The sequence below is a fragment of the Neiella litorisoli genome (assembly GCF_014773395.1).
In the GTDB taxonomy this organism is placed as follows: Bacteria; Pseudomonadota; Gammaproteobacteria; order Enterobacterales; family Neiellaceae; genus Neiella; species Neiella litorisoli.
Genome location: NZ_JACXAF010000003.1, coordinates 115344 through 173014 on the forward strand (window position 1 = coordinate 115344; position 57671 = coordinate 173014).

The 57671-nt window shown below is 50.1% G+C and carries 37 protein-coding genes (2 of these 37 cut by a window edge); 25 read left to right on the plus strand and 12 right to left on the minus strand.

All coding sequences use genetic code 11. The features are described from left to right. Positions 1-1734, minus strand: the 5' portion of a protein-coding gene (locus IC617_RS02730) for a glycoside hydrolase family 127 protein (protein WP_191143446.1). 252 nt of this gene lie to the left of the window's left edge; 1734 of the gene's 1986 nt are visible here — the first part of the coding sequence; it begins with the start codon at positions 1732-1734; its stop codon lies off the left edge, out of view. Positions 1735-1801: 67 nt separating this feature from the next. Next, on the minus strand, positions 1802-2851 hold the full coding sequence (locus IC617_RS02735) for an SMP-30/gluconolactonase/LRE family protein (protein WP_191143447.1): 1050 nt from the start codon (positions 2849-2851) through the stop codon (positions 1802-1804). Between the two features lie 139 nt (positions 2852-2990). On the opposite strand from IC617_RS02735, the gene IC617_RS02740 reads away from it, so the two are divergent. The 17 genes from IC617_RS02740 (at position 2991) to IC617_RS02820 (ending at position 30719) form a co-directional block, all read left to right on the plus strand. Further along, positions 2991-4535 (plus strand): MFS transporter, encoded by a 1545-nt coding sequence (locus IC617_RS02740; protein ID WP_369410353.1) that lies wholly within the window; start codon positions 2991-2993, stop codon positions 4533-4535. Positions 4536-4547: 12 nt separating this feature from the next. Next, positions 4548-5450, plus strand: a complete 903-nt coding sequence (locus IC617_RS02745) for a 2-dehydro-3-deoxygalactonokinase (RefSeq protein WP_191143449.1) — start codon at positions 4548-4550, stop codon at positions 5448-5450. Next, complete coding sequence (locus tag IC617_RS02750) at positions 5443-6078, plus strand: 2-dehydro-3-deoxy-6-phosphogalactonate aldolase (protein ID WP_191143450.1); 636 nt, start codon at positions 5443-5445, stop codon at positions 6076-6078. The genes IC617_RS02745 and IC617_RS02750 overlap by 8 nt, the downstream gene beginning before the upstream one ends. A gap of 141 nt (positions 6079-6219) precedes the next feature. Further along, entirely contained in the window at positions 6220-6960 is a 741-nt protein-coding gene (locus IC617_RS02755; protein ID WP_191143451.1) for a FadR/GntR family transcriptional regulator, read from the plus strand. A gap of 372 nt (positions 6961-7332) precedes the next feature. Continuing rightward, positions 7333-7548 (plus strand): hypothetical protein, encoded by a 216-nt coding sequence (locus IC617_RS02760; RefSeq protein ID WP_191143452.1) that lies wholly within the window; start codon positions 7333-7335, stop codon positions 7546-7548. An 87-nt stretch (positions 7549-7635) separates the two neighbouring features. Beyond that, a complete protein-coding gene (locus tag IC617_RS02765; RefSeq protein WP_191143453.1) occupies positions 7636-9162 on the plus strand; it encodes a sulfatase family protein in 1527 nt (508 codons plus the stop codon). Between the two features lie 43 nt (positions 9163-9205). Next, positions 9206-10654 (plus strand): sulfatase family protein, encoded by a 1449-nt coding sequence (locus tag IC617_RS02770; protein WP_191143454.1) that lies wholly within the window; start codon positions 9206-9208, stop codon positions 10652-10654. Positions 10655-10910: 256 nt separating this feature from the next. After that, a complete protein-coding gene (locus tag IC617_RS02775) occupies positions 10911-12971 on the plus strand; it encodes a methyl-accepting chemotaxis protein (protein ID WP_191143455.1) in 2061 nt (686 codons plus the stop codon). A 366-nt stretch (positions 12972-13337) separates the two neighbouring features. Next, complete coding sequence (locus IC617_RS02780; protein ID WP_191143456.1) at positions 13338-14489, plus strand: mandelate racemase/muconate lactonizing enzyme family protein; 1152 nt, start codon at positions 13338-13340, stop codon at positions 14487-14489. Beyond that, a complete protein-coding gene (locus IC617_RS02785; protein ID WP_191143457.1) occupies positions 14486-15919 on the plus strand; it encodes an aldehyde dehydrogenase family protein in 1434 nt (477 codons plus the stop codon). Before IC617_RS02780 ends, IC617_RS02785 begins: the two co-directional genes overlap by 4 nt. 226 nt (positions 15920-16145) lie before the next feature. After that, positions 16146-19823, plus strand: a complete 3678-nt coding sequence (locus IC617_RS02790) for a TonB-dependent receptor (RefSeq protein WP_191143458.1) — start codon at positions 16146-16148, stop codon at positions 19821-19823. A gap of 66 nt (positions 19824-19889) precedes the next feature. After that, the gene (locus tag IC617_RS02795) at positions 19890-21704 is read left to right on the plus strand and encodes an Ig-like domain-containing protein (RefSeq protein ID WP_191143459.1); all 1815 of its coding nucleotides are present in this window, start codon (positions 19890-19892) and stop codon (positions 21702-21704) included. A gap of 102 nt (positions 21705-21806) precedes the next feature. Beyond that, positions 21807-23204, plus strand: a complete 1398-nt coding sequence (locus tag IC617_RS02800; protein WP_191143460.1) for a family 16 glycosylhydrolase — start codon at positions 21807-21809, stop codon at positions 23202-23204. Between the two features lie 14 nt (positions 23205-23218). Then, a complete protein-coding gene (locus tag IC617_RS02805) occupies positions 23219-23956 on the plus strand; it encodes a hypothetical protein (RefSeq protein WP_191143461.1) in 738 nt (245 codons plus the stop codon). A gap of 35 nt (positions 23957-23991) precedes the next feature. Beyond that, a complete protein-coding gene (locus IC617_RS02810; protein ID WP_191143462.1) occupies positions 23992-25866 on the plus strand; it encodes a CRTAC1 family protein in 1875 nt (624 codons plus the stop codon). 270 nt (positions 25867-26136) lie between these two features. Continuing rightward, positions 26137-28158: a methyl-accepting chemotaxis protein gene (locus IC617_RS02815; protein ID WP_191143463.1), complete on the plus strand. Its 2022-nt coding sequence runs from the start codon at positions 26137-26139 to the stop codon at positions 28156-28158. 101 nt (positions 28159-28259) lie between these two features. Next, a complete protein-coding gene (locus tag IC617_RS02820) occupies positions 28260-30719 on the plus strand; it encodes an alpha-amylase family protein (protein WP_191143464.1) in 2460 nt (819 codons plus the stop codon). 40 nt (positions 30720-30759) lie between these two features. On the opposite strand, the gene IC617_RS02825 is transcribed toward IC617_RS02820, so the two are convergent. The 7 genes from IC617_RS02825 to IC617_RS02855 all read right to left on the minus strand — a co-directional run bounded on the left by IC617_RS02825 (position 30760) and on the right by IC617_RS02855 (position 45239). Next, positions 30760-31341: a hypothetical protein gene (locus tag IC617_RS02825; RefSeq protein ID WP_191143465.1), complete on the minus strand. Its 582-nt coding sequence runs from the start codon at positions 31339-31341 to the stop codon at positions 30760-30762. A 207-nt stretch (positions 31342-31548) separates the two neighbouring features. Continuing rightward, positions 31549-33456: an Ig-like domain-containing protein gene (locus tag IC617_RS02830; protein WP_191143466.1), complete on the minus strand. Its 1908-nt coding sequence runs from the start codon at positions 33454-33456 to the stop codon at positions 31549-31551. 713 nt (positions 33457-34169) lie between these two features. After that, positions 34170-38813 carry a hypothetical protein gene (locus IC617_RS02835; RefSeq protein ID WP_191143467.1) on the minus strand — a complete coding sequence of 1548 codons (4644 nt, stop codon included), beginning with the start codon at positions 38811-38813 and terminating at the stop codon, positions 34170-34172. A gap of 69 nt (positions 38814-38882) precedes the next feature. Next, entirely contained in the window at positions 38883-39527 is a 645-nt protein-coding gene (locus tag IC617_RS02840) for a PEP-CTERM sorting domain-containing protein (protein WP_191143468.1), read from the minus strand. A gap of 394 nt (positions 39528-39921) precedes the next feature. After that, positions 39922-41382, minus strand: a complete 1461-nt coding sequence (locus IC617_RS02845; protein WP_191143469.1) for a sulfatase-like hydrolase/transferase — start codon at positions 41380-41382, stop codon at positions 39922-39924. A 43-nt stretch (positions 41383-41425) separates the two neighbouring features. Beyond that, entirely contained in the window at positions 41426-42772 is a 1347-nt protein-coding gene (locus IC617_RS02850) for a family 16 glycosylhydrolase (RefSeq protein WP_191143470.1), read from the minus strand. A 331-nt stretch (positions 42773-43103) separates the two neighbouring features. After that, complete coding sequence (locus IC617_RS02855) at positions 43104-45239, minus strand: hypothetical protein (RefSeq protein WP_191143471.1); 2136 nt, start codon at positions 45237-45239, stop codon at positions 43104-43106. A 152-nt stretch (positions 45240-45391) separates the two neighbouring features. Here IC617_RS02855 and IC617_RS02860 point away from each other — a divergent pair, with 152 nt between their 5' ends. From IC617_RS02860 to IC617_RS02875, 4 genes are all read left to right on the plus strand, one after another. Next, a complete protein-coding gene (locus IC617_RS02860; RefSeq protein ID WP_191143472.1) occupies positions 45392-46441 on the plus strand; it encodes a UDP-glucose--hexose-1-phosphate uridylyltransferase in 1050 nt (349 codons plus the stop codon). Between the two features lie 4 nt (positions 46442-46445). Further along, positions 46446-47609: a galactokinase gene (galK, locus tag IC617_RS02865; protein ID WP_191143473.1), complete on the plus strand. Its 1164-nt coding sequence runs from the start codon at positions 46446-46448 to the stop codon at positions 47607-47609. Positions 47610-47619: 10 nt separating this feature from the next. Beyond that, positions 47620-48639, plus strand: coding sequence for a UDP-glucose 4-epimerase GalE (gene galE, locus IC617_RS02870; protein ID WP_191143474.1), 1020 nt, complete (start codon positions 47620-47622; stop codon positions 48637-48639). A 100-nt stretch (positions 48640-48739) separates the two neighbouring features. Next, positions 48740-50188: a sulfatase gene (locus IC617_RS02875; RefSeq protein WP_191143475.1), complete on the plus strand. Its 1449-nt coding sequence runs from the start codon at positions 48740-48742 to the stop codon at positions 50186-50188. Between the two features lie 63 nt (positions 50189-50251). On the opposite strand, the gene IC617_RS02880 is transcribed toward IC617_RS02875, so the two are convergent. Beyond that, a complete protein-coding gene (locus tag IC617_RS02880; RefSeq protein ID WP_191143476.1) occupies positions 50252-52531 on the minus strand; it encodes an FdhF/YdeP family oxidoreductase in 2280 nt (759 codons plus the stop codon). Then, complete coding sequence (gene fdhD, locus IC617_RS02885; protein WP_191143477.1) at positions 52521-53291, minus strand: formate dehydrogenase accessory sulfurtransferase FdhD; 771 nt, start codon at positions 53289-53291, stop codon at positions 52521-52523. The genes IC617_RS02880 and fdhD overlap by 11 nt, the downstream gene beginning before the upstream one ends. Before the next feature lie 366 nt (positions 53292-53657). On the opposite strand from fdhD, the gene IC617_RS02890 reads away from it, so the two are divergent. Continuing rightward, positions 53658-55241, plus strand: a complete 1584-nt coding sequence (locus tag IC617_RS02890; RefSeq protein WP_191143478.1) for a sugar porter family MFS transporter — start codon at positions 53658-53660, stop codon at positions 55239-55241. Here the strand turns inward: IC617_RS02890 and yghU are convergent. Continuing rightward, a complete protein-coding gene (yghU, locus tag IC617_RS02895; protein WP_191143479.1) occupies positions 55238-56080 on the minus strand; it encodes a glutathione-dependent disulfide-bond oxidoreductase in 843 nt (280 codons plus the stop codon). The genes IC617_RS02890 and yghU overlap by 4 nt on opposite strands. A 292-nt stretch (positions 56081-56372) precedes the next feature. On the opposite strand from yghU, the gene IC617_RS02900 reads away from it, so the two are divergent. The 3 genes in view from IC617_RS02900 to napA are tightly spaced (at most 3 nt apart) and all read left to right on the plus strand, a layout consistent with a single transcriptional unit that may run on beyond the window. After that, the gene (locus tag IC617_RS02900) at positions 56373-56519 is read left to right on the plus strand and encodes a TIGR02808 family protein (RefSeq protein WP_191143480.1); all 147 of its coding nucleotides are present in this window, start codon (positions 56373-56375) and stop codon (positions 56517-56519) included. Positions 56520-56522: 3 nt separating this feature from the next. Continuing rightward, positions 56523-56822, plus strand: coding sequence for a chaperone NapD (locus IC617_RS02905; RefSeq protein WP_191143481.1), 300 nt, complete (start codon positions 56523-56525; stop codon positions 56820-56822). Further along, positions 56819-57671, plus strand: the 5' end (the start) of a protein-coding gene (gene napA, locus IC617_RS02910) for a nitrate reductase catalytic subunit NapA (protein WP_191143482.1). 1670 nt of this gene lie beyond the right edge of the window; 853 of the gene's 2523 nt are visible here — the first part of the coding sequence; its start codon is at positions 56819-56821; its stop codon lies beyond the right edge, outside the window. Before IC617_RS02905 ends, napA begins: the two co-directional genes overlap by 4 nt.

Sequence of the window (57671 nt, forward strand, 5' to 3'; positions counted from 1 at the left end):
AGCTGGTAAGTCTGGGGACTCCACGCAGTAAACCAGCGGGCCGCGTTTAACCGCGACTTGGCCACGGACTTCCTCAATGCGAGGATGGCCTTCGACGAAGGTGGCTTCCATTGGCATGTCGATCACAACCACATCACCAGCTTTCCACTCGCGGTTCAATACGGCATAGGTGCCTGGAATGGCCTCAATACCGGCTTTTTCGCCATTGATGGTAATTTCAGCACCAGCGGCCCAGCCCGGTACGCGCAAGCAGATGTCAAAGGCTGCTGATTTACACTCTTCAACGGTGAGTTTGACCAAGCCTTGCCATGGGTAGTCGGTATCTTGAGACAGTTTCAATGCTGTGCCGTCACGCATGGTGGTGGCTAACTTGTTACCGCCATAGAGGTTCACGTAAACACCATTTTCAGCAATGCTGTACGCCCAACCTGACAGGTTAGAAATGGTCCGCACTAGGTTTGGTGGGCAGCAGAAGCATGATAGGTAGCCTTCGCGGTTTGGTGTCTCGGTGACATCGGCGTGGGCATCATAATCACGGGTGTTGTTGATCATCCGCAGCGGGTTGGCATAGAAATAGTGCTTACCGTCATCGCTGATGCCGGACAGGCCGCTGTTGTGCATGACCAATTCAATGATGTCGGCGTACTTGGCATCACCGTGAATACCGAGCATGCGGAAGCTGAACATGGCATTACACAAGTTGGCACAAGTTTCGTTATAGGCGGTTAGATTCGGCATCATGTAGTCGTCAATGAAGCCTTCTTCGATCATGTCGCGGTTAACTGACGCGCCATAGTGGGTCTGGCCGACTGCACCGGTGACGTACATTTTCTTTTGCGTCACGCTTTCCCACAGGCGATCGAGGGCTGTGATCAGCGCTTCTTCACCCGTCTCGGCGTAAACGTCAGCCGCACCGGCGTAGTAGTACAATGCCAATACCGCGTGACCAACGGGCGAGGTTTCTTCGCGCAGCGGCGTGCGTTCTTGGACCATGTCGCCAATCGGATAGCCGATAGTGGTCGAGTCGTGCTCGATTTCATAGGTGCCGCGGCGGTCAATGAATTTCTGTGCCAGTTTCAGGTATTTGTCGTCGCCGACAGTGCGATACAGCTCGACCAAGCCCATGATTTGAGTTTGGTTAAAACCAAAGCGCTGGTAGTGCTTGGTATCTGGGAAGAAAATGGTGTAGAGCAGATCGGCGTGTTTAATTGCCAAATCGAGGAAGTTGCGCTGACCTGTCAAGCGATAGTGAGCACAGGCACTAATCAACAAGTGGCCAGTGTTGTACATCTCGTGATATTTACGGTTTTCGTAGCGGTCGGCATCGTCACGCAATTGGATCTGGGTTTGCAGATAACCATCAGGCTCTTGCGCTTTGGCCAGAATCGCGATGTATTCATCCAACTCTTTGAGCAGTGACTCGTTTTTAGTCAGGGCATAGGCATAGGTTTTCGCTTCCATGAACTTGTAGAAGTCACCGTCATGCCAATACATACCTTTGTGTTCACCTTCTTTCATGCCAGCGGCAATTTTGAAGTTGTTCAGGGCATGACCAATGTCGCCACACAACACATCTCCCATGTATGGGATCATGGTCTCAATGGCTTTCTGAGTCTTCTCAGCCCAGAATCCGTTGGTCCACTGACAGTCGCCAAAGTTGGTGGCCTTTAGCTTGACATGTGGGCTTGCAGAGTTCGCTACGATAGCTTTGTCTGTCACTTCAATCGCGCTCATGTTTTTACCTCTTGGTTATTTTTCAATGGCCAAATGGTTCACCAACCGCGGCCAAAAATCTTATTTGTTAGTTAAGTTCAATATATGAAACGGTGTATGGCTTGCTGTGTTTGCTGTTGCGAATGCCTTTACCTTTCATTAAGTCAAAATTAGAGATGACCAGTTTGTTGCCATAGACGATTAGATCGGCTGGCTGATCAATCTGGCCATTGGAGCCGTCGTTGTCAGCGTAGTCGGCTAACAGCGTGACCACTCCATCAGGGCTGAGTTTAAAAATCTGGTTGAGGCCAAATCCGGCCATATATAGGTTGTCGTCGGCATCAAAGGCGATGCCATCAATACGGGTATCGTTGGGCAATTTCGCCAGCAATTCTTTGCCGGTGACCTTACCGTCCTTGTCCATGGTGAGGCGATAGACTTCGCTGTCGCCCAAATCGGCAGTGAACAACTCACCAGCTTTATTAAAGGCAAGGCCATCGAGACCAAATTTGATTGCCGGGTTGTCTGTTTCAGTATGAAAAATCAGCTGGGCATCGCTTAATGTATTAGTCATTGCCAAATTGCGATCTGAGGCGTTGAAACGATAGATAGCGCTGGTAGTTTTAGCGGACTTCACCTTCGGCATTTGCAGCTGAGTAATGTATATCTGCCCTTGGTGATAGCGCAGGCCATTGGGATTAATACCCGAAGCAATGACTTCGGTATTAACAATGTCGTTGCCATCAAAAGTGAGTTTAAGAATACGGCCAAATTTTGGTCCGCGAGAATCACCCACATAAAGAGCACCGTGTTCATCGTAGGCAATGCCCATTGGGTTGGCTTTCTTTTTCAGGCCCAAGGTTGGCACTGTTGCCAGGTGACTGACTTCACCAGTCGGACTCAATGACAGTAATTCGCCCTGCAACTTATTATTGGCGAAGTTGGGGCAAGATAAGGTCAGCGAACCATTTGGCGCGATGGCAAAGGCATCGGGCGTGGGGCAGTTTGCCGGTAGTTCGGCGAATAGCTTCGCCGGTTGTAAATTTGTTGCTTTTTCAACTTCAGTCGCGTCAACAGAGGGCAGCGATAAGCCCGCGATGAGCGCAATCAATCCAGCGTTAGGTAACAACTTTGTCATTATGTGATCCCGAGATGATTGTTAACCAAGTTTTATAAACATGGCCCTTGAGTTTCAAAAACTTTAAACATAATATGTTTGAAATGATGTGATGTACATAGGTTTCTGACAAATTATGAGAAAAAGTCCAGACAGTCTTGTGACCCAATACTCATTAATCGCCGCTTTCGGTGGTTTTGTGTTTGGGCTCGACGCCGCCAACATTTCCGGGGCGGTTCGTTTCGTCAGCTCCTTGTTTGAGCTCGATAGCATTCAACAGGGCACCGTTGTTGGCTGTGCTTTGTTAGGTGTTATTGTTGCTTTGCTATTTACGGGCACCCTTTGTGAGCGCTTCGGTCGCGCCAAGGTGTTGCTAGGAATTGGCTTTGCCTACTCGTTGTCGTCGATTCTGTCGGCCACTGCGGTGAACTATGAAATGCTGATCGTGGGCCGCTTTATTGGTGGTGTGGCATTCGCTTCAATTACCGTCTCGGCCATGTACATCGGTGAAATCGCACCACCCGAGAGCCGTGGCAAGTTTGTCTCGGTGAACCAGTTCATGATTGGCCTCGGGTTGCTGCTTGCCTTTATCATCAACTACTTCCTCATTAAGTCGATGCCAAGCATTAGCTGGATTGACAACACCAACGTGTGGCGGGTCATGCTCGGCGCTGAGCTGATTGCCAACGCCATTTGGGTGACGCTGTTACTGCGCATTCCTGAGTCGCCTCGCTGGTTGATCTCCAAGCATCGCGATGACGAAGCGCGCGAAGTGTTCAAGGTCATTGCCCATGACGACCAAGTTGACTCGCTGATGAGCGACGTTAAACAAAGTCTGCAAAAAGAAGACAAACTCGATACCGCCAAACAGCTCAAAGAATTGTTCAGTAAGCGGATGCGTTTTGTTCTGTTTATTGCTGTTTGTTATGCCATTGTGCAGGGCGCGACGGGGATGAACGCGGTGTTGTTCTTCGCCCCGATGGTGTTTGAGCAGGTCGGCATGAGTGTTGAAGACACCTTCTTGCAGACCATTGCCACCGGCGCTGTCGGTTTAGCTGCAACCCTCATTGCGATTGGTTTTGTAGAAAAACTAGGGCGTCGAATATTAACCATTGCCGGTTTGATTCTGGTGGTGTTATCCCACGGAGCGACATGGATGGGATTCAACCAAGCCAGTTACACCTTTGACGATAAGGCTATTGCTGCGATTGAAGTGCAGCTTGAGGCCCAAGGTATTGATGTTGCCAAGATCCAGCCATTTGTCGGTCAAACCTTTGATACTGATGTGGAGCTAAAGCAAGCGCTGGCCGCCAACTTTGATAAGAAAGAGTTTCCGTTGGTCAGTGGTTTGGTCATTAATGAAACCATTAGTGGCGTTAATGCAGCCTTAGTACTGTTTGGTATTTTCGGTTTCCTCGCGGCATTTAACTTGTCGATTGGGCCGATTATGTGGGTATTGTTCTCGGAAATCTTCCCCAACTCAGTCCGCAGTGTTGCATTACCTTTTGCTGCCTTGGTGCAAACCATTTCGTCGTGGAGCATCCAGCAATTCTTCCCATGGCAGCTCAATAACTTAGGGGTATCCACTATCTTCCTGATTTATGCCGGTTTGGGCCTCGCAGGTTTGATTGTCATGTGGTTTGCTTTGCCGGAAACTAAGGGCAAAACCATTGAAGCAATTGAATTGGAATTGGCCAAGGCATAGGGAGCTGTTTAGATGTCAATTGAAAATACCAACTACCTGATCCTCGACTGGGGAACCACCAACTTTCGTGCTTTTGCCATGTCGGCAGAGCACGAATTACTGGCCACGCAAGAACACCCGATGGGGATCTTGCAAGTTGAGGACGGCAAATTCGCCGAATCGCTAGAGGCCATTTTAAAAGACTGGCTAACCAACTACAGCCAACTGCCGGTGTATATGGCCGGTATGATTGGCTCGCTCAAAGGCTGGGTCAATGTGGCTTATGCGCCAACGCCAGTGGGGGCGGGCGATCTGATTGCCAAGGCTCACCGCTTTACCCTGCCTTGGGGGCCTGAAGCCATCATCATGCCGGGCGTTAGCCACGAATATGAAGGCGATAAATACGATGTGATCCGCGGTGAGGAAGTGCAAGCCCTAGGCTTGGCGAAACTCATTGATGCCACCGATTACGAAGCGATTCTGCCGGGCACCCACAGTAAGCACTTGCTGTTTAAAGACGGTAAATTGTGGTCTTTTGCCAGCTTTCTAACGGGCGAGCTCTATTCAGTAATTTCCAATCACATGTTGCTTGGCCGCGACTTGCCGAAGCCATGCGGCGACGAACAAGCCTTTATCAAAGGCGTCGAAGATGGTCAGTCTGGTCCTTTTGCCAGCCGCTTGTTTTTGGCTTGGACCAATCGTTTATTCGAAAAGCTCAGCCGCGAGCAAATTCCAGATTACCTCTCGGGTTTGTTAATTGGCTTTGAATTGCGCGAATTAACCAGCAAAAAAGTCTACATCGTTGGTGGCGACACCTTATCAAGGCTTTATCAAAAAGCTGCCACTTGTTTGGGTATTGAGGCGACCATTGCTGATGGTAACGCCTGTTTTCTTGCGGGCATGACCCGATTGATTGAGGATTTATCAAATGACTGATTGTGTGTCATTGGAAGGACACTTACCGCTGATCGCGATTATCCGCGGTGTCACCCCAGAGCAGGTGCTTAATGTTGCCGAGGTGCTGGTTGAAGAAGGCTTCACCATGATTGAAGTGCCGCTCAATAGCCCTGATGCCTTGACCAGCATTGCCAAGCTGGTGGCCAAGTATGGTGACAAATATATTATTGGCGCTGGCACGGTGACGACACCAGAGCTAGCCGAGCAGGTGATTGCCACTGGCGCTAATTTGGTGGTTACGCCGAACTTCAATGAGCAGGTGGTCAAGATGTCAGTTGCAGCGGGCTGTGCTACTTTCCCCGGAGTGGTGACACCAACCGAAGCCTTTGCCGCATTAGCCGCTGGCGCTACTGGGCTGAAGTTGTTCCCGATTTCAATGGTCGGCTTGGATGGTTTTAAAGCGTTGAAATCAGTGTTGCCAACGGACACCAAATGTTACCCAGTAGGCGGCGTCTCGCCATCGGTTGAAAGCATGAAGCCCTATGTCGACATTGGCGCAGATGGTTTTGGCTTAGGTTCGGCGTTGTATAAGCCTTCGATGACGCTGGAGCAAGTTCGCGCCAATGCCAGAGGGTATGTCACCAGTTTTAAAGAGTTGCTCGGTTAAATTTGCAACAACGTGGCTGATAGCAAATTTATTGATTTGATGCAGGTAACGAAGCTGTCTTAAATTAACGAATTATTATACTATTCAAAGTAATTAAAGATAATATGTTTAATAGTCAGCAGAAAGATAAGATGTTTGCCGATGAGTGAATTAGTTTATTACGATCTGAAGCGGTCGACCAAAATGACCCCAAGTTTGTCGGTGCAAGTTGCCCGCGAACTGGGCCGTCGCATTGTTGCTGGCTCGATTGAGTCGGGCGCCTTGATTGACGACGAGAATGCCTTGGCCGAGCGCTTCCAAGTGAGTCGCGTGGTTGTACGCGACGCGGTTAAAATTTTAGTTGGTAAAGGATTACTGGATGTTCGCCGCGGGATTGGCACTAAAGTCCGACCACGTAATGAGTGGATTTTACTGGACGACGATGTCTTAGCCTGGCACATCACGGCAACCCCGCGTGCTGACTTTATTAACCAGTTGATGGATATCCGCCTCGCCTTTGAGCCGAAAGCTGCTCGCTGGGCTGCCGAGCGCGCGACCGAAGAAGACATTGCTGAAATCGATAAAGCCTGCAAGGGCATGGAAGAAGAAACCGGCTCCATCGAGAAGTTTATCGTGGCCGATGCCTTGTTCCACAAAGCCATGTTGCGTGCCGCCCACAATGAGTTTCTTAATGCCATGGAAGGGGTGATTTACTCCGCCTTATTGGTGAGTGTGCGGATCACCAATCAAGACCCTCGCAAGAATAGTGACTCGGTTGCCTTCCATCGTGAAGTATACGAAGCGGTTGCGGCTGGTGATGGCGATAAGGCTGAGCAATTGACAGAAAAACTGTTGACCGACGCCATTCGTCGCCTCAAAGAGAACTTCAACGTCGAGCGTTAATCAGCCGCTGCACCAAGATTGAAACGAAACGGGAAGCCTTTTGGCTTCCCGTTTTTTTTGTCCTAATGGAGTGGAATGATGAGCTTTACAAATCACTACACTTGTTGCTGGTTTGTTAAATTGCCTAGCGTGCGACTCATTACTAAAACCAGCCAAAGCCACTCAAACCTGGTGTGATAACGGTATCAGCGAGCCACCTTCACTATTTCATCGGTCTCACGGAATCAAAAATATTCGTTAACAAACTGTGCACTCGCGCATGAACTGCTGTTGAAAGCATAAACATCATATGTTTACATAGGTGTCACAATTAATCCTGCCGTAGTCGCAGGAACAAACCATAAAGAACAATGAGCATCGGAGTATTGAGCGATGAATCAATTGGGGAGTAGTGGCAGTTTTGCCTTTGCCATCACCACAGCACTGTCGCTGTCGGCCTGTAACAACGTGGTGGCGGCTGAAACTGACGTGATTGATACACCATGCCAGCAAGTGGCCGCTGCAAACGGCGTCAACAATGACAATCGTTCGGCTGATTTCACTTTGGCTGGTACTGGATTACAGCTCGATTCAGAGATTTGCTTGTAACCGAATTAAACAGGACAAATGAGTGGCACGACACCGTGCTTTTTTCAATAAGGCTTCCATAACTGGAGTCAACAAGAGCTTGCTTTCATGAACTCGTTTTCTCTTAAAACACTTAAAGGCGCAGCAGCTGTGCTGTGTCTGGTAACCCCGTTTCTGGCCTCACCCTCTTGGGCCGATGTCAAGCGCGCAGAAAAACCAAATGTGCTGGTACTCATGTTTGACGATATGCGTTTTGACACTTTCTCTTACCGCGGTGGCCCGGTTAATACACCCAATATTGACCAGTTGGCTGCTGAATCCACTCGTTTTGACAACGCCATGTCAACAACGGGGCTGTGTTCGCCATCTCGAGCGGCGTTTTACACCGGCCGCTGGGGCCATAAAACCGGCCTTGATGACAATGTCGAGCTCTACCATACCCGCTTGATGGAATTGGATCCTCGTGAAGGTACGCTGATCAAGCGCGCCAAGGATGCGGGCTACTTGGTCGGCCACGTTGGTAAATGGCACTTAGGTGGTACTGGCACAGCAATGCGTGGCGCGGAAATCGATTTAGCGCACGGCCACGAACCACGCGAGCGCTTCACTCGGGTTTACACGCCGTATTCAAAAGTCGCTCAAGTCGAAGGCTACTATGAAGGTAAGCTCGATCAGGGCGATGAAAAGCACGAATACTATCGTACGCTGCCTGGCGGTTATGAAGACACCGAGGCTTATAAGAAAGTCGTTGCGGGTAAGAAAATGCTCAAGCAAATGGCCAGTGACGAGCGCCCCTTCTTTGGTGTGATCAGCTTCAATCAGCCGCATCCTGCTTATCGGGTGCCTGAGCCTTACGCCAGCATGTTCGACCCAGCAAAACTCAAGCTGCCATCTAATCACCTCGCAGAGCGCGTGAAAAAACCATTGGCTCAGGGCGGTATTTGGTGGCCTTGGCACGATGTCGGTCATATGACGGACATGGATTGGCGCAAAGCTCGCGCCTATTACTATGGCGCTATTGCTATGGTTGACCGCATTATCGGGGAACTGCTGCAAGCCGCCAAAGATGAAGGTATTTACGACGATCTGCATATTGTCTTGCTTGGCGATCAGGGCAGCATGTTGGGAGAGCACACACTCTATGACAAAGGCCCCTATGCCTACGATGAGCTGATGCGGATGCCGTTGCTGATTAAAAATCCAAACCTGCAACCGCGCACCGTTGAACGTCAGGTGTCATTGCTTGATGTGACGCCAACGCTGGCAGAATTGATGGGCTTGGCCAGCGATGGTGATGTTGATGGCCATACCCTGACGCCATTAATGAGCCAAGGCGACAAAGCCGAAGCCGGTCAGCCAGACACCGCCCTTTATGCCTACGAGTGGTACAACGGCTCTTGGTTCGGCATTCGCGCTATTCGCACACCAGAATTCAAGTTTGTCTGGAACCCAGGTGACAACGTCGATGAATTCTATGACTTGAAAAAAGATCCGGGTGAAGTCACCAACTTGATTGGCAACGCCAAGTACAAAAATCAAATCGCCATGATGGTGGAGTTGCTGAAAGCAGAGCTAAAGCGAGTTGACGATCCGTCACTGACTAAATTAGAGCATCACGCCAAAGCGTACCTGTAATGATTAACGCGGGGTGTCGCTCACCTCGCAGATAGAGGAAGTTATGAAAACAACATTAATCAAACGATTGGCTCCGGCGTTGTTAGGCCTTGCCAGTGTTTTTGCCGCAGGTGCCGCTGAGCGTCCCAATATTCTGGTGATCATCACCGATGATTTAGGTTACGGCGACGTCGGCTTTAATGGTGCAACAGACATTCGCACGCCGAACTTAGATGCGCTGGCAGCTGATGGCACCACATTTAACGCAGCTTACAATGTTCACCCGTTTTGTGGACCAAGCCGCGCGGGGTTGATGACTGGCCGTCACCCACACAAGTTCGGTTCACAGTTCAACCTGCCAACCAGCTATCTCTCTGGTGGCTTAGGCGTACCTGTTGAAGAAACATTTATTAGTAAAACCTTGCAGCAAGCGGGTTACTTTACTGGTGTCGTGGGTAAATGGCATTTGGGTGAAACTGCGCAGTATCATCCGCATAATCGCGGTTTTGATGAATTCTATGGCTTCTTAAACGGCGGTCATGATTACTTTCCAGAAAGTTTTGCTCCGGCTTATGAACGCCAGCGCAAAAACGGCTTGAAAAAAGCCATTGGTGGTTACCTCCATCCGCTTGAATACAACGGCAAAGAAGTTCAAGAGACAGAGTACATTACCGATGGGTTGTCGCGTGAAGCGGTGAACTTTATTAACAAAGCCGGAGAGAAAAAGGACCAGCCATTCTTCTTGTACCTCGCTTACAACGCGCCGCATTCACCCATGCAAGCCAAACAAGAGGACATGGATCAATTCCCCGAGATTAAAGATAAAAAGCGCAAGGTTTATGCGGGCATGGTGTATGCCGTTGACCGTGGCGTGAAGCGTGTGGTCGAAGCGTTGAAGGCCACTGATCAGTTCGATAACACCTTGATTGTGTTCCTCAGCGATAACGGCGGTAAGCCGAAGCTTGGCGCCAGCAACACGCCATTGCGCGGTGAGAAAGGTAGTGCGCTTGAAGGTGGTACCCGGACACCAATGCTGTTCCACTGGCCGAACAAGGTTGCAGCTGGCAAGTCCTTCAAACACCCGGTTTCAACACTTGATTTCTACCCGACATTTGCCGCCCTAGCCGGTGCTGACATTCCAGCAAGTAAGCAGCTCGACGGCAAAGATATCTGGCAAAGCCTGCAAGATGGCACCAGCCCTAGAGCTGGAGAAATGCTTTATGTCATGCGTCATCGCAATGGCTTCTCGGAAGTTTCTGGGCGCAAAGACAACTGGAAAATTGTCAATGTAACGGGCAACAAATGGCAGTTGTTTGATATTGAGAAAGACATTGGCGAAACCACCGATCTGAGCAAGCAATATCCGAACGTGCTGCGTGAAATGGTCGCCGATATGGAAATTTGGAGCTGGCAGCATGCTGAGCCGAAGTGGTTCCACATCCACCAAGAAGGTGTTCACTGGCGCGAGAAAGCGATGCCTCGTTTCCATGAAACGTTCAACATCAAACAATAACTAAGATGCATGGTTCGGGGCGATTTTCCCTATCGCGCCCGAACCTTATTTTGAGGCAAAGCCTCAGTTGGAGGAGAGCACCAGAAAACTGTAACCAAGACCAAGGTGAATCGCGTTGTCAGCACGAGCGCCCCTACCGCTGTGCGCCAGCTGCGATTGCCAAAACAATAAGTACATCAACCACACAAGACGGATCTGAGTTTGTCTTACGGACCAAGACTCTGACGATAAAATTATAAAAGAGGTTGGATTGTCGATGAATTTTCTAAGCCGATTCAAAATTGCACCGCGAATCATCGCGCTGGCGTTTTTACCCATCATTGTGATTGGGGTATTAACACTTAATCAGTACCGACATGCTAGCGCCGAACGAGAGCGCATCGCTGAACTCACCAGTCTAATGGCGCTGGCGAAAGAAGCGGGCACCCTAATGAACACCATTCAGGACGAACGTGATCTGGCCAATGGTTTCCTCGCCCGAGAGAATAATGTCGTTGGCCCTAAAGGCGACTACTTTGGCAGTCAGGGCAACGACTTCCAAGCCGATATGCAACGGCAGCGACAAGTGGTTAACCGCCAAATTCAAGAATTCAAAACCTACGTCAGCCTCAACAATAAAGCGTATCAATCGATGCCATCGGTACTTGCTGTGCTCGACCGACTCAACGAGAGCTTGGCCGCCATGGTGGCGGTGCGAGATAAGATCGATCAGTACCTGATCCTAGATGGTAAAGTCTGGACACTGACCGTCTATGACAGCACTTCCGAGCGCTTCTTTCGCTTGTTTGAAGCCATTGTTCGGATAGCCTCTGATGATCCGGAATTAAGTTTGTTAACCAATGCTTATCTGGCGTTGGTCAATTTAGGTGACCGTTACTCGGTTGAACGCGGCGTCGTTGCGCGCGCCTCGTACATGGCCGAGCTGGATTACAATATTTACGCTCGTGAGAAAACCACTCGGCAAGAGATCAGCAACTTGATCGCGCGCTTTAATGCCTATGCCGACGAAGCCTTGCGCCAGGAGTTTACCCGCCAGCACTTGCAGTCGAGCGCCGTGCAACAAGTGATTGCCGATTGGAAAGCCTATCGTGATTCAGCCGGCAAGAAACTACCCTTTGATGCCAAAACCTGGTACCCGCGCGCCTCTGCGAACATTGATTCATTGAACCGCTTTAAAGATCAGTTAGCCCTTCAGATAGTCGAGAAAGCCGATCAGCTCTATCAGCAAGCAGCCGCCAAAGTGTGGCAAAGCTTGTTACTATTTTTTGGCATTTGCGTTGCCGTTGGTGTGGTGTCTTACTTCATCATTATGTCCATCATCCGGCCGCTCAAGCGCTTGGTACGGCAGCTCACCCACGTGGCAGAGCACAAAGACTTAAATTATCAGCTGGATGTTGCGGGTAATGATGAATTGTCTGACGTCGCCAAAGCCGCTGATTCCTTGTTGACCAGCTTCCATTCGGCGCTGGCGGGCGTGCTGGAAGTGGAAATGAAAATGAAGCAGCTGACGTCCAATGTGCTGCAGTCGATGACCATTAGCCAACAGCGGGCGGAAAATCAGAATCGCAATACTGACGGCGTATCGGTGGCAATGAATGAAATGACCGCCTCGGTAGGCGAAGTTTCTGTCAGTGCCCAGCTAACCTCAGATGCGGTTCAGCGACTCCACGATATGTCGGTGAAAAGTGCCGACAGTGCCAATACCAGTAAAGACATCATGGAGCGGCTGACCAGTGAATTGGATAGCGCCACGCAGATGGTCGAAAGTGTCAATGAAGAAAGTAATGCCATTGGTGCGGTCATTAATGTCATTCAGGATATTGCCGAGCAGACTAATTTACTGGCTTTGAATGCCGCGATTGAGGCGGCTCGGGCTGGCGAACAAGGGCGCGGTTTTGCAGTCGTAGCCGATGAGGTTCGCAGCCTTGCTAGCCGTACTCAGGAATCCACCGGCCATATCAAGCAGCAAATCGAGGCCCTACAAAACGGTGCGCATACTGTCACCACCACTATGGACCGATTAAAAGGTCAGGGCAGCGAAGCGGTTGCTGTTGTTGTTGAAACCCTCGGAGCCTTTGAAGTGTTGCAGCAAGAGTTGGACAACATTGCCCAAATGTCGACCCAAATTGCTACCGCGGCAGAGCAACAATCGGTTACCTCAGGCGATATTAATCGTCAAATCCATGAAATTAAGTCGGATTCTGATGAGATGACAACCCATGTTAAATCGACGCAAGTGGCGAGCAATGAGCTCGATCAGACCGCCGAGATCCTCGACTCATACGTGTCAGCCTTTCAATTAAAGCAAGCGAGCTAGAGTAAGCATTTACCTCCATAAGCCGGTGTATCAGGCAACTGGTCCTGATCACCGCAGCTCAAGGCCCTTCGGCCTTTTAAGGGCTTTCATGGTTGCTTTTTATGACTGTGAGCTCACTTCAACCTTGGTTCATTGTGGTTAGCTTGCTGCCGTTTCTAGCGCTTGCTCGCGATCATTTGAGTGCAAGCATAAGCCGTCAAAAATAACCAACATAAAATTCACACATCGCTCACGTTTTTTTGAATTACATCTTGCAAATGCAAACATCATACGTTTGAATAAGTCCTACAATGAATTTAACTCTTTTGTTAGCCGTGCGTTCGTTGTGACTGTTATGTCGTCAGCACACCAAATCAGGTTTTGTTTATGAAAATTGAATGTATAAAAACGCACCACATCAGATGCCAACTGAACGAACCCTTCGGTTTTTCCCAATGGTTCTATGATCAGCGCAATGTCTTGCTGATTGAAATTATCACCACTGATGGTGTTCGTGGTTGGGGTGAGTGCTACGGGCCTGCAGACGTTATTCAAGGCGCAGTCGAAAAATTTTATGCGCCTCGCATCTTAGGCATGGACGTCCTCTCTACCGACCAAATTTGGCACCACATGTGGCGCGCCTCGTTAGATTTCTGTCGTTCCGGCGTGATGATGGCGGCGATGTCCGGCATCGATATGGCGTTGTGGGACTTAAAAGGCAAGCTGCTTGGCCAAAGCGTTAGCCAGCTCATGGGCGGCGCTTGTCGCGATCAAGTGCCTTGCTATGCTACAGGCATGTACTTCCAGGAATTACCTGAAGATGTACTGCTCAAGCAACTGGTTGATGAAGCGGTTGGTTATGCCGAACAAGGCTTCAAAGCAATGAAAATCAAAGTCGGTAAAAACCCAGACTTTGATGAGAAACTCATTGTTGCGATGCGCGAAGCATTGCCAAACACAGTGTTGGCTGCGGACTCTAACCATGCTTATGACCTGCCAGAGGCGATTCGCATTGGTAAGGTGTTAGATAAGCATGGCTATCTGTGGTTTGAAGAGCCGCTGTCACCTGAACATCCCGACTTATTCCGCCAGTTGCAAGATAAAATCAACTTGCCTGTTGCCACCGGCGAGTGCGAGCAAACCCGTTATGGTTTCAATAATTTGATTTCCAGAGGCGGGGTTCAGCTGGTGCAAGCTGATTTGGCGTACTGCGGCGGCCCGAGTGAGGCGCTGAAAATCCGCGCCATTGCCTCGGCGAACGGCATCAATATGATCCCACACGTTTGGGGAACGCAATTGAACTTAGCGGCGGCAACCCACTTCCTTGCAACCTCATACTCAGAGCCGGGCCGAGCTGAGTCGAAGCCGCTCTATCTGGAATATGACCGCACCGAGAATCCGCTTCGGGACCAACTCTACAAAGTGAATGTTGAAGTCGTTGAAGGCTTCGCCAAAGTTCCGAAAACGCCAGGCCTTGGCGTAGAGATTGATACCGATGCATTAACCGAATTCACCATTAGCACGACGGAAACAAAATGACTACCAATCAATATCAAATGTTGATCAACGGCGAGCTGGTTAGCTCTTCAACCACATTCGAAGTGGTCAACCCGGATAATGAAGAAGTGATTGGCCATGTGCCACAAATGGATCCTGAGCAGGTCGAGCAGGTGCTCGCCAGTGCTCAAGCGGGCTTTGATGTTTGGTCGAAAACATCGCTAGCTGAGCGCGAGGCGCTGATGCTCAAGTACGCCGAAGTACTTGAAGCCCACAAAGACGAAATTATTGATTTGCTGATCGCAGAGACCGGTAAGCCGCTGGACAATGCCGAATACGATTTTGGCATGTTCACCACCTGCCTGCGCTATTTCATCGAAGAAGCCAAGCGTGTTGATCAGCCGGTGATCGTTGATCCAGATGGTCGTTTCCACCACTACGTCACACGCCAACCTTTAGGCGTTGTGGTTGGCTTCCTAGCATGGAACTTCCCGCTGCTGAACTTAGGCTACAAGCTGGGGCCAGCGCTGGCCGCCGGTTGTGCCAGCATCATTAAACCATCGCAAGTGACGCCTCTGGCCAGTTTGCGTTGTGCTGAATTAGCGTTAGAAGTTGGCTTCCCGCCGGGCGTCATCAACATCATTACCAGCAGTGATTATGACGTTACGAATCCATTGCTGACCAGCGATATTCCAGCGTTGTTCACCATGATTGGCTCGACTAATTCGGGTGTTAAAGCCATGCGCACGGCATGTACCAGCATCAAACATTTCTCGGTTGAGCTAGGTGGCAATGCGCCGGTCATTATCTATGACGATGCCGACGTTAAAAAAGCAGCTCGTAACATTGTCGATTTGAAATTCACCAACTCGGGTCAAGTTTGCGTGTCAGCCAATCGCTGCTTCGTCCATGAGTCGGTTTATCAGGAATTCCTAGCAGAAGCCAAGGCCCACGCTGAAGGCTTAGTGCTTGGTGCCGGTCGCCAACAAGGGCGCTTGATGGGCCCAGTGATTAATGAAAAAGAGCGCAGCCGCATTCAAGGCTTGATTGATAGTGCAGTTGCTGCTGGCGCCAAAGTGGAATTGGGCGGCAAGGCACCTGCTGACCGCAAAGGTTTTTACCTACAACCGACCATTCTTTCGAATGTTTCCACCGACATGGAAGTCGCCTCCGATGAGATTTTTGGTCCCGTGCTGCCGGTGATCCCATACAGCGACGATGACGACATTATTGCCATGGCCAACGATTGTGAGTTTGGTTTAGCGGCTTACGTTTACACCACCAATTTGCAGCGTGGTATGCAAGCCGCCAATCAAATTACCGCCGGTAGTGTGTGTGTTAACGAGGTGCATTATGCCGTGCACCTGCCTCACGGTGGCCTGAAACAAAGTGGTGTGGGTAAAGACTGCTCACGCTACAGCCTGCAAGAGTATTTAACCAACAAACGCGTGTCTGTGCTGGTGAACGACTAGTGAAGCGGTCGGCCAGCTTAGCCGCTGAGTCGACCTGTTAAAACAGCACATTAATTAACTGAACACATCCGAGGGGGGATTGAGCAAATGGGGGACTCGAATATCAAGTAATCGATGATCTCGGCCCCAAGAGGCCGGGCAATTAGCCATAAACCAGATGCTTAAAAAGGCGTGCAGAGAAGGGCTGTACTGCTTGCCGATAAGAACTAGAAGAGGATTCAATACGATGAAGAGTAATTTCAAATTGTCAGCGTTAACCGCTGCGATTATTACTTCAATCATGTCTTCATCCATTTACGCCGCCGAAGAACCAAATCAAGAAGGCGCGGATGAAGAAGTCGAGGTGATTGAAGTACGTGGCCTTCGTGCCAGTCTAAGAAAAGCCGTTAACGCCAAGCGTTTCGCTGATAACGTCACCGACTCTATCCACGCCGAAGACGTGGGTAAATCTACCGACCAAAACATTGCCGACGCACTATCTCGTGTAACCGGTGTATCGGTACAAGAAGAGGGCGGTGAAGGTACTCGTATTTCCGTTCGTGGTGCTGGCCCATCATTGAACCAAGTATCGGTCAACGGCGTTACCTTGACCGGTGGTCTGAGTACTGATGGTTCAGACGCTGGTGCAACCAACGATAACAGTGTCGACTTGAGTGCTTTCTCATCCGACATCTTGTCGTCGATTGACGTGGTGAAAACCGCTGCCGCCGATCAGAACGAAGGTTCACTGGGTGCCAACATCGAGCTTCGCACCGTTAAGCCGTTGGGCCTGAACAACTCTCGTCGCTCCTTTACCGTTGAAGGTCGTCACAACGAATTCGCTGATGAGAACGACTATCGCATCAATGCCAGCTTCTCGGAGAAGTTCTTTGATGAGACCTTCGGTGTTGTCATTACCGCATCAAAAGACACTCAAAAAACTCGTCAAGACCGCGTTCGTACGACTTGGGTTAACGGCGCACTGCCAATTGACGATTTGATGAAAGACGGTGGCCACACCGCTCACGATATTGCCACCGGCAAGCCAATTCGTGTATTGGGTTATCAGCGTGATGAGAATGGCGATTACATTCTTGATGACGACGGCAACAAACAGCTTAATCCGATTGATTCATTGGAAGGCTATGACCCAGAAACTCAGGCCCTATATGAAGGCGACCTCTATGTTCTGGCGCGCAACTACGACGACTTCTCACTGAGTACAGATGAGCGTGATCGTTTCTCTGTTTCTGTTGGTCTGCAGTATCGTCCTACCGATGATTTAGATATTCAGTTGGATGTCACCCACGCCGAGCAGGATATTACCACTGACTATCACAACCTGCGCTTGAACTATGCGCCGGTCACCAATGTTTACCAGGGTGAAGATGTCACTGGCCTGAATGGCATTGATTTTGGCAACAACACATTAGCCAAGTACTCCAGCCGTTCTGCTGCTGGTAACTTCAACCGTTCTTACGGCTTGCGTGAAGTCGACACGGACGTTGCTTCTCTCACCATTGATTACAACATCACTGAAAACTTCAGCAGTAGCTTGCGCTTAGGTTATTCAAAAACCACTGATGAAAACCCAGATGATGATGAGAAGGATCGTTTCATCTCGATCAGCACCAACACTTGGGGTACTGCCGGCCGTCAGGTTGTCGAAGAGATGAATCACGACGCCTTTGAGCGTGTCGGTTATGACTGTAGTGGCGCTCAGTGTGCGTACACCGCCGGTGTTACTCCTGCAGTATTTGATGCCTTTGATGGCACCACTAATATTGCCTACAGCCGCTTTACGCCATTTGATATGAACCACAACCACTTAGGTGGTTTAACCCTACGTAAAAACAAGCTAGAAGATGAAATCAAATCAGTGTTCGTTGATTTCGAATACCTGTTTGATTTTGACTACCTGACTTCGATTCAGTTTGGTGGTAAATGGTCTGATCGTACCAAAGACGTCAACATTCAAAACCGCGCCACCACCAATGGCTCTGATTTGGTTGACTTGGATGATCCGGATGCCGACTTTGAAGTCCGTGGTATGGGCTCGATTCGTTTAGGCGATATTCTTGCGACTAAATCATTCCCGTACGACAACTATGCCAAAGATTTGGTTAACAGCCGTGGCAATGATTTCTTCGGCGGCTGGCCAATGCTCGATGCTGACAAAGCATTGGAGTTGGTCTCCGGTAAAGATGCCAGCGAGGTTGGCTTGCGCGAAACTCGTGCCGGTACCCGCTACATTGAAACCAAAACCAAAGCGGCTTACATCAAAGCCAACTTTGAGGCGCTTGAAGGTCAGCTGACGGGTAACGTTGGTGTTCGTTGGGTGCGTGATGAGAACTCTGCCAAAGGTATTGGCGGTATCACCTACGTCAAGTTCCCACAAATGCTGGATGCCTATGATTTGCTGGTGACCCGTAACCTCGCGGACATGAGCCAAGAACCTTGTCCAGACGCAATCATGGGTATTGATACGCGTTATACCCCAGAAAACGATGATCAACTGCGTAACTGTTGGGCATGGCAAGTTACCCATGCTTACAACTACACCAATGACGCCACCATTCCTTATGACAGCACCACAGGTGAATGGTTGGTTAAAGGCCCTGATGGCCAGACTGGTCCAGATGTTAACCGCCTCGTCTTTATGGACGAAAATGGCAACCTGACACTGAATCAATTGCCATCACAAATCTATGATGCCGATGGCAACCTCGTTAATTCGCCACGCAGTCAGTGGGCTCACTTTGGTTCTGCCGGTCACATTTGGCCATGGCTTGATCGTACCACCGCCTTCACCGGCCCAGGTGGCGATGGTCAGGAAGTACAGGTTCGCGAATTCGAATCCAAAGGTTCTGGTGAACAAGATACTTGGCTGCCAAGTTTGAACCTTAACTATGCCATTAACGATGACATGATTGGCCGTTTCGCCGTGACTCGCACCATGACCCGTCCTCGTTTTGACTCATTGAACCCACGTAACCAAGTTCGTGAAGAACAGTGGGCGCCTACAGCCACAGGTTCTGCCGGTAACACTGAACTGAAACCGCTGAAATCAACCAACCTTGATTTGTCGTGGGAATGGTATTTCGACGAGTCAGGCTTGCTGTCGGTTGCTGGTTTCTACAAGGACATGGAAGACTTTGAAGAGACGGTAATTATTCCGTTCCACTACAAAGACATCCGCACCGAATACGAGCTAGAAACCGCAGACTTGTTACTGCCATTCGATCCAAACCGTTTACCAGGTGATGAAGATGACTGTAGCCCAATGCGTCAGGTGGCTGGCTTCTTCGACCAGTGGGATATCCAGTGTGATGTGGTGAACGTGGTCACCCAAACCAATGGTAAAGGCGCCGAGATCAAAGGTCTCGAAGTCACCTACAACCAGAACTATGACTTCCTACCGGGGATCTGGTCTGGCTTGGGTCTCAACATGAACTACACCTATCAGAGTTCAGAGTCTGACAAGGAAGAAATCGGTGATACCGGCGTATTCCTGAAGCCACTGCCACAGCCTTACACGCCAGAAAACTCGTTGAATACAACCTTGTACTGGGAAGATGGTGGCATTCAGCTGCGCTTAGCAAGCCGTTATCAAGACGACGTATTGGTTAGCCGTGGTCAAGCTGGTGGTGCCATTTGGCAAGAAGACACCCACCGTCTGGACTTCAGCTCAGCGTACCCAATTACTGACCAAATAAGTGTCACTTTCCAGGTGTTGAACCTGACAGAAGAGTCGTTCCGGACTTACTACACCAGTTCGAACACTCGTAATGTCAACGACCCTAACAGCATTGAAGTGGTAATGGACGAAGGTAATGCCCTTGATGGCGGCGTACCGAAGAACCGTACCGTGTCAACGTGGCAAACCGGACGTCAATGGCGTTTAGGTATCCGTGGCAGCTTCTAAGCATCAGTGAACTTATTAAGTGCTGGCCTTAAAAAAGGCCAGCCGATAAAGAATTGGAGAAGTAAGATGAAACAAAACTTACTATTAAAAACTGCGATCGCAAGTGCCTTAGCGGCCGCACTATCAGCCTGTGGCGGCACGGACAGTGGCTACGACTCAGGTTACAAGAAAAATAACAATGAACTGACGTTTGAAACCGAGCAGATTGTTGTTGAGTTTGATGAAGAAACTGGCCTGCAAACCATTGATTTGCTCGAAGGTGCAGTGGTGAATGGTGAGCCTGCGGCTAACCTGACCACGCGCATCGTGACCAGCCAACTGTTGTTTGAGGCAGAAGACAACTTCGAGACTCCGCAGGGGCCTTCAAACACAGTGCCAAACCAAACCATTTCACCATTTGTGAAATCAGAAGATAGCCGCATGCTCTATGTTGACACGGATGCCTTTGCCGAAGCATTGCGCGCCTGTGATGACACCGACGTGCGCGGCGATCGGGACAGTGACAATAACCCAATCCCAGATGGTTTCCCGGATTATCCAACCCAAGCGGTCTATGAAATTACCTACACCATTGACCATGGTTATCCAATGACGCCGGGTGAACCGTTACCAGAGCGCACCTTGCGTTTAACCATTAATGCCACTGACGATCCGGTCACCGGCGTTAATATTGCGCCGCTGGAACTGCCTGCTGGTGGCACTGCACAGCTGGTTGCATCAACGGTGCCGACGTACGCTTGTAACCAAGAGCTGACTTACTCTTCGGCTGACGAAGATGTTGCAACGGTTGATGCTGCTGGCTTGGTGACTGGTGTCATGGTTGGTGAAACCAGCGTCACAGCAACGAGCGTCGATAACCCAGAAGCTTCGGCCACTGATACAGTGACCGTGACCTCTGCGTTCAGCATTGCCATTACCAATCAGGACACCGATGACCTCGGCACGCCAACTGGCCACAAGCAAGTTGCTGCGTGTACCGCCACCGGCATTAATGTTCAGCCATTTGAACTGAACGACAACCTGACCGGTGAGTACGGCTACCAGTGGACGCTGACCAATGAAGTGGACTACGTCAAAGGCATGTCTTGGGACAGCGGTGTTGGCGGCTTTGGTGAAGTATTGGCAGTGAAAATGCCAGCCGACATTGGCTCCATCAATACCGTTGATGTTGAGTTGGTTTCAGGTGAGACCGGCGGTACGCCAATCTCTGAAGTCACGCCTAAGTCAATGGACATGACGGTCGTTAACAACCAGATGTGTGATCCGGGTACCTCCGCTCACCCAGCCGGTTGGTTTATCGACTTTGATTTGGACTTTGTCCAAGCCGCTTATCTCGGTAATGCGAGCTACTCGGCGTCTGATGATGTGGTCGCAGGCTCTGCCGCATCGGTACGAATTACCGCTGGTGCTGGCGAGGCCGAATGGGATGGCGAGACAGTGCCATATTCGTGGGGCGCGCAACAAGTGTGGAACAACCAGCGCAACTGGTACACCGCCAACTATGGCCAAGGCCTGAACTCAATTGGTGATGTTTATCGCTTTGGTGTCTGGGTCAAGTTGGAGCAAGTTCCGGCTGAGCCGGTAACGCTGCGTCAAGCGATTGTTGCCTGGAACTACGAAGGCAAGCCAGACGACGCGGTGGGCTTCCAGGGCCGTTACAGCGGTGCCGGTTTGTTCAGCGCAGTGCTTGAGTCGACCACCGAGTGGCAATACGTCGAGTTTATCGATGACCGCACCGGTGAACGCGACTGGGCTGTTCCTGCAACTTGGAACGCAGCGACGCCGGTATTCACCTTGTGGGAAGTCTTTAACCTGCCGCAAGGTAGCAGCATCCTGCTGGATGAATACAGCGTGACCAACGTTGATCTCATCGCCCAATAACAGTTAGAAAACCAGTAAAAAGCCACTCAGTTTTGGGTGGCTTTCTTTTAGGGGCGCTTGTTTGCACGCGTTATTTCAAGCGCCTTACCTCAGGAGAATGTGATGCAGTTTTGTCATTATTTGAAATCGCTCAGCGCAGTGGCAGTCGTAACCGCAGCAATGGCGTCGCTTTGGGTTGCTCCTGCGAATGCCGATAATCCGTTGCTACCGGCCTCCGATCCGGACAATGCCGGAAACTGGCAGCTGAATACCAAGGTCAGCGATGAATTTAACGGTGATTCACTCGATCTGAATAAATGGTACGTGTCCGGTACGGATGGCCAGTTCTACATCTGGAAAGGTCGCGCACCGTCGCAATTTGCCCCCCACAATGCCTATGTCGAAGATGGCAAACTGATTCTCCGCACCCAATGGCAGCCTGATTATCCATTTGTTGGCAAGCCACCTCAGCGCCAAGAAATTAAAGCGTATGAAAATATCACCACAGCCGCGGTGATTAGCCACCACACTGTGTTGTTTGGTTACATGGAAGTGAAGGTCAAAATTCCTGATGCACCGATGACCGGCGCATTCTGGGGCACTGGCTACCAGCAAGAGCTTGATGTCTTTGAATTAGTAGGGCTGGTGACCAAAGGCAATAAGAATCCGGAAACCACATTCGTGACCTCATTTCATGATTGGCGTCCGGGCCACCCGAAGAAAAATAAAGTGTGGAAACACCCGCACAAAACGCCAGGCCGCACTGCGGAGAACTTTTACGTCTACGGCGTTGAATGGCTCCCTGACGGCCTCAAAATGTACTTCAATGGCGAATTGGTTCATCAGGTTCAGCAGCAAGAGTTAGGCGACCGTTGGGTACTGAATAACCCAATGGAGCTCTGGTTCGACTCCGAAGTCTTCCCTTGGCATGGCATTCCCGAACAACAGCATTTGCCCGCATTTTTTGAAATTGATTACGTCCGCGTGTGGCAACGCCCAGACGACAACCAACTCGATCGCGCCTTTTTCGGCTTTGAAGGGCCGCTGCAGATGAACCCTCATCATAAACCGGCTCCGCGGATGAAGTCGGCTGAGTTTTGGTTTATCGATGACCAATCCAGTGTTGCGCTGGCGGTGACCGACTTTGCCGACAACATTTACACCACTGGTCGCAAAAGCTTGCGCTTCGACCTTGGCAAAACCGACAAGCAAGCCGAATCAACCGCATTTTCGCCTGCTGGCTCGGTCGAACTTGGGCCTGGCCGCTACCGCTTAACGGCCAATGTTTGGGTTTCTGAGCAAGTTCAGAACAGCCAGTTGCAAGTGGTGTTGGAATCGCCTTGGCAACAACTCAAACCGATTGCTCTCGATACGCTGCCGCGCGGTCAGTGGCGTGAGATTGCCGTCGAATTTAATCAGCAACAAGCGTCTGCTGCGAAGGACCGTATGCGCCTTGTCTTTAAAGGTGGCAATCAAGGTCAAGTGTACCTTGATGATATTGCCATCCGTCCTTTGAAGTAACAGGAGTCTGACTCATGATCATTAGCAAACATTTCGTTCGTATTGTGTTGGCCATTGCCCTCAGCTGGTTTGGTAGCGCCCACGCTGCCGACCAAATTACTAATCTGGTTGTGGAGCAGGAAATTGGCCCCAATCAGCCGTCGCTGATTGAGATGGACGTGGAAGTCTCAAAGCAACGCGAGCTGCACATTGCCATGATCCGCTTGGAAGATTGGCAAAACGTCAAGCGCATTCAAAAGCGGATTAAACAATCTGGCCCAGTCAAATTGCGGTTACCGGTGGCGGATTTGAAACCGGGTAGCTATCGCGTAGATGCTTATCTGGCGCCACGCCGCGGAGGTTGGACTGAACGTTTGGATCAACCGGTGAGTGCCAATTTGACTGTGGTCAGCGATGCTCAACTGGCTAAAAACAAACAGGCCAAGAGCCAGCAGAAGCCGCAATTCGCCAAAGAAGACAAAGTGCTGCAGGTGAAGTTTCCAAAGACAGTGGGTGATGAGCCGGTGGACTTGGCAGTGAAGTTCCAAATCACTCAGAACCGCACCTTAAAGGTTAAATTATTGTCGAGCGAAAACTGGGAAGAGTTTGGTGCCTTGGACTTTCCTGTTGAGCGCAATGGCGACCTCAATGTGCCGCTGGAAAACTTAGCCGCTCAGTTTCCGCCGGGCAAATACGCTTGGGTGGTGCAGATCTTGGACGAAAACGAAGAAGTTGTTGCCAAACTCGGTAAACACTTCACTTTAGGGAAATAACCAATCAGCTTGCTGATGTAGTTAAGGTTACTCGGATGAAAAACCAAATGTTCGCAGCAGCAGTTGTTCTGCTGACTGCATGTTCGCCAGTGGATCTGACCGCCGCTGAATCTAGCCAAGTTGAGTTGGCCACATTTAAGGAAGCGTTGCAGGACTTTAAGCGAGAAAACAAAGATCGCCGCAAGTGGGATTCGCCTGTGGTCGCCGATCTTGATCAGGATGGCTTTGCTGATCTGATCATCAATGACCATGGCTTTGGGATCCGCATTATGTGGAATAACAAGGGTAAGTTGGCGAAACCTTACGATCTGTTGATGGGCGATATTCACGGTGTTGCCATTGGTGACATTGATGGCGATGGCCTGCTCGAAATGTTGCTGTCGCGCGGAGGTGGCTCGGGCAGCAACTCGCGCAATGCCAAGTTGTTTCGGGTGCAAAAGGATCGCACCTTTGTTGCCCTTGATGAGCAAGATCCACCACTGGCGATGATGCGGGGGCGGACCTTAAAGTTGGTCGATCTTGATGGTGACGGCGACCTTGATTTGCTCAATTTTGCGTTTCCGAGTCAGGAGCGGCTTGGCGAAAGTGAAAACTATGTTTATCAGAACCAAGGCAAAGGCTATTTCGAGGTCAACAACGTGCTGCCGCCAGTGCGAGGCGATGGCCAGAAAACCCTAGTCACTGACTTCAATAATGACGGTATTCCCGATTTGATTATCTATGGTCATGGTCCTGCCCATGCCTATCAGGGCAACGGCGATCTGACCTTTAACGATGTCACGAGTACGGTATTGCCAAGCAAAATCGATGATGTAAACGGCATCGTTGAGCTCGATTATGACAATGATGGCGATTTCGATATTTTCATTGCCCGTGGTAAAGCATTTCGGCCCGGTGAAACCTTCTACAACCAAACCACCCGAAAATGGGCTTTTTTTAATATGCGGGGCAAGTTTGACTTTACCTTTCCTGCCGGTGAAGTACTGAGCATTGAAAACCTGCAAACCCCTTGGCCGTATTCCACTTTTAAGGTGGGTGAGTCAGCCTACGAATTCAAGTTTGATGGCGAGACGCATTCGGGTCGAAATACCAAGTTGGTCAGTAGCGACGCCCTTGGCTTTACCGATAAGCAATTAGGCAAAGGCCTCTACATTGGTTATATCGGTAACGACCAGTGGCGAGTGGCAGGCAATATTTTCCATCAATCAAGCGCTGTATTTGCTGAGGTAGCGAAATACCCGGCCTATCCGCATCATGCTGGTGTCAGCGATATGTTATTGGAAAATCGCGGCGGTCAATTTGTTGATGTCACGGCGCAGACGGGCCTGGCCGAATTGAATCACAGCACTGCGGTGACAACGGCTGATTTTAATAACGATGGCTATGCCGACCTCATCATTAACCCGCAGGGTTCGCTGGTTGAAGATAACACCATGTTGGTTTGGCTGAATGCTTTAGGTAAAGACGGCAAGCGCCGTTTTATCAAGGCCGAAGGCCATCAGCTGATCACCAGCGATATTGGCTCTTGGGGCATGGCCATTGAGCGCCTTGATTACGACGGTGACGGTGATGTTGATCTAGTGGTTGGCCATGAGCGCGGCAAATGGCATCTGTTTGCCAATCAATTGCAGCAAACGACCAACAACAGCTACATCAAAGTCGCGGTGCCATTGGTTCACCCCAACAAACGTACCTCGATTGGCGCTGTGGTCACCGTTAAGGCCTGTGGCCTAACGCAGCAACAGCGCATCGGCGCGTCAGGGGCGATGTATTCGTCAAGCTTCGACAACTTGGCTCACTTTGGTCTGGGTGATTGCCGCGATAATGCTGCCATTGAAGTGAAGTGGAGCGATGGTGGTATCAGCAAGCAGAGCAATGCCAAGCTCAACCAAACTCACTTGATTAATTAATTTCGTTGAGACGCCACGTGTCAGCGTTGGCGTCACCTTTTGTGTGGTTGCTGCTGCCTGTGTCTGTTTGGGCAGCAGACTTTTTTAGTCCCTTATTCACCTCTCAAATAAAATTAAAAAGATGATCTCGCTAGCAGTTCTGGCGAGGGAAAATCGTCAAAGCTTACGCCTGAGTTTACAAACGTGTAAATTTATCAAACATCATATGTTATATATTGTCTGATTATTTAGTTTGGGTAGAAGGATGAACCTCAAGTGTGGAGTTGAGCTGTGAGTGTATTAAATCAATTAAAGATCCGAACTCGGATCCTAATCCTAACCCTTCTTCCTATTGCCGTTGTCACTGCGCTTGCCGCGCAGGGCTATTTTCAGGCGTCGGCTAAGCGCGATGCTCTGATGCAACTATCCACCGCGATGGAATTGGCCCGTAAAACTGGCGCCTTGTTGCAACAAATACAGTCCGAGCGGGACTATACCTATGGCTTTGTTCAGGGCAAAAACAACCGCGCTTTGGGCGAGCGCTATCGCCAACAGTTGCTGCAGCAGCGGCAGCGGGTTGATCGGACACTCATTGATTACAAGCAATATGTCGATGCTGCAAAGTCGCAGCTCAGCGAGTTTGATGGTCGCATTGACAGCTTGCTTGAGGGGGCCGACAAGTTGCCACGCACCCGCGCCCATATCGACCGCTATCAACTGCAGTACGATGATAAAAAGTGGGTGATGAATGACTACTTTCCGCTGGTCAAGCGATCGTTAAATATCATCAATGGCGTGATTAAACTGGCCGCTATTGATTCCGAATTAAGTCTGCTGCTCGGCAGTTATGGTGCTTTGATTAAGCTCGACACCATTGTTTCGTTTGAGCGCGGCGCCATGATCCGCACGCTGAGTCAGCCAAGTTTAGATTACGTGTCGGTGTCATCTGCGGTAGCGGCGCTGCGTCAGGCCGAAGATGCAGCCGATAATTTCCGCGCTTATGCTCCCGATGATGTTGGTTTGCTGTTTCGCGATACCTACATGAGAACCGACATTCACAAGCAGCTTGAAAAACTGCGCTTTAAGTTGGCAGGTATGGGCGGCAAATCTTATGACTTGTCGCCCGATCAGTGGTTTGACATGTCATCGCAGAATATTGCCGCGTTGCGAGAGGTGATTGACTATACCGATCAGCGAATTGGCCAGCAAACGCTGACCCAACTGGACGACGCCCAAAGCCAGGTGAACAACAGCATTGTGTTGTTGATTGGCTCCGTTTTACTAATTGGCAGCGTCTCCTATTTCATTATTTTGTCGATTATCGGGCCACTCAAAGTACTGGTGAAAGAGCTCAAACAAGTGGCCGACAGCAAAGATGTTAGCCGCGATGTACCGGTTACTGGCAGTGACGAGCTGGCCGAAGTGTCGCGCGCTTTCAACACTTTGCAGGATAGCTTTAATCAAGCGCTGCAAGGGGTTCGTGGTGAAACCCTCAATATGGCGCAGTTGACCGATTCGGTGTCGCAGTCGATGGCGGAAAATAAACGCCGGGCGAACAGTCAAGATGAAGCCACCAATAGCGTCTCGGTCGCGGTCAATGAAATGAGTGCCACCATTCAAGAAGTGGCGACCATTGCCCAAGATACCGCCACTGCCGTGCTCAGCGCCCATGAAAGCTCGGTGGCCAGTGCCAACAATGCTAACGATAGCAAGGACATCCTCGAGCGGCTGATCGCCGAATTAGCCAGCACGCAACAACAAGCCAAACAACTGAATAGCGAAACCGAAGTGATTGGCAGCGTTCTTGAGGTGATTCAGGGCATTGCCGAGCAAACCAATCTGCTGGCGTTGAATGCCGCCATTGAAGCGGCCCGAGCAGGCGAACAGGGCCGTGGCTTTGCCGTGGTGGCGGATGAAGTGCGGACCTTGGCGAGTCGGACGCAAGAATCGACCGAACAAATTCGCAGCCAGATCGAAACCTTACAAGCCGGCTCACGGGCCACCACCAACAGCATGGCGCAGCTGCAAGAGCAGGGCGCGCAGGCCGTTGAGGTGGTGATGGGGAGCTTGGCGGCATTCGATGAGCTGCGTGAACAGCTCGATAAGATCAACGGTATGTCGACCCAAATTGCCACCGCTGCGGAAGAGCAAACTGTAGTCGCTGCTGAAATTAACGAAAGGATTCACCTAGTGAAAGACGATACCCATGAAATGACGGTGCAAACTGACGCTACCGTGCAAGCCTGCGGCGACCTTAGCCAGTCGGGTAAATCACTCAGCGATTACGTCAATACCTTTACTGTCAGAGCTTAATCATTGCTTTCTTCGGCGCTTTGGTCACTTCGATTAAAGCGCCTGTCAAACCAGAAAATACGCTTCGTGCGCCCACAGTACATACCCACGAGAACAATAAAATGAATCACAGTAAACAAATCGCCCCCATCGCCTTGGCGCTAATCGCGCTGGGCTTGTCTGCTTGTGGCAGCTCGTCCGGATCTAGTGATAGCTCCGGCGGCCCAGTTGTCGAACAACCGACACCGGATCCAACGCCCGACCCAACGCCGGACCCAACCCCTGAGCCAGAACCGGACCTGACCCTAACCGAACAAGCGCAGGCGAAACTCGCTACTCTCGAGCAATTAATGGCCGATGCTGCCTTGCTTGATGTTGATACCACGCGTGAACAAAGCATTGTGTGGTTCGCCAATGAGTTTCTCAAATTTGCTGATTGGGACGAAAACAACCAACAGCAGGTTGAGGACTTATTTGGTATTTACGGGCCATTTCGTAATCAGAAAACTGAGTACGCCCAACTACTGCCTGATTTTCAACGTGAGCAGGTCATTGCCATTCTCGACACCGGTATTCGCCAGTTGAACCAAGTGCTGGACGGCACCATACAACGTCGCGCGGTCGCGAAAGTTGACTGGGCCAATATTGAAGTTGCCGACGACATGTTTATGAGCAATGGCAAGCCGGTGTTCTTGTACGACTATTTTTCCAAGTCCCATGGCAACCCAACTACCGACAGCGATTTGTACAATGATCACCTCGGTAACATCGACTCCATGCCAAGTGTCAGCCTGTCTTGGAGTGATCGCGGCGATTCGATTTGGAGCGCCAAAGCCAACGAATTAGCCAGCAAAGAAGACAGCAAAGTTGGCTTTGCCTTGTTGTGGAACACCAATGTGCCGCAATGGATGCGTGATCGTGAACCTGAGATAACCGCCGGTCGCTCATTATTCACCGGCTTTGATATCGACAACCCACTGGTGCAATCCACTTGGGGCAACATTGTCAGAGAATTTGGCCAGCGCACTCAGGGCAAAAAAGGTATTCAAGCGGGCGTCATTTTATCCAATGAGCCCCATTGGTTTTCCGAGCAGGGTCACTGGACTCAAAACTATGGCGAGATGAATAGCATTTCATCACACACTCTCAATGGTTTTCGGAGCTGGTTAAAAACCACTTATCAGAACGACATTGCTGCGTTGAACAACAACTGGGACAGTCAGTTTGCTAGTTTTGAGCAAGTCACCATTGATATCCCAATTCGTTTGGCGACCCGCGGTCAGCCCATGTGGTATGACTGGTGTCGCTACAACATGGACCGCGGCATTGCTTGGTTTAAGATGTTGCAGGACGAGTTGCATGCAGCGAACCCTCAGGCGGATACCCACATTAAGATCATGCCTGATTTGTTCACTGAGAACAGCCGCTCCCATGGCATTGACTTAGAAGCCTTGACCGAGCTGACCACCATGATTGGTGACGACGCCAAAGCCCGCGGCCGCGACTTGCGATCAACCTCGGCAGAGGAGTGGGAGGCACACTATGCCTACTTCTGGGAGGAGTTAGCGGTTTCTTACGACTTCATGGAGTCGGTTGCCCCGAATAAAATCCACGTCAATTCCGAAGGCCACTTTCTGTCCACCTCGTGGTATCGCGAATTGGGAATGTCGCCGGAGTACGTTCGCAATACGTTCTGGTTAGCAACCGTAATGGGCATGGATGCCAGCATGAGCTGGTTTTGGGCCCGCGACCCCGATGGTTCGCCAGAAGATCGTCTTGAAGGTGATTTGAATTTTGCCGATCCCGCATTGGCTGGCTCTTATGCCGCATCAACGGCAATGCAGCCGCAAGTGGCCAATGAGTTGACCCAGGTAATGATGGACATGAATAGCTTCTCAGAAGAGATCATGGCGTTGCGTCAGCAAAAACGACCACTGCGTTTGTTCTACTCAGAAACCTCGGCGATTAATAAAAACAACCACATGAGCCAGTTATTCGAGCTCTATGAGCCATTGTTTTTTGAAGGTTTTCCGATGGGCTATGCCACCAAAAACATTATCGAAAAACAACATAACCAGCTTTGGGATGTGGTTGTGGTCTATCAAACAGAATATGTCACTGATGCCGAATTCGCTGCGCTGCAAGGGTATCTTGATAACGGTGGTACGGTGATCGTGGATAGCACTAGCTTGGCTCTCAACGAATATGGCCAACCCCGTCAAACCCGCTTGAATGCAGGGCAAGGCACCTTATTGACGATGCCCGCCGGAGCCGCGGTTACCGATATTGCCAATAAAGCGCTGGAACAAGTTGCGCAAGCTAATCCAGCAGAAACGGTTGTCTTGAGTGAAACCAATGGCACTGGCCACAAGGCGTGTTACTGGCGGGTGGTTGGTCAGACCGATGGCAGTTACTTAATGACCATCGTCAACCTCGGCAATAGCACCGCGACCCTGACCACGGCGATGAAAAGTGGCGCTGCTGCCAGCAGCACTAACCTGATGACAGGGCAACTGCTCGGTAGTGAATTTGAATTGCCATCGAACGGCGTGTTGCTATTAGAGGTTATGCCTCAGTCGTAAGCTCCTGCTTGTAGGCCAGATGCGTCTGCGCTGGCCTATTTCAATTGCTTTTAGCCTTATTGTTGTTACCAATATACACTTCCGCCGGAGCAATAATCACCTTGCTCAGATCGATCTCAGGTTGATAGCTTTTAATTTGCCAAAGATCTCGTTCACTTTTGTTCTTGACGGTAATCTGCATGCTGTTACAGCCATCAGAGTGCACTTCGCCGATGTATGTCACTTGGCCACCTTCAAGCGTAAAGGGCTTTGTAAACACCGGATCGTCAAAGCTGAAGTATGGGTTTTGATGATACAACCACAAATCGTATTGGCCCGGCTTTAACACCGTTGAGTAAACCTTGGCATATTCATCATCAAAATCGCTATCGACGAAATTATTGTTCAATTGGTAGACACCGATGCTATCGCCCAGCGTTGGCTGCTTGGCGCTTTCTTTAATGACGAAGGCCGATGAAAAAGAAATGCATGTTTCTGCTGCTCCGGCACTGACAATCAACACTGCTTGCTCATTGCTCAGCTCATTGGGGTCAACATTCAAAATTGTAGGTAATGGTTGAGCGCATCCGGACAAGGCTAATAGTGCGCTGAGTGTTAATAGTGCGGTTGTTGATTTGGTCATTTTGTGATGGTTGATTTTTGTTGAAGCCGTTGAGCGATGGAATAGTGCATTCGTTCGCTAGTGCTAGTCATTGTTTCAGCCAATCCTAAATACTGCTAATGAAAACAACAACAAAAAGGGCCGCGAATGCGGCCCGTTTGATTGATGTTGCTGCTTACTGCAGCGGGTAAAATCGCTGTTTCACCGTTTCATGATTACACCGTTTCTCTACTTCACAGTAATGGTGACGGTATCGGTTTTACCTAAGTTTTTGGTTTTCACCGTAATGATAGTAGTGCCAACGTTTCTGGCGGTGACCACTCCGCTGGAATTAACGATCGCAGCACTTGTATTGCTGGAGCTGAAGGTGACGTTTTTATTGCTCGCACATACTGGCAACACATTGGCCGTCAGGCTAACGGTTTCGCCTGGCGATAACGTTGTTTTTGGCGCCGATAACTCGACTGACGAGACTGCGACCCAACTGCCGTCACAGCTACCCGGATCGCCACCAGAATTGGAATCTGAGGTGACGGTAACCAAACTGGTGTCGGTAAATGTGCCGTCATTGGTCGTCACTGTGATTTGGGTAGAGCCAGCTTGCTTGCCGGTCACCAAACCTGAGTCATTGACTGAGGCAATGGCGCTATCATCCGAGTAGTAGTAGACCGATGGGTTACTTGCATTGTATGGGCTGACCGTTGCTGATAATTGCTTGGTGGCGTTAACGGCCAGTGACAAGGAACTTGGCGACAACGAGACGCCAGTCACCGCAACATTACCACCGCCATTATTAGAGCCGGTGATATTAATATTGGCGACCGCACTTTGGGCGTAAATGGTAGAGCCATTCGATGACTTAAATACCGGCGCCAATGCGTAGTAGTGGCCATTGGGCAAATCAGCCGTTGGTGTCACACCGCTCAGATCGATGGTCATGACGGCGTCGCCAGCGTACTTCTTGTCATCATTGGTGGTGCTTGGATCGTTAACTGATTTCACGACGCGCACCAGACCGTTGGCGTTTTTCTCGATCAGGTTGAGCGTCACGCCATTGTAATTGCCACTGTCAACGTAATCGTCACTGCCGCCGTGGTATGACACGGTGACTCGCAGATCGCCGCCAGCCGGGTAGTTGGTTGATTGATATTGACCTGGGTTGGCAATCCACACCGATGGCAGTGCTTTCCACGTTTTCACGTATTCGACTTGCATCCGAGCTTTTTCAGGGAAGCCTTGTGAGATGACGTTGTCTGGATTTGGATCGGCACGTTGGCAAGCTGAATTGTATTTAATCAAATGGCGACGCAAGCCTTGAGAGAAAATCAGGTGCATCGGCCGGTGCCACCACTTATTGGGTTTCGAGCCAATCTCGACGCCATCAACATACCAGGTGATTTTGTCGGGGCGATTTTCAACCGCGTAGGTGTGAAAATCTAAGCCTGGATCAAATGGTGCTTCGTAGTGCAGCAACTGAGCTTCTGGGTTGGGCTTTGGTCGCTTCCAGACGATTTGGCCATTTTCCTCAACTCGGGCATGAAGGTTGTGGTCCATATCAAATTGATCGTCGAAGTCAGTTGGGCTGCGCCAGTCGGCTTGTTGTAACTCAACAATATCGATTTCGCTGTAGTCAACATATTGGCCTGGCTCGTTGCGATCGGGGAACGGGTGACCGTCACTGTACAACCAAAATGCAGGGCTTAAGCCTGGAAAGATATCAACGCCTTTAATCTTGGCTTCGTAAAAACCATAGACGCCTTCAACGCTTGAGCGAACGGCGCCGGATTTGTAATAAAGTTCACGCTGTACGGTTTTTGATGAACCGCCGGCCACGCCGTCCCAGCAACTGTCCTGAAATGAGCGAGTGTGGGTTTCCTGGGTGGTCTCAATAATTAACCGGCCGTTGCTGACATACGCGTTGGGTTGGGCAAAGGTCCAGGCGCCAACATTAAGACTTGCCGGAGCATTTTCCCACTTACTGGGGTTAAGCGAACCGCTTTCGAAATCGTCGGTGCGATTGCCTTGTTCTTGCCAGCGGATTTGTCCTTGTTGAAAGCCCGTAGGGCGAATGACTTCCGCTGCGACCGAGCCGCTAATGGCCAGCAACAGCGAAGTTGTGAGTATACTTTTATGCATTGGTATCTACTTTAATTATCTGTTTATTAGAGCCTGTTGATCTTTGGTGTATGAATTTTGTAAAGCTCGTCCATGAGCTTTACCGCTATGCGGCTATCGCGATAGTTTGTTCCAAACAAACTGTTGTTCGTTCAAAATGCTCTTTTGAGCAAGAAGCGAGCTATGCCATATAGCAATCTATATAAATAGCGAGCGACGCAGCGAAATGAGCATTTTGACGAACCCTTCGGGCAGCGTTTATTGGCAATTTATTCAGCGTCAGCGATTATTCATTGACGGCCAGTCAACTTCATAACCACTTCCTTGCCTAAATCACCAATAAATTGCTGCAAAAACATACAGCAAAGATCAACAGGCTCTATCTTTTCTGAGCATTGGGAGTGGCTTTAAACGGTGGCCAAACCACTGCGGCAAACAAGGCTGCCTTGCTCAGCTCTTTTCTGGTTTTTTGTACAATCAGCGAATCACTTGGATGTCATTCACTATTCATCACGATAACCAACAAGGCCGATCTTGTTAATTATTTATGATGTTTATATTTGTTTTATGTGATCAAACGTAGGATGTTTGTTTTTGGGCGAGAGATAGTTACGGCAAAAGTAAAAGCGCGCCAAAAGAAAGCATAAAGAGAGTTGGCAGTATCAATTGCCTGTGACACAACATAAAAAAGGGCTCACGAGGAGCCCTTTTGTGGTTTGTAGTATGACCTCAGTTTATTCAGGAGAATCCTGATAATTCCATCGTGCATCGCTACATTCGCTGGCGCCGTCAGCGACATAATACGGGCAGACTTTGGCTGTGCGAGTATGGGCATCGACCCGCGGTAGATTTGTGCTTGGGAAGTTCACCATGTCAAGGTTCATGACATTGATATTGAAGTGGTAATCAACACCTGGCTCGTTCAAATCATACACGCCACCCAACGATGGGCCCATGTAGATTTGGCCAGGCTTGTCCCACTGACTCTCTGCGGCGATACAGACGTTTTCACATGCTGGGTTGGTATCGGCAAAGTAGTTCAGTTGATTTTGTTTCAAGTGAGCATTGCTACCGTTGTTCGCTGTCACGTTGTAGATGTAAGACTCAGCAAACCAACCAGGTTTCAAGCCGGTTGCTTGGTGCACTGCATCTAAACATGCCTTGGTCGGGTTAATGCGCGCCGCCCATTGATTCGTGCCACGAGCATAAGGTTGCGCCGAGCAGTTGTCGCCGTAAAGCTCGTTGACCTTATCTTTCCAGCCGTTGCGGGTGTAACTTTCGCCAGCAGGGCTGAATAGTTCGACAAAGCCATCGTCAACCCGCACTGCAAAGCCACAACCATTGGCGGTCACACCATTGACTTGCACTGAGCCATTTTCTTGGAAGTGCGGGCCAAACATGACCGGAGCCAGACAGTCAGTACCGCGAATATCTTCGGCGAAGATGTCGCGGATGCCGCCTTTGCCATAGTCTTTCATGGTCAGGTTGTCGGTTTCCATACGCAGGGTGATGCCGCCTTCACTGTGCAGATCGCGGAACAGAATGTTGTCTGCACCGTACATTTGCACTAGGCCGTAACCAAACAGCGAATTGGATTGATCAATCTTCTCGATAATGCCGTTGACCGGCCAGAAGATATCATTGTCGCGTTCGGTAATGCCCACTAAGAATGAGGCAAAAATGGACTTGCGATCGGCAATCTTGAAGTTGGAGAACTTAAAGTTTTCGATATCACCCATTTTGAATACGGCGGTACGGATATTTGGCGCATCGGTCAGGTCAATGGTGAAGCCATTGCCTTGGCCAACAAAGCTGAAGTTTTCAACTTTGCCGTCGTTGCCGTTGCCCATTTCGAACATCCAAACGTTATAACCGCCGCCAGCGGCGATGTGGAACACCGCACCTTCGGCCATTTCCATGTGAACATTGGATTTGAACTTCAAGCTACGAACATAGTAGTCACCGGCGGGGACGATTAGCTTACCGCTTTCGGCTGTTGCCAGCATATTACTTATGGTGTCGATGGCAGCCTGCATTGCTGCGGTGTCATCAGCGCCCGATGGGGTAAAGCCCAAATCAGTGACTAAATCTTTCACTACTGCGAATGAAGCAGGTTCAACATAAAAGTCGCTATCGACCACAGGCAAAGGTTCGGGGCGATCGGTTTCGGTGTAGGTGCCGCTGCCGTCGTGGAAACCATAGTCATGAGCAGGCTCATCTGGGACCACGGTGCGGGCAAACTCATTGTCACCGATGAGCAGGTAGTCATCGATGATGATCTTATCGCCGACTTCCAAACCACCGAAGAAGAACGCTGGCAGCACATCGACAATATCGCCGCCGCTAGTGAGCTTCCAGGTATCCGGAATGACGAAGACTTCCGAGCCGGTATTGGCATCGACAAAGGTCACTTCCACCCATTCGCCAAAGCGATCGGCACTGACCGTTGCGGTGTAGTCAGCCGTCACCGCTTGCGCGGCAGCCACTTTATCAAACTTGTTAGAACCACCGATGTTCCATGGCAATAAGTGATGCTTGATGGTGACAGCCTCGGTACCGAGATTGCCCGCTGCTTTGTCAATTTTGACCTTGAGGGTGACTTTGCGGACCTCGGTGTCAATGTTGCCGCCAGCGAGTGCGCCACTCCATGGGTTAGACGTGCCCCACTTGTGCCAAAGTAGCGAATGGTTACCAATGAAAGTGCCTGCGCTGGTGTCGGTGAAAGACACGGCTTTGCTGCCTTGATAACCGGTGCCGTCTTCGTAAAGGTAGGTTCCGAAGCCATTGGCGATATAACCCCAGCCGCCATTTTGAGCAATTTGAGTGTTTTCAAAGTCGTATTCGACGCTGAAATCCGTTGGGATCGGCAGTGGTTCGCCAACCACCGATGTGGCGCGATACTCATCGATATAGATTTTGTCGCCGACTTCAGTGTTGGCAAATTTGAACTCAGGATAGATCTGCAGCTCATCACCGGCATTCACATGGAACCAGGTTGATGGAATGGTGAAGTCGATGGCTTCGCTGCCTTCAACCACAAAATCCACTTTCACCCAATCGCTGCTGCCCGCTGGAATGGTACCAACCAGTTTGGGTGAGGCAGCAATGCCAGCTGGGTAGTTAACGCTCTTATTGCCGGCAACTAAGCCATATGGGATCAGGTAATGAATGATCTCAATGTCTTTTTCTGCCACCAATTCGGTTTTCACCCATAGCGACACAGTTTTGATGGTATGGCCGTGATTCATGAACATGGCGGTAAACGGGTTACCACTCCAGTCTTGTAACAGCACACCGTTTTGCTCAGGGTTAACATTGATGCTGGTGTCGGTGTACGACAGTGCTGAGCCTTGTTGCCCGCCGGCATCTTCAAAGGCCATGGCGCCACGATCGATGACCGAATAAATCCAGCCTTGATCGCCCTGGCTTGCAGTGGTTTCGTTGACATCAAAGTTGTAGGTAAAGGTCAGCTGATCGCCGAGGTTAAAGGCACCATTAGCACCGGTTGCGCCGGTCAGCGTGCTGGTTTGCGCGCTGCTATCGTTGCCGCCGGAACCACCTGAGCCGCCACCTGTGTTGCCGCCATCATCCTCAACAGGTTCACAGCATGGGTCGAGCAAAGGCTCATTGGCAATCAGGTAATTGTCGAAATAGACCTTATCGCCGACATCAAGACCATCAAACAGAAATTGTGGATACACCTGAATGGGGGAGGTGCCGTCAAAGTGTTTCCAGGTATCAGGAATGGTGAATTGGCGTTGGCCGGTTTTGCTATCAACAAACTCCACTTGTACCCAAGTGTTGTTAGCTGATGCCGGAATGACCATTTCATATTCTGGTCCAACCGCGATACCGGCAGTGATTTGCTTGCCTTTGGTGTCGTCAATCAGCGGGTAGGGCACTAAGTTGTGACGGACAGTGACATTACCAGCGGTGGCTTTCTCGACCTTGACCCAAAGAGACACCGAGTTCAGCGTTGTGCCAACGACATCGGCCAAAAAGTCAGTCCATGGGTTAATGTTGTCCTTGTTGGTGCGATTGTTAAAGCGAACGCCATTTTGAGCGATATTGGTATTGGTGGAAGTGTCCTGATAGGACATCACGGCACTGCCGTCTTCGCCAACCCCTTCGACAAAGGCCATTACGCCGCGGTTTTGAGTTGGGTAAACCCAGCCTTCCCAATTGTTGTTTTCGGTTTGGATCTGATTGACGTTGAAGTTATAGCTAAACTCGCCTTCTGCCACTGGATTACTGGTCGAAGGTGCTTCTTGATCTTCGCCTGTATTACCTGAGGCATCACCGACTGAGCCGTCGAGCATGACATCGGCACCGGTGAGCAGGTAGTCGTCGATATAAACTTTATCGCCCTGTTCTAAGCCGCCAAAAGTAAACTGCGGATAGACCTGAATTTCTGAATTGCCATCGTAATGAGCCCAAGAATAAGGGATGGTGAATTCAGTGGAGCCTGAGTTGCTATCCACAAACTCAATATCGACCCAGGTGCCATTATCGGCAGCCGGTATTACCGCTGAATACTGCGGTCCGGCTGCGATGCCGGCGCTGATTTGTTCGCCTTTGGTGCCATCGATTAGCGGATAAGGAATGAGGTTGTGATAAACGGTGACATCACCTGGCGTGGCTTTTTCAACACGCACTTTTACCGAGGTTTTGTGAATCGTCTTGCCCTGAGCGAAGGCGAGGACATCAAACCAAGGGTTAATATTCGCTTGGTTGGTTCGGTTGTTAAAGCGCAAGCCATGTTGAGAGGCGGTACTGTTGCTGCTGGTATCTACAAATGAATAGGCGCCAGCGCCATCTTCGCCAGCGCCTGCTTCAAAGGCCATCACCCCGCGATTAGCGGTTGGGTAAACCCAGCCTTCCCAGTTATTGTTTTCGGTTTGGATATCAGCAGCGCTGTCAAAGTCATAGCTGAGTTCAAATGCGCCCGGTAGCTGCGGCTCAACGAATTGTTGTAACTCCAGCGAATAAGAAAATGAAATGCGCTTGGGTTCAAAATAGATTTTGTTGCGATCACTCAGCGATTCGACATTGAAATAAGGTTGTTCGTTGGCATCGACACCATCGGCATTAAGCACAGTGTGGGTGTTGTCTGTTACCACTAATCGTAATTGTTCGGCCAACAGGGAGTCATCGGCGATGACAATGTCGTTGTAGGTAAAATAACCCACGCCGCGTTCCATGTAGATCCGGCTTTTCTCGATGTTTGCCTGATCAACAATGACCCAGGAACCATCTGCTTGGGCCACTGCATGAAAAGGGATTTGGCTTGTGCAAGCCATTAGGGCCACCGCAAATAACGCCTGATTGCAGCGTTTGGTCGGGGCGAAATAAGTGTGCTTGGTTTGACAACCAATCATGATCCGTTCTCCGGTTGAATCGGGGGGACAACGCAGCAACAAACTCAAATGTCATTGCTTCGTTGGCGATTACTTTGCTGCAGGCTTGCGGCTCAGTCTGCGATGCCCGAGGGCCAGCATGGCTAGCGAAAACATTGCCAAAGTGGATGGTTCCGGAACCGGCGCAGCCGACTTGGTACTAATGGCAATATCGGAGACGGTCAGATAGTCGTCGAAGTAGTTGAAATCCCAATCTTCAAAACCGAATCTTAGCTCGACCATGTCGTTGACATTCAAACTACTGAAATCAAAGCTCGGGCCGTCGCTCGGGTCGAGAAAGTCGTGAATGATGTCGCCTTCGAACCACAGCGCAACATTGACGATATCACCCCAAAAACTATCGTCTGAAGCGAAGTAGTCGTAACTGAGAGAGAGTTGGTCGTAGTCGGCGCCAACAGAAAACTCTTGATAGATGTAACCGCCAAACAACAGGTCGGTTGGCGTGATAGTGGCACTGCCTGTGCTCGAAAACGAAAAGACGCCGCTGGTATCTGTGGCTAAATCAACCGGAATTTCTCCGAATTCGTCGACGACGAAACCACTCCAGCCAAAGTCACTTGCGCTGGTATCGAACTCAGCATTTATCAGGCCGGCAAATGCCGAGCCTGATAGCAGCAGACCAGCAGTTAATGCAGCCCCTTGGAACAAGTGGCTACCAGTTAATTTTGAAAACATTATTTTTCCCTACATGTGTTGTGTCTGGCGATTACCTTGCGTTGTGGCTAAGCAATCGACCTCCCAATTTGAATTCGCTTTGAGCACGATCGGCGCCGTGCTTTTTATTGGATCTGATTGGTGGTGGCGCTCAGTGATAGCGATATGAGATTGCTAAATATGAACACTTTGCGACCAATCGAACGCTTTTAGATTGTTTCATTAATGTAAACATCATACTTTTATCTTGATCTCATATTATTGGTGGTTTTTGGAAGTCGATGTAAAAGTTTTTGACACTCAACGAGGTCGGTTATTGGTCAACAGCGACTCGCTGTTAGGTTGGTAGGCTGCTTAAACAACAAAGCCCCAAATGAATTGGGGCTTTGTTCTACCTTGATGGTAATGAAATGGGTTATTTGTTTTTCAATTCAAAGGTTTGATCAAACCTCGGCATGCCATTGAGGCGCCATTGAGCAGCGCTCTTATGGTTGTAGAAAAACGCAGGTTGTTGATGAGACCAGCTCCACACCGACATTTTTGACACCATTTCACGCACAGTATCTGGGTACTGAGCACTTAAATCATTATTTTCAGCTGGATCGGCTTGCACATCATACAAGCGCCATGGCCCGTTCTCGGTACGAATCACTTTTAAATTATCGCGGCGGGCAGCGACGTTGGTGTGGTCAGCCCAGTGCACCATGACATAGAGCAGATCACCTGGGCGCGCACTCACATCTTGTTGTACTGCAGGCAGAATGTCGACGCCATCTAAATCTTTATCTGCTGGGATTGTGGCTCCCGCCAATTGCGCTAGAGTTGGGAACATATCCAGTGATGACACTGGGTGTTTGTAGGTTTTGCCAGCCTTCATTTTGGCTGGCCAGTGCATAAACATTGGCGTGCGATAACCACCTTCCTGCACACTGTTTTTGCCTTCTTTAAGTGGGTAGTTATTGGCGCCTTGATCAGGACGACCGCCGTTATCACTCATAAAGACAATCAAGGTGTTGTCGTACTGACCGGTGTCCTTAAGGGTTTTAACGACGTTGTTAATGCCTCTGTCGAGCGCCCAGACCATGCCGGCGTAGGTTTTACGCTTTTTATCTTTAATGTCTGGGAACAGCGCCATGTCTTCTTCTTTTGCTTCTAGCGGCGTGTGTGGCGCGTTATAGGCAAGGTACAAGAAGAAGGGCTCATCTTTGTGGCTGGCTTTTTCGATAAAGCGTGATGCTTCACGCGATAGCGCATCGGTAACGTATTCGGTTTCTTTAACCTCTTCGCCGTTGTATTGCATCGGCGCTAGGTATTGCCAGATAGCGCTGTCCAGCCCGCGATCTTTGGCTGCTTGGTACTTTTTCTGATAATCGGCAGGAAAATAACTATGGCCACCATTTAAGAAACCAAAAAATTCATCAAAACCCCGTTGATTCGGGTGATGTTCATGCATTTCACCAAGGTGCCACTTACCAACAATACCGGTAAAGTAGCCCGCATCTTGCAGCACTTCACTAATGTAACTTTCGTCGGTTGGCAAACCTAAACCACCGGAATCTTTGGTGGCTGGTAGATTGAATTGCGAACCAAATTTATGCGGATAGCGGCCGGTCATCAAGCCGGCGCGGCTTGGCCCACAAAATGGATGCACCACATAGGCAGAGGTAAACACAGTGCCGTTTTCTGCCAACTCATCGATCGAAGGGGTTTTGAGATCCGTTGAGCCGTTAAAGCCAACATCGGCATAGCCCTGATCATCGGTCAGAATAAACAGAATATTGGGTCTGTCGTCGGCTTTGTTGGTAGCGGCAATGCAGGCGTTACCCGCGAGCAGGCTGACCAGAGCGATTAAGCCGATTGATAATTGGGTTTTCATTAGAGCTCCAAATATTGAGTCAGTTAATGGGTCAAAGCGGCGACTAGTGGTTGCTGCTTACTACGTTGATTGTCACTAACGGCTGTTGTGAAAAAATATCTGAACCGTTGGATGAGCGGAATTCCGGCGCCAGTGCATAGTAATGCCCTGCTGGCAGCTCAGCGCTCGGTTTGACGCCGTTGAGTGCTAACGTTAACTCGCTATTACCGGCGTATTTTTTATCGTTGGCCAAGGTCGTTGGATCATCGGCCGAAACAATGGTACGCACCGTTCCTTCAGCATTTCGTTCAACCAAGTGCAGGGTCACGCCGCGACCGTTGTCATCGCTGACAAAAAAGTCACTGCCAGCATGGTAGCCGACGTTAACCTGGACATTAGTGCCAGTTGGATAGCTGCGCTGCTGATATTGTTCAGCTTGCTCAATCCAGATTGACGGTAATGCCTTCCAAGTTTTGACGTACTCAACCTGCATCCGCGCTTTTTCTGGAAACCCTTCGGTGATGATTTTGTTTGGGTTCGGGTCGGCGCGCTGACACGCCGGGTTGTATTTAATCAGGTGGCGGCGTAATCCCTGCGAGAAGATTAAATGCATCGGTCGATGCCACCATTTGTTGGGTTTGGAGCCGACTTCGACGCCATCTACATACCAGGTGATTTTGTCGTGCCGATTTTCAACCGCGTAGGTGTGAAAGCCGAGTCGTGGATCGAATGGTGCGCGGTAATGCAGCAGTTGCGCTTCGCGATTGGGTTTTGGCCGCTTCCAGACAATTCTGCCGTTTTCTTCAACGCGGGCATGGAGGTTGTGGTCCATGTCGAACTGATCATCAACGTCGTCGGGGCTGCGCCAGTCCGCTTGCTGCAATTCGACAATATCAATCTCGCTGTAGTCAACGTATTGCCCAGGCTCATGGCGATCGGGGTAGGGGTGACCATCGCTGTAGAGCCAAAACGCAGGGCTTAGGCCGGGGAATATTTCGACCCCTTTAATTTTAGCCTCGTAGAAGCCATAAACGCCCTCGACGCGAGTGCGAACGGCGCCCGATTTGTAGTAGAGCTCGCGTTGAACGGTTTTCGCTGGGCCGCCTGCCTTACCATCCCAGCAACTGTCGGGAAATGGTCGGCTGTGGGTTTCCTGCGTGGTTTCAATGACTAACTTGCCATCATTGACATAGGCGTTGGGTTTGGCAAAGGTCCAAGCGCCGACATTGAGACTCGCTGGCGCATTTTCCCATTTATTGGTGTCCATTTCGCCGGACTCGAAATCGTCGCTTTGATCGGCTTGCTGTTGCCAGCGGATCTGTCCTTCCTGAAAACCGTTTGGCCAAGACTGTTCCGCTTGGGCCACGGCGATACTCGCACTAATGGCGGTCAGCAATAGGGTGGTCTTCATGTCATCAACTCTATTATGGATTGTGGTTGTTTTAATCTCTCCAGCCTGTGCTCGGGCCCGTTGATGGCCACCGAAGCGTTAATCAAAACACTCGGCAACGACCAATCCAATCCAGACACAGCTGTGATGGCTTCACGTTACATTGAGACTGGTGCTGTTTCAGTGATCAATGTAGATGTTATGTAATTAAACATATGATGTTTTAGTTGAAAATGGAAGATGTCATGGACCGATCGGCTGACAATTGCGCGAATCGCTGGCTGTTAGCCAATAAAAAGGCCCCGAACAATAGGGGCCTAGAAAACCTTGAGGGGCGTTGCTGTTGCCTTGCTTATTGCGCAGCGAACCAATTAAAACTGGCTTCATCACCCAGCTTGCTGGACAGATACATACCTAGCTCAGCGAGCCGTTGGCCGTTGCGATAGTTGCCGATGCTTTGTTTCAGCAGCTCCAGCGCTTTTTGACTCTGGCCGAGGCTGTCGAGGGCAACCAAATAGACATAGCCAAACTGGGCGTTATCAGGCTCTAGCTGATGGGCTTTTTGTAAATACTGTAGGGCCTGTTGTTTTTGCTGATTGCGGATCAGCGATAGGCCATAGCTGTAATGCAGCAAACTGGAGTTGGGGTTGGTTTTAATCCCATTGACGTAGGTATTTTTCTCTAGCCCTGCTTTGCCAAGATTGCGATAGAGATCGGCCAAGTTGACGTATGAGCCGTCAAAGTAGGGATCAACCTGAATGGCTTGATTAAGGGCATCGATCGCCGGTTGCATCTGATTCAGTTGCACGTGAACCAAACTGGCGTTGAGACCACCTTCGCCGCGCCAGCGAGTAATGTCGTTGGCAGTATTCAGCTCTTCAACCGCTTTTTTCAGAGCCGGTTGCTTGCTGATGTCTTTGTGTAGCATTTGCATCGCCGCTTTGACCCGAACGGCTTTGTATTGATCGTTGAGCAGAGCGGCATAGCTTTTGTTACGATCGGCTTGTGACAGCAGGAAGCCAACTTGGGCCGTGGCTAAGCGGATCAATGGTAACGATGATTCAACCCAAGGTTTGATGGTGGCGTCATCGAGCACTTGGGTGGTGTTTGGCAGCAAGGCCAAGGCGCTGGCCCGTTTTAGCTCGGGCAAGGTGGCATCGTTGATAATGGCAAGATGCATCGGCAGCGGTAAGCTCAGGCTGTGCTGCAGTTCGATATAAGCTTTTTCGTTGTCGCTTAGCGGACGTTTATTGGGGTAGTGGCCAGCGACTTGCTCGACGGCCCATTCGGCTGATTTGTCGTCATGGCAGCGATTACAGCTGTTTGGAATGTCGTATTGCACGGTCAACTCAGGCCGCGGTACGCGCATGCTGTGATCGCGCCGTGGATCAACGCCCATGTAAGTGGTGTTTGGCATGTGACACTCGACGCATTCGCTGCCACTCGTGCCCGGCTTGTGCATCAGGTGCTGTTCGGTTTCATACACGCTTTCAGCATGACACTGATGACACAAGCCATTGGTCTGGTCGATGATTTTGTAGGTGTGTTTGTCATGGCAATTAAAACAGGTCACGCCCAGCTGATGCATTTTGCTCTGCTGAAAGGAGCCGTAAACGTATACTTCTTCTTTGATTTGACCATCGGCGTAGTAAAGCGGCTGTTGCAACATGGACGGCGAGAACTGGTCCAGAAACGGTTGAGTTGGGTCATAGCCATCGGTGAGCGGTGAGCGCAGCGAGTGGCAGGCATAGCACCCATCAATTGATTGCAAATTCGCTTTGCTGGTGTGCCAGTCACTGGCCGCCAGACTATTCGGTTTTTGGTATTCGGCTTTGGCGTGGTCTTCGGCCATTTCACCATGGCACGACTGGCAGCCGACATTGATGTGATCCCAGCCGGTATTAAAGTGATCCGTTTGATGGTCAAAGCCGCGAACCAGACCGTCGGAATGACAATCGGCACACATGCCATTCCAATTTTGCGAGGGCTGCAACCAATGCAGACGATCGGCAGGTTTGATGTCTTCGTCAGCATAGTTGTGATACCAACGCTGACCGCCTTGCTCTTTCGGGTGGGCATCCCAAGCATATGGGAATAGCTGTAATCGGCCTTTGCCGGTATCCACTAAGTACTGTTGCAGCGGACGGTAACCGAAGGTGTACTGTAAGTGGTACTCAGTGGTTTCACCGGCTTCAGTTAACGCAGCGTAATAGTTGCCATCTCGGGTGTAAAAACGCACGTGCTGGCTAAAATGGCTGAACTCGGCATTGTCGAAATCGCCAATCACGGATTCAGCTGTGGCGACGTCCATTGAACGGTAGTGGTCTGACTGTTGCCAATGGTCATTTTCTTGCTGGTGACACTCGATGCAGTTTTCATTGGAGTGGCTACGGGGCCGGTCTTTTGCCTCCACAGCAGTGGCGGCCAGCACAAATGGCAGGCAATAAAGGGCTAATTTCAGCTTTTCGGTGAGTTTGAACGAATACAACAGCTATCTCCCAAATCGGTTGGCGCACCAACACTACTTCATTCTGCGAACATTAGATAACAACTTGCGACAAAGATTTTGCTTGCGATCAAGTGTTAAAACATTTACCTTTTTATGTAAACATATGATGTATGCAAAGATGAGACAATGCTGTGATCAATGTCACCAATCAATTCGACCCGAAGGAACATCCGCATCGTCGCTTCAACCCTATGACGCGAGAATGGGTGCTGGTGTCTCCACACCGAGCTAAACGTCCCTGGCAAGGGCAGGAAGAATCACCTGATTTGAGTGAGAAGCCTGCTTATGACCAATCTTGTTACCTGTGTAAAGGCAATACCCGCATCAACGGTGAAGTGAATCCGGAGTATGAGGGAACCTTTGTTTTTACCAATGACTTTGCTGCCCTTAATGAGGAAACGCCAGCATTCGAGCAGAACGACCCGCTATTCACCCTTGCCGCAGAGCAGGGGAGCAGTCGTGTGATTTGTTTTTCGCCCGACCACGGAAGGTCGCTCCCTGAATTGACCGAGCAAGAAGTACTTGGGGTGATTGACACTTGGCAACAGCAATGTGCCGAGTTAGCAGAGAAATACCGCTGGATTCAGGTGTTTGAAAACAAAGGTGCGGTAATGGGCTGCTCCAACCCACACCCCCATGGGCAGATTTGGGCGCAGAACCAACTGCCAACGTTAGTGCAAAAAAAGCAGGACAGCTTTAGTGCCTATTTTGCCGAGCAGGGCAGTAACCTGCTGTTGGATTATGCCAAACGTGAGTCGACGGATGGCGCTCGTACCGTGGTGGAAAATGACGATTGGATTGTGGTGGTGCCTTTTTGGGCAGCATGGCCATTCGAAACCTTGTTGTTGCCCAAGTTTGCCGTTACGCGCATGACTGAGCTGAACGATCAGCAAAAGCTCACCTTGGCTGATGCGTTGCGTAAAGTGACCGCCAAGTACGACAACCTGTTCCAATGTTCATTTCCTTATTCGATGGGATGGCATGGTGCGCCATACGATGGCGATATTCATGACGAGTGGCAATTACATGCCCATTTCTTCCCGCCATTACTGCGCTCTGCCACCGTGAAAAAGTTCATGGTTGGCTATGAAATGATGGCAGAAGCCCAGCGAGATTTAACCCCAGAACAAGCTGCAGAACGCCTGGCTGCATTGCCTGATGTTCACTATAAGCATAGGTAAGACAATGACCCAGCAAGAACAAGTTACACGCGGTTTTGAAGCCGCATTTGGCCACCAGCCCGATTTTATTGTGCGCGCTCCTGGCCGAGTCAATTTGATTGGTGAGCACACCGATTACAACGATGGTTTTGTGCTGCCCTGTGCCATTCAATATGCCACCTTGGTTGCGGTGTCTGCTCGAGCAGATGACAAAGTAGTGGTTTCTGCGCTGGATTACGATGGCCAGCGCGATGAGTTTGTTCTAACCGAAACCATTGAGCCACAGGAAAACAAGTTGTGGGCCAATTATGTTCGCGGCGTCGTCACTGAGCTGCAAAAACGTGGCCACCAACTGAAAGGTTGTAATCTGGCGATTACCGGCAACGTGCCACAAGGCGCGGGGTTAAGCTCGTCAGCGGCGCTGGAAGTGGGCATTGGTTATGCCTTTGATCAACTTTGCCAGCTCAATATTGCCAAGGCTGATATTGCCCTGATTGGTCAGGCGGCAGAAAACAACTTTGTCGGTTGTGCCTGCGGCATTATGGATCAGCTTATTTCTGCGTGTGGCCGCGAGCAAATGGCCATTGGTATTGATTGCCGCACACTGGGTCTAACTGAAGTTAGCATTCCCGCTGGCATGACCATCATGATGATTAACTCCAATGTCAAACGCGGCTTAGTCGACAGCGAGTACAACACCCGTCGTGCTCAGTGTGAACAGGCGGCAGCTCACTTTGGTGTGTCCCATTTGCGTGATGTTACCGTGGCTGTGTTCGAAATGAAAAAAGACCAGCTTGATCCTGTGGTTGCTAAACGTGCCGAGCATGTGGTGTATGAAAACAAACGCACTGTTGATGCCATGAAAGCCTTTAACAAAGGCGATATTGCCAAGATCAGCCAATTGATGGCTGCCAGCCATGCGTCAATGCGTGACCTGTTTGAGATCACCACCAAAGAGATTGACTACTTGGTTGAACTCATCGACGGCGTGTTGCAAGACAAGGGCGGCGTGCGCATGACTGGCGGTGGTTTTGGTGGCTGTGTGGTCGCGCTGGTGCCAGAAACCATGGTTGATGAGATCACTAAACTGATTGAAGACAACTATCAGGCCGACACCGGCTTGAAAGAAACGATTTACATCAGCGGCCCGATGGCTGGTGTCGATACCCTTGCTTTGGAAATGGCCTAGGAGTTATCACATGACCAACGTTCTGGTTACCGGCGGTGCAGGTTACATCGGCAGTCATACTGTACTGGCGTTGTTAAATGCTGGCTACGGCGTGGTTGTTGTTGACAACCTTTGTAATGCCTCAAAAGAATCGTTAGTTCGGGTTGAAAAGCTGGCAGGCAAGCCAGTGACATTTTACCAAGCAGACATTCTCGACAAGCAGGCGATGGCTTGCGTCTTCGTTCGCGAAAACATTGATGCCGTGATTCATTTTGCTGGCCTCAAAGCGGTCGGCGAGTCGGTGCAAAAGCCATTGGCTTATTACAAGAACAATGTTCAGGGCACCGTCGCGCTGGCTGAAGTGATGCTAGAGCACGGCGTCAATTCGCTGGTGTTTAGCTCATCGGCGACGGTTTATGGCGAAGCGAATGAGCCGCCATACGTTGAAACTCAGCCGCTTGGCAATCCAGCCAGCCCCTATGGCCAAACCAAGGCCATGGTGGAAAAAATCCTGATGGATGTGGCGCGTGCTAATCCGGAATTTAAAGTCGCTAACTTGCGTTATTTCAACCCGATTGGTGCTGATGTCAGCGGTGATATTGGCGAAGACCCAAATGGTATTCCGAATAACCTGATGCCATTTGTCGCTCAGGTTGCTGTTGGGAAGCGCGACAAATTGGCCGTTTTTGGCGACGACTATCCAACCAAAGATGGCACCTGTCAGCGCGATTATATTCATGTCACCGATTTAGCTGATGGTCACTTGGATGCCTTGGCTTGGCTGCTCAAACAGCCTTCTGGTTGTGCCGAAGCTTTCAATCTGGGAACTGGCGAGCCGTTGTCGGTACTTGAAATCGTCAAGGGTTTTGAGCAGTACTCCGGCCAGCCTGTGCCTTATGAAATTGCACCTCGCCGAGAAGGTGACTTAGCGGCGTTTTGGGCCGATGCCAGTAAAGCGAAACAAGTTTTAGGTTGGACAACCAACAAGTCATTGCAGGACATGATGGTTGATACCTGGCGCTGGCAATCACAAAACCCAGACGGTTATTAAACAGGGTTAGATTTTTTGAAATTAGCGAACAGGGCTCGATTTTCGTTCGCAGATAACACCAGAAAACTTTCAATTTCGATTGATATAACAGGACAAAACAATGATAAAACAATCGGTCATTTGTGCTTTGTTAGCAGCGGTCAGCTTAACCGCTTGCGCTCAAAACAAAGCCGACAGCACGGCCGCTGCGCCTGCTGAAAAGCCTAACGTGATTCTGATTTTTGCCGATGATGCCGGCTATAACGATTTTGGCTTTCAAGGCAGTCCAACCATGGTTACGCCAAATCTCGACAAAATTGCCGCTCAAGGTGTGGTGTTTAAGCAAGGTTATGTCTCTGATCCGGTTTGTGGTCCGTCGCGCGCGGGCTTGATGACTGGCCGTTACCAGCAAAAATTCGGCTATGAAGAAATCAATGTGGTTGGCTTTATGAGCCCTAACTCCGCGTTGCTGGGCGAGGACATGGGCTTGCCGGTTGATGAAGTGACCATGGCTGATTACATGAAATCGCAAGGTTACAAAACTGCCGTCTATGGTAAGTGGCATCTAGGTAATGCTGACCGTTATCACCCACTTAATCGCGGTTTTGACGAGTTTCTCGGTTTCCGTGGTGGCGACCGCAGCTACTTCCCATATAAGGATGCAGACGAGATTGCCGCTAACCCAATGGTTTCTGACAAGTTGTTAGAGCGCGGCATGGGCCACATGGAAGAACATGATGGCTATCTCACAGACGTATTGGGTGATGAGACGGTCAAGTTCATTGAAAAGAACCAGGACTCGCCGTTCTTTATCTATCTGGCATTTAACGCGGTTCACACGCCAATGGAAGCGCTGGAAGAAGATAAAGCCAAGTTCCCTCACTTGACTGGCAAGCGTCAGGAAGTGGCAGCAATGACCTTGGCAATGGACCGAGCCATTGGCCGCGTCACTGATAAGCTTGAAGAGCTTAATTTAGCCGATAACACCATTATCGTATTTACCAATGATAACGGTGGCCCAACGGATAAAAATGCCTCCAATAACTGGCCACTGGCTGGCACCAAGTCCAACCACCTTGAGGGCGGTATTCGCATTCCGTACATCATGAGTTGGCCGGCTAAGATCCCTGCTGGTACCGTGTATGACTTGCCGGTCAGCACCATGGATTTATTGCCGACCTTCTACGAAGCTGCTGGTGGTACTGAATACAAGTCTGAAGTCGACGGCGTCAACCTGTTGCCTTACGTCTTGGGTGAAAACAAATCGCGTCCACACCAAACCATGTACTGGAAAAAAGACGTGCGTGGCGCAATTCGTGATGGTGACTGGAAGCTGATCCGCTTTGCTGACCGTCCCGCTGAGTTGTACAACATCGCTGATGATATTGCTGAGCAGAATAACCTCGCCGATCAATACCCTGATCGTGTTCGGGCCATGTACAAAAAGTTTTTTGCTTGGGAAATGACCTTGGAGCGTCCGCTTTGGTTGTTGCAGCGCAAGTACGAGCAATACGATATTGATCGGATGGATAAGTACCGCGTGCCGACGCCACCGGAGCAAATGAAGTAACTCCGCAATTCATCACTTACATAAAAAACCGCTGACTTGTCAGCGGTTTTTTGTCTTCATTGGTTATGCGGTTGCCAACGGTATTTTACTGGTGCTTTTGGCGATCTGAATGGCAATTGATTTCGATGTTGGGGTAAACGATAAGTCGCCATAACTATCGATAGGCACTAGCGGATTGGTCTCTGGGTAGTAGGCCGCCGCATTGCCTTTGGGGATATCGTAGAACACCACTTGAAAGCCATCGACCTGGCGTTGCGTCTGATCGGGCCATAGCGAGCTAATTTGCACCCAATCACCTTCTGATAACCCTTGTTGTTCGGCATCTGATGCATTCATGAACAACACATGGCGCTGGTTTTTGATGCCACGATAACGATCGTTCATGCCATAAATGGTGGTGTTGTACTGATCGTGCGAACGCAAGGTTTGCAAGGTTAAGGTGGGTTGTTCGCTGGTGGCAAGCTGAGCCGACAGTGATTGCGGGAACATGTCCGCCGGCAAGTCAACGGCGTGAAACTGCGCTTTGCCTGAGCAGGTGTTCCATTGCAGCAACGCCGCTGAGTTCGCCAAATGAAAGCCGCCTTGTTGTTTAATCTTGTCATTAAAGTCGGCAAACGCAGGCAGCACATCGGCAATTAGTGCTCGGATCAAGCTGTAATCCTGAGCATAATCGAGCCAGTTAATGGGCTTGGATTTTAGCGTCGCAGCTGCTATTTCCGCGACAATTCGGGTCTCAGATAAGCAATCGGCACCAACTGGCTCATTGCCGCCTGCTGATGCATGAACCATGGAGAAGGTGTCTTCAACGGTAATTTGTTGCAGACCTTTACTGGTTTGGTCGATTTCCGTGCGGCCAAGGCAAGGCAGAATTAGGGCATCTTGACCCACCAACAAGTGCGAGCGGTTGAGCTTGGTACTGATCTGAACATTTAGCTTGGCGTTGGCTATGGCACGGTAGGTGAACTCGGTATCCGGTGCTGCCGCAGCCAAGTTGCCACCCAAGCACACCAAGACTTTGGCTTGGCCCTGATGCAAGGCCTGTAAGGCTTGGTTGACGTTGTGGCCGTGTTCGGTGGGAGGCTCAAAGCCGAGCCGATGCTTTAAAGCGTCAAGAAATGCCGCTGGTGGCTTTTCATTAATGCCCATGGTCCGATTGCCTTGCACGTTACTGTGGCCGCGCACTGGACATAACCCCGCGCCGGGGCGGCCAATTTGGCCGAACAGCAAATGCAGGTTAACTAACTCTCGAATGGTGTCGACCGAATGCTTATGCTGCGTCAGCCCCATGGCCCAAGTGCTGATGGCTTGTTTCGATTTGGCAAACAATTGCGCCGCTTGTTCGATGTCTGATTTACTGACGCCAGATTGCTGCTCGATGGCTTGCCAACTGGTTTGTGCGACGCGGCTTAAATAGGCCGCTGAATCGATCGTGTGGCGATCGATAAACTCTTGATTGAATGCCGTTTCGGCTTCTACTAAGGCTTTCACCATGCCACGGACAAATGCCATGTCGCCGCCAAGTTTCGGAGTAATGTAGAGGCTGGAAATTTGAGTCGCGGCAGGGGTTAGCAGCTCGACTGGATCTTGCGGACTGGCAAAACGATTAAGCGCCACTTCTTTGAGGTTGTTAATGGCAACAATGGTGCAGCCCCGTTTGGCGGCCTTTTTCAAGGCATTCATCATCCGAGGGTGATTGGTACCGGGGTTCTGGCCATAGACGAAAATAGTATCGGCCTGTTCAAAATCACTCAGCACTACTGTGCCTTTGCCGACACCGATTGACTGATTCAGTGCTAAGCCACTGGCCTCATGACACATGTTCGAGCAATCAGGAAAGTTGTTGGTGCCAAATGCGCGGCCAAACAGCTGATACAAGAAGCTTGCTTCATTACTGGCGCGGCCGGAGGTATAAAACTCAGCTTCATTGGGGGATTCAAGAGCGTTCAAGTGAGTTGCAATTAAGGCAAAAGCATCGGCCCAACTAATGGCTTCGTAATGGTCCGTTTGTTGGTTGTAGCGCATCGGCTCGGTCAAGCGGCCCTGAAACTCCAACCAATGATCCATTTGTTTCATCAACTGAGTCACCGAGTGCTCGGCAAAAAAGCTGCGGTCAACCGTGCGTGCAGTGGATTCCCAAGCAACTGCTTTGGCGCCGTTTTCACAGAATTGAAAAGCGCCATCTTTGCTGTCGCCCCAAGCGCAGCCAGGGCAGTCAAAGCCACCATCTTTGTTGACTCGCATCAGGTTCTTAAAGTTGTCTTTGGCACGCTGGGAGCGCAAGACTTCGTTGAGGGTGGAGCGCAACGACGCTAATCCGCCCGCTTTGTGAGATTTAGAGCTCATGCGACTCTCCTTGATAACTAATGGGCCCGTCGAATTTGGGAATATGGATCAGTTGCAAGCCATGGGCCTGCGCTAATTGCACCGCTTGCTTACTCGGAGATGCTAGTGAGATCAGACAAGGGCAATTGATTTGAATGGCTTTTTGTACCAATTCAATGCCGCAGCGACTGGTGATGACGATGGCAAAAGATGATGGCATTTGCGGCTGGCGCAGCAGATAACCGACTAGCTTGTCGAGAGCGTTATGGCGGCCAATGTCTTCGCGAACGGCAACCATGGCGCCATCCGGTAACAGCAAACAAGCACCATGCTGGGCGCCAGTTTGGGCTGATTTGACTTGTTGATTGGCCACTGCCGCACGAATGTTAGTGAGCGTGTTGCCGCTACAGTGGAAATGCTTGCTGACTTTTGGCAATTCAGGAAACGCTTGCTGCAGCGCCGTAATGCCGCATAACCCACAGGATGCTGAGCTGCGCAGATTTCGTGTCCGCTGATTGAGCTTGGTGATGCAGCGATTAGCCAGTTGAACATTGATTTGCCATTGATCGTCGCTGGTGACGATATCGATATCATGGACGTCGCGATTGTGGCAGATCAGTTGCTCTGAAAACAAAAATCCAACGACAAAATCTTCAATATCGTCTGGGCTGGCTAGCATGACGGCGTAGTTAATGCCGTTGATGTTCAATGCCAATGCGACTTCTTCTGGCAAGTGCGATAGGTGCAAATGGCGCTCACGTTTGTGTTCAACTGAGGTCAAAGTTAAATCTCAATGTAGCTAAGGTAGCCAAGGGTGTTGGTATGATCACTGTGTTCGGCGGCTCGAATTTGGCATCTGACAGCGCCGCGTTCAGATGCGTCAGTATCGAAGTTGTTTCTGACTTGATTCAATAGTTAAGTCACTCTCAGTGAGAAAAAATCAGTGAAGTTTGAACTTACGCACTGTTTTGATAATCAGTGCGATTTTCATGTATTGAACCAAATTGCGATATTTTTATTATTGTTATCATATTGTTAATGATATTTATTCGCGCCTAAGCGAGACATTGTTGCGATTCGCCTCTGGCTTTGCCGAAACTGATTGGTTAGGCTGATTGTATGTTGTTAACAATGAATTGTGTTGTTTATGGATAAGTACACGCTCAGGGCTTTTGCCTACGCGGCGATTGTCACCATTGGTGGTTTTGTTTTTGGTCTTGATGCTGCGGTGATTAGCGGAACGCTCAGGTACATCACCCTTGAGTTTGGCCTTTCGGATCTGCAAGTCGGTACTGTGGTCAGTGCGCCAGCACTGGGCGTGCTCATTGCTCTGGTGATCACGGGCGCTATCTGCGACTCGATTGGCCGTAAAAAAACACTATTACTCATTGCCATTCTTTATGTTTTATCTGCTGTCGGTTCGGCGTGGGCGACCAGCTATGAAATGCTGGTTGGTGCTCGCTTTATCGGCGGCTTAGCATTTACTTCGTTGTCATTGGCCTCAATGTACATTGGTGAAATTGCGCCCCCAGCGCAGCGCGGCAAGCTGGTGTCGATGAATCAGTTGATGATCGTATTAGGTTTGACCGCCGCTTACTTTTCCAACTACTGGTTGGTAGGGCTGCTGCAAAGCGATGCAACTTGGGTGATCGACTATAACTTGCAGCAAGATATCTGGCGTTGGATGTTGGGGGTTGAAATTATCCCTGCCGTGGTTTGGGCGCTACTCCTGTTGTTGGTGCCACTGAGCCCGCGCTGGCTGGTCTCAAAAGGTCGTTATGATGAGGCTCGAGCATCGCTCGCGAAGTTGATGCCTGCCGACAAAATTGACGATGAATTAGCGGCGATTATTGCCAGTTCACAGCAGCAGCACCAAAAGCCAATGAAACTGACTGAACAGTTTCAGGTGATGTTCGAAAAGCGTTTTCGGTTGGCCATCATGATTGGCGTGATCTTCGCCGCAGTACAGCCGCTGACCGGCGTTAACCCAATCTTGTTTTACGCGCCGATGGTGTTTGAGCAAACAGGTATTGGTACCAATGCCGCTTTCGCTCAAACCTTAATTATTGGCGTGGTGAGTTTTGTCTTTACTGCTTTGGCGATTGTCTTGGTGGATCGGCTAGGACGCCGGCCATTGGTCAACTTTGGCCTCATTGCATCGATTGCCTGTTTAGTGTTGTGTGTGACGGCGTTTAAGCAGGCCAGTTATACCCTGAGCCAAGACGCAATTGGCCAAATCGAAGTCAGCATTGATAGCGATGTCGCGGCACAATTGCAGCCATTGGTTGGGGAAACCTTTGATTCTGATACTGGCTATAAAAATGCGTTGATCGCAGCGATAGGGCAGGATACCTACAAAGCCCACGAAAGCAGCCTTATTCAAGCCGCCGTCAGCATTAATGCCATGTTGGTGCTAATCGGTATTGTTGGCTTTATTGCTGCTTTTCACGTCTCGATTGGGCCTTTAATGTGGGTGGTGTTTTCCGAAATCGTGCCGACTCAAATTCGTGGGGTCGCCATTCCGACCTTTGCACTGATCTCCAGCACCATCAGCTACTTCATGCAAAAGTTCTTCCCGTGGCAGTTGGCTAACTTCGGCGCCGCCGATATTTTTACCAGCTACGCGGTGGCCGGAGTGATTGGTTTAGTCCTGTTGTATCGCTATTTGCCGGAGACCAAGAATAAATCCATTGAGGAGGTTGAGCGTTTGCTCAACCCCCAAGCGAGTTAATCGAGATCGCTGGCGTCATGACGCTCGGCTACTTGCTCAGCGTCTTCGCCCCAAGTCCGGTTGACTTTACGGCCGCGGATCACGGCTGGCCGCTGATCAATCGCTTTGGCCCAGCGCATGACATGGCAATACTCATCGACCGACAAAAATTCAGCGGCATCATACAAGCGCCCTAACACCAATGCGCCGTACCATGGCCAGATAGCGATGTCGGCAATGGTGTAGTCATCACCTGCAATGTAGTTTCGGTTGGCCAGATTACGATTCAACACATCCAATTGACGCTTGGTTTCCATGGTAAAGCGGTTGATTGGGTATTCGAATTTCTCTGGCGCATAGGCATAGAAATGACCGAAACCACCGCCCAAATAGGGCGCCGAGCCCATTTGCCAGAATAGCCAATTCATTGTTTCAGTTTTACCGGCGTGATCTTGGGGCAGCAACTGGCCGAACTTTTCTGCCAGATATAACAGGATGTTGCCTGATTCAAATACCTTGGTTGGGGTGTCACCGGAGTGGTCGACTAATGCTGGGATTTTGGAATTTGGATTGACGTCAACAAAGCCTGACGAGAACTGATCGCCTTCTTGAATTCGGATCAACCAAGCATCGTACTCGGCTTCGCTAACACCCAGTGCCAGCAACTCCTCGAGCATGATGGTCACCTTCACACCATTGGGCGTGGCCAGCGAATAAAGTTGCAACGGATGTTGGCCAATCGGTAGCGCTTTATCGTGAGTTGGCCCCGCGATAGGGCGGTTGATATTGGCAAATTGGCCGCCGCTAGGTTGCTGCCAAGTCCAAACCTTGGGAGGCTGATAGCTTGATGATTCGCTCATGTCGGTTTTCTCCAAAAAAGGCAATGTATCGGTGTGCTCAATTGTTCGATAACAGACCGACTACGTAATAAAACTATTTCAGATCTCACTATGTTGCTTTTCAAATGAAAAATATCGCGATTGTCACATTTGTGCCGCAAATTCTCGACTATACTTGACGACCATAAAATGGACTCGAAAAGAGTTGTAGTTGATTGTAGTCGCTAGGTATAACTGGCTAGTTTTCAACTAATATATATAAAAAATATAAATGTCAGCGTGGTGACACGTTGGCCAGAATTACGAGATCACTATGAGTCAACTAGAGTCTATCATCTGGCATGTGCTGGGCTATGCAGCAATGCCTGTCATTTTTTTATTCGGCTTTATCGCAGTATCGATAGGCTGTTTACTGCTGCTGAATTGGATGGGCGTCGAAACTGTCGATACGGACGCCTAGCTGATGACTTCTCTTCCCCAAGATTCTGCCCCTGATTTGGTCAAGTTGGCAGGCGTGCTGGTGCGTTGCCAAGCAAAGCGCCGTGCTGCTGTAGTCGCCGAAATTGAGTCCCATGCTGGGGCCTCAGTTGAGCCTGAGAGCAGTGATGATGCCTTGATTGTCATTATCGAGGAAACACCCACCACCATGTTCCTGACCGAACAAATCTCTCGCATTCAAAATATTCAGGGCGTGTTGTCCGCCGCACTGATTTACCACCACAACGATACTGCCGAAACCGGCAACAAGGAGATGGCGTCGTGAAATTAAATCGTCGTGACTTCATTAAAACTCAAGCTGTCGCTGCAACAGCAGCCGCGGCAGGTCTTAGTGCGCCAGTTCTGGCAACCAATGTTGCAACCCAAAGAAGCCAAACCAAAGTTGACTGGGACAAAGCGCCGTGCCGATTTTGTGGCACCGGCTGTAGCGTGTTGGTTGGTACTCAGAATGGCCGCGTGGTGGCTACTCAAGGTGACCCTGATGCGCCAGTTAACAAAGGCCTGAACTGTATTAAAGGCTATTTCCTGTCGAAGATTATGTACGGTGAGGATCGCCTCACTAAGCCTTTGCTGCGGATGAAAAATGGCAAGTACGACAAGCAAGGCGACTTCCAGCCAGTGAGCTGGGATCAAGCGTTCGATATCATGGCGGAAAAGTGGAAAACCGCAATTAAAGCTGACAATGAACGCAATGCCGGTAAAGAAGTCACCGAAATTGTTTCGTCGGTGGGCATGTTCGGCTCTGGCCAATGGACCGTATGGGAAGGCTATGCTGCCGCCAAGCTCTACAAAGCTGGCTTCCGTTCAAACAACATCGACCCTAACGCTCGCCACTGCATGGCTTCGGCTGTGGTTGGTTTCGCCCGTACCTTTGGTATGGATGAGCCGATGGGCTGTTATGACGATCTTGAAAACGCCGATGCATTCGTTCTGTGGGGCGCGAATATGGCGGAAATGCACCCGATTTTGTGGTCGCGCTTGACGGACCGTCGCTTGAGCGCTCCCGATGTGCAAGTGCATGTGCTCTCTACATTCGAGCACCGTAGCTTTGAATTAGCGGATAACTCGTTGATCTTCACGCCACAAACGGATCTGGCAATCCTTAACTACATTG

Coding starts and splice junctions, on each gene's coding strand:
- IC617_RS02805 (WP_191143461.1), top strand. CDS start 23,219: ATGATCATTAGCAAACATTTCGTTCGTATTGTGTTGGCCATTGCCCTC.
- IC617_RS02735 (WP_191143447.1), bottom strand. CDS start 2,851: ATGACAAAGTTGTTACCTAACGCTGGATTGATTGCGCTCATCGCGGGC.
- IC617_RS02750 (WP_191143450.1), top strand. CDS start 5,443: ATGACTGATTGTGTGTCATTGGAAGGACACTTACCGCTGATCGCGATT.
- IC617_RS02800 (WP_191143460.1), top strand. CDS start 21,807: ATGCAGTTTTGTCATTATTTGAAATCGCTCAGCGCAGTGGCAGTCGTA.
- IC617_RS02760 (WP_191143452.1), top strand. CDS start 7,333: ATGAATCAATTGGGGAGTAGTGGCAGTTTTGCCTTTGCCATCACCACA.
- IC617_RS02755 (WP_191143451.1), top strand. CDS start 6,220: ATGAGTGAATTAGTTTATTACGATCTGAAGCGGTCGACCAAAATGACC.
- IC617_RS02835 (WP_191143467.1), bottom strand. CDS start 38,813: ATGATTGGTTGTCAAACCAAGCACACTTATTTCGCCCCGACCAAACGC.
- IC617_RS02830 (WP_191143466.1), bottom strand. CDS start 33,456: ATGCATAAAAGTATACTCACAACTTCGCTGTTGCTGGCCATTAGCGGC.
- galE (WP_191143474.1), top strand. CDS start 47,620: ATGACCAACGTTCTGGTTACCGGCGGTGCAGGTTACATCGGCAGTCAT.
- IC617_RS02890 (WP_191143478.1), top strand. CDS start 53,658: ATGGATAAGTACACGCTCAGGGCTTTTGCCTACGCGGCGATTGTCACC.
- IC617_RS02850 (WP_191143470.1), bottom strand. CDS start 42,772: ATGAAGACCACCCTATTGCTGACCGCCATTAGTGCGAGTATCGCCGTG.
- IC617_RS02785 (WP_191143457.1), top strand. CDS start 14,486: ATGACTACCAATCAATATCAAATGTTGATCAACGGCGAGCTGGTTAGC.
- IC617_RS02845 (WP_191143469.1), bottom strand. CDS start 41,382: ATGAAAACCCAATTATCAATCGGCTTAATCGCTCTGGTCAGCCTGCTC.
- yghU (WP_191143479.1), bottom strand. CDS start 56,080: ATGAGCGAATCATCAAGCTATCAGCCTCCCAAGGTTTGGACTTGGCAG.
- IC617_RS02790 (WP_191143458.1), top strand. CDS start 16,146: ATGAAGAGTAATTTCAAATTGTCAGCGTTAACCGCTGCGATTATTACT.
- IC617_RS02840 (WP_191143468.1), bottom strand. CDS start 39,527: ATGTTTTCAAAATTAACTGGTAGCCACTTGTTCCAAGGGGCTGCATTA.
- IC617_RS02795 (WP_191143459.1), top strand. CDS start 19,890: ATGAAACAAAACTTACTATTAAAAACTGCGATCGCAAGTGCCTTAGCG.
- galK (WP_191143473.1), top strand. CDS start 46,446: ATGACCCAGCAAGAACAAGTTACACGCGGTTTTGAAGCCGCATTTGGC.
- IC617_RS02905 (WP_191143481.1), top strand. CDS start 56,523: ATGACTTCTCTTCCCCAAGATTCTGCCCCTGATTTGGTCAAGTTGGCA.
- IC617_RS02780 (WP_191143456.1), top strand. CDS start 13,338: ATGAAAATTGAATGTATAAAAACGCACCACATCAGATGCCAACTGAAC.
- IC617_RS02875 (WP_191143475.1), top strand. CDS start 48,740: ATGATAAAACAATCGGTCATTTGTGCTTTGTTAGCAGCGGTCAGCTTA.
- IC617_RS02745 (WP_191143449.1), top strand. CDS start 4,548: ATGTCAATTGAAAATACCAACTACCTGATCCTCGACTGGGGAACCACC.
- IC617_RS02810 (WP_191143462.1), top strand. CDS start 23,992: ATGAAAAACCAAATGTTCGCAGCAGCAGTTGTTCTGCTGACTGCATGT.
- IC617_RS02765 (WP_191143453.1), top strand. CDS start 7,636: ATGAACTCGTTTTCTCTTAAAACACTTAAAGGCGCAGCAGCTGTGCTG.
- IC617_RS02775 (WP_191143455.1), top strand. CDS start 10,911: ATGAATTTTCTAAGCCGATTCAAAATTGCACCGCGAATCATCGCGCTG.
- IC617_RS02825 (WP_191143465.1), bottom strand. CDS start 31,341: ATGACCAAATCAACAACCGCACTATTAACACTCAGCGCACTATTAGCC.
- IC617_RS02900 (WP_191143480.1), top strand. CDS start 56,373: ATGAGTCAACTAGAGTCTATCATCTGGCATGTGCTGGGCTATGCAGCA.
- IC617_RS02880 (WP_191143476.1), bottom strand. CDS start 52,531: ATGAGCTCTAAATCTCACAAAGCGGGCGGATTAGCGTCGTTGCGCTCC.
- IC617_RS02770 (WP_191143454.1), top strand. CDS start 9,206: ATGAAAACAACATTAATCAAACGATTGGCTCCGGCGTTGTTAGGCCTT.
- IC617_RS02820 (WP_191143464.1), top strand. CDS start 28,260: ATGAATCACAGTAAACAAATCGCCCCCATCGCCTTGGCGCTAATCGCG.